Origin of the sequence: Achromobacter sp. UMC46 (assembly GCF_014170335.1) — a bacterium.
Taxonomy (GTDB): domain Bacteria; phylum Pseudomonadota; class Gammaproteobacteria; order Burkholderiales; family Burkholderiaceae_B; genus Achromobacter.
Genome location: NZ_LZZS01000004.1, coordinates 225,743 through 283,413, shown reverse-complemented (window position 1 = coordinate 283,413; position 57,671 = coordinate 225,743). Strand labels below are relative to the sequence as shown.

General features: G+C 69.0%; 44 protein-coding genes (2 of these 44 running past the window's edge). 14 read left to right on the top strand and 30 right to left on the bottom strand.

The window, feature by feature from the left end:
- The 6 genes in view from A9973_RS04210 to A9973_RS04185 are tightly spaced (at most 40 nt apart) and all read left to right on the top strand, a layout consistent with a single transcriptional unit that may run on beyond the window.
- Window positions 1-131, top strand: the final stretch of a protein-coding gene (locus A9973_RS04210; protein ID WP_183012516.1) for an ABC transporter substrate-binding protein. The gene continues 1,348 nt to the left of window position 1, outside the view; only the last 131 of its 1,479 coding nucleotides appear in the window; the start codon falls outside the window, past its left edge; its stop codon occupies window positions 129-131.
- Complete coding sequence (locus tag A9973_RS04205; RefSeq protein WP_370539438.1) at window positions 118-1,065, top strand: ABC transporter permease; 948 nt, start codon at window positions 118-120, stop codon at window positions 1,063-1,065. Before A9973_RS04210 ends, A9973_RS04205 begins: the two co-directional genes overlap by 14 nt.
- The gene (locus tag A9973_RS04200) at window positions 1,062-2,006 is read left to right on the top strand and encodes an ABC transporter permease (protein ID WP_255469015.1); all 945 of its coding nucleotides are present in this window, start codon (window positions 1,062-1,064) and stop codon (window positions 2,004-2,006) included. Before A9973_RS04205 ends, A9973_RS04200 begins: the two co-directional genes overlap by 4 nt.
- Window positions 2,003-2,995 carry an ABC transporter ATP-binding protein gene (locus tag A9973_RS04195; protein WP_183012515.1) on the top strand — a complete coding sequence of 331 codons (993 nt, stop codon included), beginning with the start codon at window positions 2,003-2,005 and terminating at the stop codon, window positions 2,993-2,995. Before A9973_RS04200 ends, A9973_RS04195 begins: the two co-directional genes overlap by 4 nt.
- Complete coding sequence (locus A9973_RS04190; protein ID WP_255469014.1) at window positions 2,988-3,989, top strand: ABC transporter ATP-binding protein; 1,002 nt, start codon at window positions 2,988-2,990, stop codon at window positions 3,987-3,989. The genes A9973_RS04195 and A9973_RS04190 overlap by 8 nt, the downstream gene beginning before the upstream one ends.
- Window positions 3,990-4,029: 40 nt before the next feature.
- A complete protein-coding gene (locus tag A9973_RS04185) occupies window positions 4,030-4,497 on the top strand; it encodes a ketosteroid isomerase (RefSeq protein WP_183012514.1) in 468 nt (155 codons plus the stop codon).
- Between the two features lie 11 nt (window positions 4,498-4,508).
- Here the strand turns inward: A9973_RS04185 and A9973_RS04180 are convergent, their stop codons facing one another.
- Window positions 4,509-5,477: an alpha/beta hydrolase gene (locus A9973_RS04180; RefSeq protein WP_183012513.1), complete on the bottom strand. Its 969-nt coding sequence runs from the start codon at window positions 5,475-5,477 to the stop codon at window positions 4,509-4,511.
- 182 nt (window positions 5,478-5,659) lie between these two features.
- On the opposite strand from A9973_RS04180, the gene A9973_RS04175 reads away from it, so the two are divergent.
- Window positions 5,660-6,241 carry a DUF4202 domain-containing protein gene (locus A9973_RS04175; RefSeq protein WP_183012512.1) on the top strand — a complete coding sequence of 194 codons (582 nt, stop codon included), beginning with the start codon at window positions 5,660-5,662 and terminating at the stop codon, window positions 6,239-6,241.
- A 91-nt stretch (window positions 6,242-6,332) separates the two neighbouring features.
- Here A9973_RS04175 and A9973_RS04170 read toward each other — a convergent pair whose 3' ends face one another.
- The 10 genes from A9973_RS04170 to A9973_RS04125 all read right to left on the bottom strand — a co-directional run bounded on the left by A9973_RS04170 (window position 6,333) and on the right by A9973_RS04125 (window position 18,463).
- On the bottom strand, window positions 6,333-7,109 hold the full coding sequence (locus A9973_RS04170; protein WP_183012511.1) for a ProQ/FinO family protein: 777 nt from the start codon (window positions 7,107-7,109) through the stop codon (window positions 6,333-6,335).
- Window positions 7,110-7,191: 82 nt separating this feature from the next.
- Entirely contained in the window at window positions 7,192-8,658 is a 1,467-nt protein-coding gene (locus A9973_RS04165) for a hypothetical protein (protein WP_183012510.1), read from the bottom strand.
- A 31-nt stretch (window positions 8,659-8,689) separates the two neighbouring features.
- Window positions 8,690-9,832 carry a metallophosphoesterase gene (locus A9973_RS04160; protein ID WP_183012509.1) on the bottom strand — a complete coding sequence of 381 codons (1,143 nt, stop codon included), beginning with the start codon at window positions 9,830-9,832 and terminating at the stop codon, window positions 8,690-8,692.
- A 143-nt stretch (window positions 9,833-9,975) separates the two neighbouring features.
- Complete coding sequence (locus tag A9973_RS04155) at window positions 9,976-11,412, bottom strand: amidase (RefSeq protein WP_183012508.1); 1,437 nt, start codon at window positions 11,410-11,412, stop codon at window positions 9,976-9,978.
- A 15-nt stretch (window positions 11,413-11,427) separates the two neighbouring features.
- Entirely contained in the window at window positions 11,428-12,981 is a 1,554-nt protein-coding gene (locus tag A9973_RS04150; protein WP_183012507.1) for an ABC transporter substrate-binding protein, read from the bottom strand.
- 24 nt (window positions 12,982-13,005) lie between these two features.
- Window positions 13,006-13,860 carry an alpha/beta hydrolase gene (locus A9973_RS04145; protein ID WP_183012506.1) on the bottom strand — a complete coding sequence of 285 codons (855 nt, stop codon included), beginning with the start codon at window positions 13,858-13,860 and terminating at the stop codon, window positions 13,006-13,008.
- Window positions 13,821-15,539, bottom strand: a complete 1,719-nt coding sequence (locus A9973_RS04140) for an ABC transporter ATP-binding protein (RefSeq protein ID WP_183012505.1) — start codon at window positions 15,537-15,539, stop codon at window positions 13,821-13,823. Before A9973_RS04140 ends, A9973_RS04145 begins: the two co-directional genes overlap by 40 nt.
- Window positions 15,536-16,354: an ABC transporter permease gene (locus tag A9973_RS04135; RefSeq protein ID WP_183012504.1), complete on the bottom strand. Its 819-nt coding sequence runs from the start codon at window positions 16,352-16,354 to the stop codon at window positions 15,536-15,538. The genes A9973_RS04140 and A9973_RS04135 overlap by 4 nt, the downstream gene beginning before the upstream one ends.
- Entirely contained in the window at window positions 16,351-17,295 is a 945-nt protein-coding gene (locus A9973_RS04130; RefSeq protein WP_183012503.1) for an ABC transporter permease, read from the bottom strand. Before A9973_RS04130 ends, A9973_RS04135 begins: the two co-directional genes overlap by 4 nt.
- Before the next feature lie 4 nt (window positions 17,296-17,299).
- Window positions 17,300-18,463, bottom strand: a complete 1,164-nt coding sequence (locus tag A9973_RS04125) for a C45 family peptidase (RefSeq protein WP_183012502.1) — start codon at window positions 18,461-18,463, stop codon at window positions 17,300-17,302.
- 170 nt (window positions 18,464-18,633) lie between these two features.
- Between A9973_RS04125 and A9973_RS04120 the strand changes: the two genes are divergently transcribed.
- The gene (locus A9973_RS04120) at window positions 18,634-19,506 is read left to right on the top strand and encodes a GntR family transcriptional regulator (protein ID WP_183012501.1); all 873 of its coding nucleotides are present in this window, start codon (window positions 18,634-18,636) and stop codon (window positions 19,504-19,506) included.
- A 33-nt stretch (window positions 19,507-19,539) separates the two neighbouring features.
- Here the strand turns inward: A9973_RS04120 and fhuF are convergent, their stop codons facing one another.
- The 9 genes from fhuF to glgA all read right to left on the bottom strand — a co-directional run bounded on the left by fhuF (window position 19,540) and on the right by glgA (window position 39,551).
- Complete coding sequence (gene fhuF / locus A9973_RS04115; protein ID WP_183012500.1) at window positions 19,540-20,301, bottom strand: siderophore-iron reductase FhuF; 762 nt, start codon at window positions 20,299-20,301, stop codon at window positions 19,540-19,542.
- 146 nt (window positions 20,302-20,447) lie between these two features.
- Complete coding sequence (gene treY, locus A9973_RS04110) at window positions 20,448-23,087, bottom strand: malto-oligosyltrehalose synthase (protein WP_183012499.1); 2,640 nt, start codon at window positions 23,085-23,087, stop codon at window positions 20,448-20,450.
- Window positions 23,084-25,246, bottom strand: coding sequence for a 4-alpha-glucanotransferase (malQ, locus tag A9973_RS04105; protein ID WP_183012498.1), 2,163 nt, complete (start codon window positions 25,244-25,246; stop codon window positions 23,084-23,086). The genes treY and malQ overlap by 4 nt, the downstream gene beginning before the upstream one ends.
- Window positions 25,243-27,057, bottom strand: coding sequence for a malto-oligosyltrehalose trehalohydrolase (gene treZ / locus A9973_RS04100; RefSeq protein WP_183012497.1), 1,815 nt, complete (start codon window positions 27,055-27,057; stop codon window positions 25,243-25,245). Before treZ ends, malQ begins: the two co-directional genes overlap by 4 nt.
- On the bottom strand, window positions 27,054-29,165 hold the full coding sequence (gene glgX / locus A9973_RS04095; RefSeq protein ID WP_183012496.1) for a glycogen debranching protein GlgX: 2,112 nt from the start codon (window positions 29,163-29,165) through the stop codon (window positions 27,054-27,056). The genes treZ and glgX overlap by 4 nt, the downstream gene beginning before the upstream one ends.
- A 4-nt stretch (window positions 29,166-29,169) precedes the next feature.
- On the bottom strand, window positions 29,170-31,377 hold the full coding sequence (gene glgB / locus A9973_RS04090) for a 1,4-alpha-glucan branching protein GlgB (protein ID WP_183012495.1): 2,208 nt from the start codon (window positions 31,375-31,377) through the stop codon (window positions 29,170-29,172).
- Window positions 31,374-34,742: a maltose alpha-D-glucosyltransferase gene (gene treS, locus A9973_RS04085; protein WP_183012494.1), complete on the bottom strand. Its 3,369-nt coding sequence runs from the start codon at window positions 34,740-34,742 to the stop codon at window positions 31,374-31,376. Before treS ends, glgB begins: the two co-directional genes overlap by 4 nt.
- 21 nt (window positions 34,743-34,763) lie before the next feature.
- Window positions 34,764-37,973 (bottom strand): alpha-1,4-glucan--maltose-1-phosphate maltosyltransferase, encoded by a 3,210-nt coding sequence (locus A9973_RS04080; RefSeq protein ID WP_183012493.1) that lies wholly within the window; start codon window positions 37,971-37,973, stop codon window positions 34,764-34,766.
- A gap of 9 nt (window positions 37,974-37,982) precedes the next feature.
- On the bottom strand, window positions 37,983-39,551 hold the full coding sequence (gene glgA, locus A9973_RS04075; RefSeq protein ID WP_183012492.1) for a glycogen synthase GlgA: 1,569 nt from the start codon (window positions 39,549-39,551) through the stop codon (window positions 37,983-37,985).
- 244 nt (window positions 39,552-39,795) lie between these two features.
- Between glgA and A9973_RS04070 the strand changes: the two genes are divergently transcribed.
- Window positions 39,796-41,565: a thiamine pyrophosphate-requiring protein gene (locus A9973_RS04070; protein WP_183012491.1), complete on the top strand. Its 1,770-nt coding sequence runs from the start codon at window positions 39,796-39,798 to the stop codon at window positions 41,563-41,565.
- A 97-nt stretch (window positions 41,566-41,662) separates the two neighbouring features.
- Window positions 41,663-42,061, top strand: coding sequence for a PRC-barrel domain-containing protein (locus tag A9973_RS04065; RefSeq protein ID WP_183012490.1), 399 nt, complete (start codon window positions 41,663-41,665; stop codon window positions 42,059-42,061).
- Window positions 42,062-42,092: 31 nt separating this feature from the next.
- On the opposite strand, the gene A9973_RS04060 is transcribed toward A9973_RS04065, so the two are convergent.
- The 9 genes from A9973_RS04060 to A9973_RS04020 all read right to left on the bottom strand — a co-directional run bounded on the left by A9973_RS04060 (window position 42,093) and on the right by A9973_RS04020 (window position 52,407).
- Window positions 42,093-42,851 (bottom strand): S9 family peptidase, encoded by a 759-nt coding sequence (locus A9973_RS04060; RefSeq protein ID WP_183012489.1) that lies wholly within the window; start codon window positions 42,849-42,851, stop codon window positions 42,093-42,095.
- Window positions 42,838-43,971, bottom strand: coding sequence for a DUF3182 family protein (locus A9973_RS04055; RefSeq protein ID WP_183012488.1), 1,134 nt, complete (start codon window positions 43,969-43,971; stop codon window positions 42,838-42,840). The genes A9973_RS04060 and A9973_RS04055 overlap by 14 nt, the downstream gene beginning before the upstream one ends.
- 43 nt (window positions 43,972-44,014) lie before the next feature.
- Window positions 44,015-45,016 (bottom strand): lysylphosphatidylglycerol synthase domain-containing protein, encoded by a 1,002-nt coding sequence (locus tag A9973_RS04050; RefSeq protein ID WP_183012487.1) that lies wholly within the window; start codon window positions 45,014-45,016, stop codon window positions 44,015-44,017.
- Window positions 45,013-46,215 carry a cardiolipin synthase ClsB gene (gene clsB, locus A9973_RS04045; protein ID WP_183012486.1) on the bottom strand — a complete coding sequence of 401 codons (1,203 nt, stop codon included), beginning with the start codon at window positions 46,213-46,215 and terminating at the stop codon, window positions 45,013-45,015. The genes A9973_RS04050 and clsB overlap by 4 nt, the downstream gene beginning before the upstream one ends.
- The gene (locus tag A9973_RS04040) at window positions 46,212-46,979 is read right to left on the bottom strand and encodes an endonuclease/exonuclease/phosphatase family protein (RefSeq protein WP_183012485.1); all 768 of its coding nucleotides are present in this window, start codon (window positions 46,977-46,979) and stop codon (window positions 46,212-46,214) included. The genes clsB and A9973_RS04040 overlap by 4 nt, the downstream gene beginning before the upstream one ends.
- A gap of 186 nt (window positions 46,980-47,165) precedes the next feature.
- Complete coding sequence (locus tag A9973_RS04035) at window positions 47,166-48,293, bottom strand: PepSY domain-containing protein (RefSeq protein ID WP_183012484.1); 1,128 nt, start codon at window positions 48,291-48,293, stop codon at window positions 47,166-47,168.
- Between the two features lie 5 nt (window positions 48,294-48,298).
- Complete coding sequence (locus A9973_RS04030; protein ID WP_183012483.1) at window positions 48,299-50,701, bottom strand: TonB-dependent siderophore receptor; 2,403 nt, start codon at window positions 50,699-50,701, stop codon at window positions 48,299-48,301.
- 163 nt (window positions 50,702-50,864) lie between these two features.
- Window positions 50,865-51,842, bottom strand: a complete 978-nt coding sequence (locus A9973_RS04025; RefSeq protein ID WP_183012482.1) for a FecR family protein — start codon at window positions 51,840-51,842, stop codon at window positions 50,865-50,867.
- 22 nt (window positions 51,843-51,864) lie between these two features.
- The gene (locus A9973_RS04020; RefSeq protein ID WP_183012481.1) at window positions 51,865-52,407 is read right to left on the bottom strand and encodes a sigma-70 family RNA polymerase sigma factor; all 543 of its coding nucleotides are present in this window, start codon (window positions 52,405-52,407) and stop codon (window positions 51,865-51,867) included.
- A gap of 140 nt (window positions 52,408-52,547) precedes the next feature.
- On the opposite strand from A9973_RS04020, the gene A9973_RS04015 reads away from it, so the two are divergent.
- From A9973_RS04015 to A9973_RS04000, 4 genes are all read left to right on the top strand, one after another.
- On the top strand, window positions 52,548-53,051 hold the full coding sequence (locus A9973_RS04015; protein WP_183012480.1) for an RNA polymerase sigma factor: 504 nt from the start codon (window positions 52,548-52,550) through the stop codon (window positions 53,049-53,051).
- Window positions 53,038-54,006 (top strand): FecR domain-containing protein, encoded by a 969-nt coding sequence (locus tag A9973_RS04010; protein WP_183012479.1) that lies wholly within the window; start codon window positions 53,038-53,040, stop codon window positions 54,004-54,006. The genes A9973_RS04015 and A9973_RS04010 overlap by 14 nt, the downstream gene beginning before the upstream one ends.
- 132 nt (window positions 54,007-54,138) lie before the next feature.
- Window positions 54,139-56,571 (top strand): TonB-dependent receptor, encoded by a 2,433-nt coding sequence (locus tag A9973_RS04005; protein WP_183012478.1) that lies wholly within the window; start codon window positions 54,139-54,141, stop codon window positions 56,569-56,571.
- Between the two features lie 141 nt (window positions 56,572-56,712).
- Window positions 56,713-57,435: a ribonuclease activity regulator RraA gene (locus A9973_RS04000; protein WP_183012477.1), complete on the top strand. Its 723-nt coding sequence runs from the start codon at window positions 56,713-56,715 to the stop codon at window positions 57,433-57,435.
- 80 nt (window positions 57,436-57,515) lie between these two features.
- On the opposite strand, the gene A9973_RS03995 is transcribed toward A9973_RS04000, so the two are convergent.
- Window positions 57,516-57,671, bottom strand: partial view of a hypothetical protein gene (locus tag A9973_RS03995; protein ID WP_183012476.1) — the 3' portion only. It continues 69 nt past the right edge of the window; 156 of the gene's 225 nt are visible here — the last part of the coding sequence; its start codon lies off the right edge, out of view; the stop codon is at window positions 57,516-57,518.

Below are 57,671 nucleotides of genomic sequence, written 5' to 3'. Positions count from 1 at the left end.
TCGGCCGCGACGAGGCCTATCTGGTGTTCCTGCTGGAAGGCGGCGAGATCTTCGGCCTGTCCAAGCGCATCGATTTTTCGCCGCGCGTCGACGGCCTGATTCCGGTGAAGGACATCCGTGTCGTCGAGTAATGCCGCCGGGCGCGGCTTGCCGCGCTTTTTGCTGGGCCGCCTGGCGCAGGGCCTGCTGGTCGTGCTGGGCGTGACCACCATCGTGTTCATCGTGACGCGTCTGGTGGGCGATCCCGTCCAGGCGATGCTGCCGGTGGACGCGTCCGCGGCCGATCGCGCCGTGCTGGCGCAGGCGCTGGGGATGGACGGCCCGATCTGGGCGCAGTACCTGCATTACCTGCGCGACATCGCCTTGTTCGATTTCGGCGATTCCATCTGGCAGCAACGCCCTGCGATGGACATCGTGCTGGAACGGCTGCCCAGCACGCTGACGCTGTGCGCCGGCGCGTTGGGGCTGGCCATTCTGGCGGGCGTGCCGCTGGGCATCGTGGCCGCGCTGCGTCCGGGGCAGTGGGCCGATCGGATTTCGGTGGTGCTGAGCCTGGCCGGCCTGTCGTTGCCGCAGTTCTGGCTGGGCTTGCTCTTGATCCTGCTGTTTGCGGTGACGCTCAACTGGCTGCCGTCTTCGGGCGCCGAGGCGCCGGGCAGCGGCGTGCTGCCGATGCTGACGCTGGCGTTGCCCGCGCTGGGCCGCATCGCCATGATGCTGCGGTCGGCGCTGATCGACGAATTGAATTCGCTGTATGTGCGCACGGCGCGGGCCAAGGGGCTGCGGTCGGGCCGCATCGTGCTGGTGCACGCGTTGCGCAATGCCGCCGTGCCCACGGTGGCGCTGCTGGGCTGGGAGTTCGCCGGCATGCTGGCCGGCCACACCGTGGTGGTTGAAACCGTGTTCGCCTGGCCCGGGCTGGGCCAGACCGCGGTCCAGGCCATCGAGCGCCAGGACCTGGTGCTGCTGCAAGCCGTCGTGTTCTTCATCGCGTTCCTGATCGTGATCATCAATTTCTGTCTGGACATCCTGTACCGGCTCCTGGATCGGAGGATCGCGGTATGAGCGCGGTTCCCGCATGGATGGGCGACGCGGCCGATGCGCCGCCGACCGCCGCGCCGCGAGGCTGGCGCGCGCTGTCCGACCGGCAGCGCGGCTGGGTGCTGGCCGCGTCGCTGCTGGCCCTGCTGGCGGCCGTGGCGATCGTGTTGCCCTGGCTGGCGCCGTACGACCCGGCGGCGATCAAGCTGTCCGCCCGGCTGCGTCCGCCGGTCTGGGAGGCGCGCGGCGCCTGGACCAACGTGCTGGGCACCGACAACCTGGGCCGCGACGTGCTCAGCCGCATCCTGCACGGAGCGCGGCTGTCGATCCTGATCGGCGCGGCGGTGGTGGCGGTTTCCGCCACCTTCGGCGTGCTGGTCGGACTGGTGGCGGGCTTTGCCAGCGGCCGCATGGACGCGGCGTTGATGCGCTGGGTCGACGTGCACGTGGCGTTTCCCGGGCTGCTGCTGTCCCTGGTGATCCTGGTGATCCTGGGGCCGGGCGCCGGCACCGTGATCCTGGCGCTGGCGCTGAACGGCTGGATGGTCTACGCGCGGCAGATCCGCAGCGTGGTGCTGTCGGTGCGCCAGCTTCCCTACATCGAAAGCGCTGAAATGGCGGGCGCGCGCGCCGGCCGCATCCTGTTTCGGCACATCTTGCCCAATCTTGCCGCGCCGCTCATCACCCTGATGGTGCTGGAGTTCGCCCGCGTGGTGCTGGCGGAAGCCGCCTTGTCGTTCCTGGGCGTGGGCGTGCAGCCGCCGGCGGTGTCGTGGGGGCTGGATGTGGCCAATGGCCGCAACTACCTGACCAGCGCGTGGTGGCTGGCCACGTTCCCCGGCCTGTCCATCGCCTTGACCGTGCTGATCGTCAACGTGGCGGCCAGCCGGTTGCGGCTGGCGCTGGATCCGCACGAGCGCGAAAAGGACTTCGCCCGCCGGCTGATTGCGAAGGTGCGCCGATGAGCCGCGCGCCCTTGCTTAGCGTGCGCGGCCTGAGCGTCGAATTCCTGACCCGCCACGGCACCGTGGCCGCCGTCGATGCGGTGTCGTTCGACCTGCATGCCGGCGAGACCCTGGCCCTGGTGGGCGAAAGCGGCTCGGGCAAAAGCGCCTGTGCGCTGGCCCTGATGGGCCTGACCACGCTGCCCGGCCGGGTGGCCGGGGGCCAGGTCCTGTTCGAAGGGCAGGACTTGCTGGCCGCGCCGCCCCGGGTGCTGGAAGACCTGCGCGGCAACCGCATCGCCATGGTGTTCCAGGATCCCATGAGCGCGCTGAACCCGTTGTTGCCCATCGGCACGCAGATCGACGAGGTGCTGGCGCGCCACGGCGCGCTGGATCGGAAGCCGCGCCGCGCCCGCATCATTGAATTGCTGGGCCAGGTCGGCATTCCGAAGCCGGCCGAGCGCCTGGACCGCCTGCCGCATGAATTTTCAGGCGGACAGCGCCAACGCATCCTGATCGCCATGGCGCTGGCGTGCGACCCGCAGATCCTGATCGCCGACGAGCCCACGACGGCGCTGGACGTGACCATCCAGGCGCAGATACTGGAGCTGCTGGCCGAGTTGAAGCAGCGGCTGGGTCTGGCGATGCTGCTGGTGACCCACGATCTGGGCGTGGTGGCCAAGGTGGCCGACCGTGTGGCCGTCATGTACGCCGGCCGCCTGGTCGAACTGGCGGACGCCGACGCATTATTCGCCGGCCCCGCGCATCCCTACACCGCGGGTTTGCTGCGCGCCACGCCGCGCCTGACCGATACGCGCCGCCGCATGATCGCCATCGACGGCGCGCCGCCCGATCTGCGCGTGCGCCGCAGCCATTGCGACTTCGCGCCGCGTTGTCCCGGCGCCGATGCGGCGTGCGCGCAACGGCCGGCCTTGCGCGATATCGGCGATGGCCGCCTGGCCGCCTGCGTGCGGCCGTCGACGCCTGTCTGGATGCAAGACCATGAGTGATTCATCCCCGCTGTTGCAAGCGCGCGACCTTCGCGTGCATTACCCCGTGCGGTCGGCGGGCTGGTTCGGCAAACCCGTGCTGGCGCGCGCCGTGGATGGCGTGTCGCTGGAACTGGCGCGCGGCGAAACGCTAGGCCTGGTCGGCGAGTCCGGTTCGGGCAAGACCACACTGGGCCGCGCGGTGCTGCGCCGTACGCCGCTGACGGCGGGTTCCATCCATTTCAAGGGCGAAGACATCACGCATGCCGGCAAGTCGCAGCTGCGTGAGCTGCGCCGGCATATGCAATTGGTGTTCCAGGACCCGTCCACCAGCCTGAACCCGCGCCACACCGTGTTCGAGGCGATTGCCGAACCGCTGATTGTGCACGGCTGGCGGGCGGGCCGCGACGCCTTGCGCCAACGGGTCGCCGAACTGATCGGCCAGGTCGGCCTGCCGGCCGACGCCGCCGCACGCTATCCGCATGCCTTTTCGGGCGGGCAGCGCCAGCGCGTGGGCATTGCGCGCGCGCTGGCGATCCGGCCGGACCTGATCGTGGCGGACGAACCCGTGTCGGCGCTGGACGTGTCGGTGCGCGCCCAGATCATCAACCTGTTCCAGGACTTGCAGCAAGAGCTGGGCCTGTCGTTCCTGCTGATCGCCCACGATCTGGCGGTGGTGCGGCACGTGTCGCATCGCATCGCCATCATGTACGCGGGGCAGGTGGTTGAAACCGGGTCGCGCGACGATATCTACGACCGTCCTCGGCACCCGTACACGCGGGCCTTGCTGGCGGCGGTGCCCGAGCCCGAGCGCGGCGCGTCCTCCAGACAGGCGTTTGCCGCCGCCGCCGGCGAGCCGCCCAGCCCGATGTCGCCGCCCTCGGGCTGCCGATACCACCCGCGTTGCCCGCAGGCAGCCGACCGCTGCCGCCTGGCCGCGCCGCCGCTGGAGACGCGCGCCCCGGGCCATGCGGTGGCCTGCTGGTTCGCCGACCCCATTCCTGCTACACCTTGATCCGCTTCCCGAATTCATGACCCTTAATGGAGACACCTTCATGCCTGTGCAAGCCCTAGCTCCTGTCGACCCCGCTGACGCCGCCGCCGTGCGCGCCTGGTTCAAGGAACTGTCCGACCACGTGCAAGCCGTGGACTACGCGGCCGCCCGCCACCTGTTCGCCGACGATTTCGTCGCCTTCGGCACTTATACGAATTTCGTCAGCGGCCGCGAACATGCGGAAAAGACGCAGTGGCGCAATGTCTGGTTCACGATCGATGATTTCGTTTGGCGCCTGGACGACGTGCAGAACTTCGTGTCGCCCGACCGCCTGTTCGCCGTGGGCCTGGCGGTGTGGGATTCGACCGGCTACCACCCGGACGGCAAGCCGTTCGAGCGCGTCGGCCGCGCCACCGTGTCGTTTGCGCGCGACGCGGTGGGCGAGCCGTGGGTGGCCACGCATACGCACATGTCGCTGTTCCGCGATACGCCCAGCGTGTCGCACGGCAACAAGCCGGCGCGCAGCTGAGCGCGGGTCTGCTACGCCGCCAGATTGCGCTTGAGCGCCTGGACGAGGTCGGTCCTGGCTTCTTGCGCCTGGGGCAGCAGGCGCGTCATGCCGATGAAACTGTGCGGCACGCCGGAGTACACGATGAAGTTCGGCGCGGCGCCGGCGGCGAACAGCTTGTTGGCCAGGTCCAGCGTGTCGTCCAGCAAGGGGTCCAGGGCGGCCGCTTGCAAGATCAGCGGGGGCAGGCCGGCCACGTCCCCGTGCAGGGGCGCGACGCCGGGATCCGTCAGTTGGGCGGCATCCGTGACGTATTGGCGCCAGAACCAGTCGAGCTTTTCCGTCGACAGCCCGAAGCGCCCGTCGCCAAACGATTCGTGCGAAGCCGTATCGCGGCGGGCCGACAGCATGCCGTAGATCACCACGCCGGTCTTGATGAACGCGTCGCCTTCGTCGCGCAGCCGCTGCAACGCGGCCAGCGTCAGGTTGCCGCCGGCCGATTCGCCGCCCACCGACAGGCGCTGCGCATCCAGGCCTAGCGATGGGGCCTGGTCGCGCAGCCAGCGCAGCGCGCCCAGGACTTGTTCCAGCGCCACCGGGTAGCGGGCTTCGGGCGACAGCGCGTAAGACAGGCCGGCGGTCACGATGCCGGCGTCGGCCGCGATTTCTCGCTTCCAGCGGTCCAGCGTGTCCAGGTCGCCGTGCGCGAAACCGCCGCCGTGCAGATGCAGGTACAGCGGCAGCGGCGCCTTGGACGCGCCTTCCGGGTAGTACAGGCGCAACGTCGCGGGCACCGGCAGGTGATCCAGCCGGTGTTCGACCACCCGGCCCACGGGCGGGGCGGGCTGGCTCAGCCATTGCTGATACGCGCGGCTTTTCTCGCGGGTTTCGGCAAGCGGCGTGGTCAGCACATTGGGCGTGCCGACGCCGTGCTGCTTGGCCAGCGCTTGCGCGGCCAGGACGTCGGCGGCCAGGGTAGGGGTGGAGGAGGCGTTGCTCATAGGGATTCCAGTGCTCGCAACCCGTCAGTATGACGCGCTTGGCCGTACTCGGCTAAATAAGCGCTAGGCATATTGATCCAACTTCGCCGGGATGGGCAGGCCGTCCGAGCGCTATGATGATTTCGGTTCCGGCCGCACCCGGACTTCCGCCGGCCACCGGCGCCTTCTTGGATACGCTACGCATGGATGACCGTCTACAACAGACGCTGCTTCGGTTCGACCAGTACAACGGCGCCGACCCCAATCTGTTTTCGTGGCAGGGAGAAACCTGTCCCCAGGAATTGTTCCTGGCGCAGAAGCTGCACGGGTGGGTGCTGAAACTGGCGCCGGATGCGCCTGAGCCGCTGATCCTCGCGTCGCGTTGCCAGCACATCGGGCGGTGGGAGATCGCCAGGAAGTCCTACCCCGAAGGGCGCATCGGCTACCTGACCTGGCGCAAGGCGCTGGCGCGGCATCACGCGGGCATCGCGCAAGACATTTTGCGCGATGCGGGCTACCCGCAGGACGTGATCGAGCGGGTGGCGGCGATCGTCATGAAGCAGGGCATCAAGCAGGACGCCGATGTGCAGACGATGGAAAACGCGTTGTGCCTGGTGTTCCTGCAATTCCAATACGAAGATTTCCATCCCGCCCACGGCGAGAAGATCGTCGATATCTTGAAGAAGTCGCTGCTGAAGATGGACGCGGCCGGCCATCAGTGGGCGTTGACGCTGCCGTATTCGCCGGCAGGGATGGCGCATATCGACAAGGCGCTGGCGGCCTGACGCGGGGTCGGCCGCGCACGTGCAAATCCGGCCTGCGGCGAGAGCCGCAGGCCGGGTTGCTTGTCGCCATCAATGCCGCCTGGCGGCGGTATTACGCAGGCTTGTCGGACGCGGGCGCGTGCGATGCAGGCGCTTCGGCCGGAGCATCCACCGGAGCGCTGGCCGGCGCGTCGGCCGCGGGGGCCTCGGCGGCGGCTGCAGGCGTATCGGCAAGTACCGGAGCGGCCACATCAGCCACATCAGCCACATCAGCCACATCAGCCACATCGGCGGCAGGCGCGTCGGTAGCGGCCGGCGCTTCAGCGGCCGGCACGCCGGCTGCGGCAGCGGCTTCCGCCTTCTTGGCCTTGTTGCGCGCGGCGGCGTTCTTGGAGGCGCTGCGCGAAGCCATGCGCTTGGCGTGCTTGGCTTCGTTGACGGTCACGGCGCCCGAGGGTTCGCCGTTCAGGTCCACGCGCGGCGCATCTTCCACCATGCAGGTCCAGTAGCGGCGGCCATCACACCAGGTCTTGACCGCTTCCTTGATCTGCGCCTCGTCCAGCTGCAGGGCCTGGGCGTGTTGCACCAGGTCCGCCAGCACGCCCAGCTTCAGGGGAAGCTTGGGAGCGGGGTTCTTGGGGAAGGCCTTGGGGAATTGGCGTTGCAGGCGCGAAATCGCGACCACGACGGGATCCACGGGGGTCTCGCGGCGTTCTGCGCGCTGCGGCCGTTGGCCCTTGTCGCCGCCTTGCGGGCGAGCGCCTTTATCGCCGCCTTGCGGACGCGGGCCTTTGCCGGCGCCTTGAGGCGAACGGGGTCCTTTGCCGCCGCCTTGCGGACGCGCTTCCTTCTTGGGGGTCGTCTCTTCGGGCGCTTGCTTGGTAATCAATGCCCGGATCGCGGCTAACTGTTCTAGTCCCATGTGCTACACAAAAAAAAGGTTGAGGCCGTGAGCATCAGCGCTCCGGCGGCTATCCCGACACCACGACAAGCAGTGCCAGGGACAAAAGAATGCCGAACGCGGCCAAGGCGAACGGCAGTAGTAGAACATACACGCTGCGTTCTTGCCCTTGCCCGTGAGCCAAACCGGCCGCGATCGACATTCTTACCGGTGAAAAAATGCCCATCGCCGTGCCCGATACGTGTAACAGCGCGGCCGCCGCCGGCACGTTCAGGCCCGCTTGAACCGCCAATGATAGCTGGGACGGCATGAACAGGCTGTTCGGCGCGTTGCCGCTGTTGGCCAGGATGCCGAATGCGCCGGCCAGCACAGGGGTGATCAGGATGGTCCAGTCCTGAAAGGCGGCGAACAAACCATCGGCATATGCCTGCGATATGCCCGCGCCCGCCAGCACTTCCGCCATCATCGCGAACAGGAAGACGGACATGACCGCATGGCGGCCCGTGTTCCACGAGGCGCGCGCCTGGACGGCAAGCGCCCCGGGCCGGCGCTGCCACGCGGCCATGGCGAGCGCGCCCGCGATCAGCCAGCTGCCGGCGTGCAGGAACGGCAACCAGGCGGGCAGGTCCGCGAAGGGCCGGAAGTCGGCCAGCGCTGCCAGGGTCCGGTTGACGCCGGGGATCAGACGCGTCGCCACCAGACAGGCGATCACGAGGATATAGGGCAACGCGCGCCGTGCCGCGGCCGCCGCTTGGGCGCGGTCCGGGCGGCGGTCCAGCAGGAAGCGCAGCACGATCAAGGGGCCGTAGGCGGCCAGCAACGCGGTCTCCGGGCCCAGCACGGCGGTGGCGGCCGTCAGCAGCCCCAGGCTGGCCGCCATCCAGACGGCTTCCCGCCGGTGTTCGGCGGCGTCCGCCCGCAAACCCGCATGGCGGGCGGTGCGCCAGAACAGGATCATCCATACGACCATCAGCAGCGCCACCGCCACCATGCTGTAGAGCGCCAGTTGCGGGGCCGGCACGCGCGCATAGGCGGATGCCAGCAAGGTGCCGCTGCCCATCGCCCCCCAGGGGATCAGGATCTGGCTCAGCAAGGCGAACACCATGATGTCGCGCGGCTTCAGGCCCAGCGGACGGATCAACAGCACGGTGCCCAGCATGCCCACGCCGAAGCCGGTGGCGGATTCGGCGAACGGGCCGATCAGGAAACAGGCGAAGAACAGCCGCCGGCGGCGGGCCAGCGGGTCATTCAGTTCAGCATGGCCGGCGGCGGCCGGCGCGGGCGCGGCGCCTTGCGAGGCCATCTGCCAGAACAGCAGGCCGCCCAGGATGTAAGGGGTGATGATCCAGCCGATCCACAGGCCGCGTTCCAGCGTCACGGCCAGTTGCGCGCCGCCGAAGGGCGCGGGCGCGGCGTAAAGCGCGATGGGGACCGCGGCAAACAGCCCCAGCACGGCGGCGATCGTGGTGTTGACCCGCCCGCTGGCGATGGCGGCGATCACGGTCAAGGCGGGCAGGGACCACAGAAGGTACGTCATGGGCGCGGCGGGGCGGGGTTATCGGGGAAGGTTATTGTGGCGTGGACGCGCCGGGTGACCGCAGCACGATCTGCGTGATTTCCGAGGGGCGGCCCAGGCGGATCGGGAAGCCGGGCCACAGGCCCGTGCCGTTGCTGACGTACAAGGTCATGCCGCCCACCTGGTACTGCCCCGACACGTAGCCTTCATTGGCCATTTGCGTCAGCAGGTGCGGGCCCAGGATCTGGCCGCCGTGGGTATGGCCGGACAATTGCAGGCCCGCGCCGGCTTGCGCGTTCAACGCCGCGCCCCCGGGGCGGTGGCTCAACAGGATGACGGGAACGTCTTGCGGCGCGCCGGCCAGCGCCTGCTTCACGTCGGGCATGGGCTGGTCGTAGGCGGCGGCCATCCTGTCCGTGACGCCGGCCAGCACCAGGCGCTGGCCATTCGGCGTCAGCGTGACGTGGCCGTTCAGCAGCAGGCGCAGGCCCAGCTTGTCGAACGCGGGCAGCCAGCGCTGATACTCGGCGTAGTACTCGTGGTTGCCGGGGATCGCGTACACGCCGTGACGGGCGCGCAACGCCTGCAGCGGCAGCACGTCGGCGACGCGAGCCTCGGTCGTGCCGTCGACCAGATCGCCCGTGATGACCGTCAGGTCGGGGTCCAGGCCGTTGGCCTTCTTGACGACGGCGTCGATCCACGGCGCTTCCAGCAGGCGGCTGGCGTGCAGGTCGGTCAGTTGCACCACGCGGAAGCCGTCCAGCTCGGGCGGCAGCTTCGGCAAGACGACTTCAAGGGTCTTCACGTCCGGCACGCGCACCGCCTGCCAGACGCCGATGGCGGACAGCGCCACGGCCACGACGGCGGCGCCCAGGGTCAAGCGTGGCGCCGCCCACAGCCGGCGGCCCCGTTCGCGTGAGACCGCATAGACGGCCATGCCGGCCAGGTCGCGGGCCAGCAGCAGCATGGCCAGCAGCAACAAGCTGCCGAACAGCCAGCCCAGCACCATCAACAGGGTCGCCGGGATTTCGGGCGAGGCCATGCTGCCGAAGAAGTTGCGGGTGACCAGGTGGTGTTCGGCCACCGCCAGCAACGCGACGGAAAGCAACGCCTTGGCGGGTTTGGACAGGGACAGCGGCAGGACGAAACGCCAGATGACATAGAGACTGATCAGTCCCGTGAAAACTTGGAACACGCGGTGATTCCTACTGAAAGCGGCGGGGAATGTGGGGGCCGAAGCCAGCGACATTATGACGGCCCGCCCCCGAGGGGGCAGGGTAGGCCCGCGGCGTGTAGGGATAAAGCGTCAGCCTGCGGTCCTGCCATCACCTGATGGCCTCAGGCATGGACCGGGGGCAGGCGACCGGCCCAGGGGCGCGTGCGCTCCAATTGGCCGGCCAGCTCGAAGAGCGTGGTTTCGTCGCCGTAGGGCGCCATGAACTGGATGCCGACGGGCAGTCCGCCGGCGCGCTGGAACAGCGGCACGCTCATGGCGGGGATGCCGGCGGCGTTGGCCGGGCGGGTGAAGACGGTGCCTTGCATGAATTCGTCGGCGAAGGCGCGCCAGTCGGGGCCGCGCACGTCCAGCGCGGTCATGGGCGGGGGCAGCGTCGGCATGACGGGGGTCAGCAGGATGTCGACCTCGCCGAACAACCCGCCCAGGCTGCGGGCGACGCTGTTGGCCGTGTTGCGGGCGGCCAGCAGGGCGGGAGCGGACAGGCTGCGGCCATAGTCGGCCAGGCCCAGGTTGACGGGTTCGAAGCCGTCCGCATCGGCCGGCCGGCCGGTGTCGGCGGCGATGGCGTCCACTTCCAGCGCCGTGTAGGCGGCGATGATGCGCAGGTAGGCGTCGGCCAGGGCGGATTCGTCGAAGTTGAACGCGGCGGGCTCAACCCGGTGCCCCAGCTGGCGGCACAGCGCCGCGGCCTCTTCCAGCGCGGCGGCGACGTCGTCGTCCAGGCGCAAGCCCATGCCGGGCCGAGTCACGACGCCGATGCGCAGCGGGCGCGGATCGCGGGACGCCGCCTGCGAATACGGGCCGGACTTGGCCGGCGCGGCGTAGAGGGCGCCAGGCTCCGGCGCGTCGGTCAGGTCCAGCAGCAAGGCCGAATCGCGCACCGAGCGCGTCAGGGCGTGGTGGCTGACCAGCCCGCCCCAGTTCTCACTGGACACCGGGCCGCAAGGCGTGCGGCCGCGCGACGCCCGCAGGCCGAACAGGCCGCCGCACGATGCGGGGATGCGGATCGAACCCGCGCCGTCGTTGCCATAGGCCAGCGGCACCATGCGGGCCGCCACGGCGGCGGCCGCGCCGCCGGACGATCCGCCGATGCTGCGGCCGGCGTCCCACGGGTTCAGCGTGGGGCCGTGCAGCGTGGGCGATGTGGCGATGTTGCCGGAGAACTCCGGCAGGTTCGTCTTGCCCACGATGACCATGCCGGCCGCCTTGTAGCGGCGCACGATTTCGTGGTCGTGCGCGGGCACATGGCCGCGGGCGGCGCGGCAGCCGAACGACATCGGGACCCCGGCATAGGTGGGGCAGTCGTCTTTCAGCAGCACCGGCACGCCGCGCAGCGGCGCATCGGCGGGCAAGTGGCGCAACTGCTCTTCGGCCGCTTCGCGCATCGTCAGGATGACGGCGTTCAACTGGGGGTTGACCCGGTCGATGGCGGCGAACGCGTGCGCCACGGCGTCGGCGGGGCTGAGCTGGCTGTCGCGGATGGCGGCCGCCAGGGCGGTGGCGTCGGCGTTCAGGTAATGGATTTCAGTGAATGACATGTCGGTAATGCGGGATCAGGGTTGGGTCTTGGTCACGCCCCAGAACCGGTGCGTGCCGGCCGGCCAGCCTGCGTAGCCCTGCACGACGGGCCGCAGCGCGGTCACGACCGGCAGGTTGAACAGGCCGATGATGGGGATGTCGCGCGCCATCAGCTCGTGCAGCTGGTTGAAGCCGTCGCGGCGCTTGGCCAGGTCGGGCTCCATCGCCACTTGCTTGAGCAGCGCGGCGGCCTTGGGGTCGTCCCACTGGCGGGTCGGTTCGAGCTTCTTGTCGCCAATAAGCGATTCGTACATCAAGAGCGGATCCAGGCGCGCGGAATAGCCGAAGATGGCCAGTTCATATTGGCCGCGTCCGTACAGGTCCAGCTGCGACGCCCAGTCGCGCACCTTCAGTTCCACGTTGATGCCGGAGGCGGCCAGCATGGCCTGCACGATGGTGGCCGCCTGCACGCGTTCCTGGCGGTTGGCCACCAGCAGCGTGATCGGCTGGCCCTTGTAGCCGGCCTGCGCCAGCAGCTTGCGGGCGGCGGCGGGGTCGTAGGCGGGCCACGTCTTGCTGCGTTCGTCGTAATAGGGGCTTTGCGGGACCAGCACCGAGGGGTTGGCCGTGTACAGCCCTTCGCCCGAGGCTTCGGCCAGGTCCGGCAGGCTGAGCGCCTGTGCGATGGCCTGGCGCATCCGCACGTCTTGCAGCGCCGGGGCGTTGGATTGCACCTGCATCACCAGCCAGCTGGGCGTCTGCTGGACCTGGACGGGGATGCCCTGGGCGCGCAGCGTCGCCATGGTGGCGGGCTCGATCCCGTCCACCACGTCCAGATCGCCCGAGAGCAGCCCGTTGCTTCGGGTGCTGGCGTCCGGCACGGTCATGAAGCGCAGGACGGGGATGGTGGCCGTCTTGTTGCCCGCATAGCCGTCTCGCGCGCCGGGCAGGGCGTCGTAGCCGGCGAAGCGTTTCAGGTCCAGTTGCCGGCCCTGCATCATGCCGCCGAAGGCATAGGGGCCGGTGCCGATCGGCGCGATGAAGCTGCCGTCCGCCTTGACGGAATCCGGGTGCAGGATCCACGGCGTGCACTGGACGGTGGCCATCGTCATGGGGAAATTGGGCGCGGGCGCGGCGAACGTGAAGCGCACGGTTAGCGGGTCCACCGCCTTTACGTCCTGCAGCGCGGGGCCGATCCTGCCGTTGTAGCGGTTGACGCACTGGAAGTTGGTCTTGAGATCCAGGTAGCGCTTGAAGTTCCAGACGACGGTGTCGGCGGTCAGCACGGCGCCGTTCTGGAAATGCACCTGGGGGCGCAGCTTGAATTCGTAGACCTTGCCGTCTTCGCTGGCCTGCCAGCTTTCCGCCAGCACGGGTTTGATCTTCAGGTCTTCGCCGTAGGCGACCAGGCCTTCGACGACATGCGCCAGCACCATGTCGGCGTTGGCGTCGCGGTTGACGCCCGGGTTGATGCTGGCGATGTCCGCATGCAGGGCCACGCGCAACATCTGGGCGTCGCCGGCGGCGTGGACGGGCGTGGCCAGCAGGCCGCTTGACAACAAGGCAAGAAAGGCAACGTTTCGGTTCATATTTTCCCCTTTGTTTTTAATGTCTTAGCGGCGAGACTTCAAAAATCCCTCGAAGAATGCTTCGACCGGCTCGATGACCTTGAAGGGTTCGTGGGCCACGCCCGGCACCGTGTCGCGGCGCACCTTGACGCCGTGGGCTTCGAAGCTCGCGGCCAGCGCCTCGATCCGCTGGATGCGGTTGTCACCTTGCAGCTCGGCGCCGGGCATCCACAGCTTGCTGTCCTTCGGGATGGCGATCTCCCAGGTGGCGGTGTCTTCGGTGCCCACGAGGGTCTGCACCGCGACCTGCCGCATGGCGGCGATATCGATCGTGCGGCCGAACCGGGCCGGCACGTCGCGCACGCCCACCCACCAGTCGTAGTCCGGGTTCAGCAGGGTCACCACGCCGGGGGCGCCGATGGAGACGGCTTGCAGCCGTTCCGGGTGCAGCATGAAGAAGCGCTGGCAGAACTGGCCCCCGCCCGAATAGCCGTACAGGAGGAAACGGTTGCCGTTGATGCGGTACTTGGCGATGGTTTCGTCCACCATGGACAGCAGCACGTGGTCGTAGCGGATGTCGTGGAACTGGATGCGCTTGTAGTTGGCCAGGTCGCCGGGTTCGATGATGCCCACCGGGAACAGGGGCGCCAGGACGATGCAGTCGTTGCGCTGGGCGAAGTCGGCGAAGCGGTCGCGGTACTGCGCGGCCGTGCGGCCGGTGCCGTGCACGATGACGGCCAGGTCGTAGGCCCTGGAGCCGGCTTCGTCGTAGTCGGGCGGCACATACAGGCAGTAGCTGAAGCGCTGGTCGAACTGGCTGGCGAAGAACGGCGTGGCGCCGAAGTCGTAGAAGCTGAGCTTCACGCCGTGGCCTTGGCGGCGCGGGGGAGTCGTGGACATGGCGGGGTCTCCTGGGAAAGCGATTCGGCGGGTTGCGGCTGGCTGGCCCGGGCGTCGTTGCGCCATTTCAGGCGCACGCCGCCGGATCCGGTGGCTTCAAGCATGGGGATGGCGTCCAGCAACTGGCGCGTATAGGGTTCGCGGGGGCGGTCGAAAATGGCGTCGCGCACGCCTTCCTCGACGATCCGGCCCGCCTGCATCACGATGACGCGGTCGGCGATCTGTTCCACCACGCCCAGGTCGTGGCTGATGAACAGGCACGAAAAGCCATAACGCTGCTGCAGGTCGGCCAGCAGGTCCAGGACCTGGGCGCGGACCGTGACGTCCAGCGCTGATACGGCTTCGTCGGCGATCAGCAGCGCCGGCCGGCGCACGAGGGCGCGCGCGATCGCCACCCGCTGGCGTTGCCCGCCGGACAGTTCGTGGGGGTAGCGCACACCGAAATCGCCGCCCAGGCCCACGTCCTGCAAGGTGGCGGCGACGCGCTCGTCCTTCTGCGCCGGCGTCAGCCCGGGCGACAGCCGCAGCGCCTCGGCCACCAGGGCGGACACCGTCATGCGCGGGTCCAGCGACGAGTACGGGTCCTGGAACACCATCTGGCAGTTGTAGCGGTAGTCGTTGAAGACGGCGCCGCGCGCCGCCAGCGGCTGGCCCTTGTAGCGCAGCTCACCGCCGGTCGGCGCGACCAGCCCCGTCAGCACGGAGCCCAGCGTCGTCTTGCCGGAGCCGGATTCGCCCACCACGGCCACGACTTCGCCGGGGTGGATATCCAGATCGATGCCGTGCAGCACGCGGTTGCCGGGCTGCCGGGCGAACCCGCCCTGGCGCGCGCCGTATTCCACCGTCAGGCCGCGCGTCGACAGCAGCGGCGCCTGGGTGGCCAGCGGGCGCGGCGGGCGGCGTTGCGGCAGCGTCGCCAGCAGCTGGCGGGTGTAGGCATGCGCGGGCGCGGCCAGCAGTTGCGCGGTCGGGCCGGTTTCGACGATGTCGCCGCGCCGCATGACGACCATGCGGTGCGCGTAGCGGGCCACCATGGGCAGGTCGTGGCTGATCAGCAGCACGGCCGTGCCGTTCTCCTGGGTCAGCTCCACCAGCATTTCCATCACTTCGCGCTGGATCACGGCGTCCAGCGCGGTCGTGGGTTCGTCGGCGATCAGCAGCGCGGGACGCAGCAGCATGGCCGAGGCGATCATGATGCGCTGGCGCATGCCGCCCGAGAATTCGTGCGGATAGGCGTCCAGCACGCGGGAAACGTCGGCGAGGCCCACGCGGCGCAGCATCGCTTCGATGCGGCCGCGATGCGAGGCGCGTTCGCGGGGCGCATGCTGCTCCAGGCCTTCCGCCAATTGCTGGCCGATGGTCAGCGACGGCGTGAGCGACGTCATGGGTTCCTGGAACACCATCGCCAACTTCGGGCCGCGCAGGGCGCGCAACTGGGCGGGGCGCAGCCCGTAGACGGACGTGCCGTCCAGCCGGATGTCGCCCGCCGTGCGGCCGATGGCCTGCGGCGTCAGCCGCATGATGGCGCGGCCCAGCAGGGTCTTGCCGGAACCCGATTCGCCGACCACGCCCACGATCTCGCCGCGCGCGACCTGCATGCTGGCCTGCGAGACCACGTTGTGGCCGTGGCCGGCGGCCAGCGTCAGTCCGTCGATATCGAGCAGGACGGGGGAAGTCATACGCGCCTCCGCATGCGGGGGTCGAGCCGGTCGCGCAGCGCGTCGCCCAGCAGATTGATGCCCAGCAGCGACAGCGAAATCGCCAGACCGGGGAAGACGGCCAGCCACGCGGCCTGGCCGATGTAGGTGCGGCTGCCGGCCAGCATGTTGCCCCAGGTCGGCGCGGGCGGCGCCACGCCCAGCCCCAGGAAACTGAGCGAGCTTTCGGCCAGGATGATCCAGCCGCACATGGACGTCGCCATGACGATCACCGGCGCCAGACAGTTCGGCAGCAGATGGCGCATCAGCGTGTAGAACTCGGAATTGCCCATTACCCGGGAGGCCCGGACGAATTCGCGTTCGCGCAGGCTCATCACGGTGCCGCGCACCACCCGCACGACCGACGACATGTAGGCGAGCGCCAGCGCCAGGATGATGCCGGTTTCGCTGGCGCCGAAGACGGCCAGCAGGCCGAGTGCCAGCAGCAGGCCGGGAAAAGCCAGCAGCGCGTCGTTCAACGCCATCAGCACCCGGTCCGGCCAGCCGCGCAGGTAGCCGCTGACCGCGCCGATCAGCACGCCGGCGCCGGTCGCCAGCAGCACGGTCATCAGGCTGACGCGCAGGCTGGCGGTGGTGCCGCGCATCAGCCGGCTGAACACGTCCCGGCCGAGTTCGTCCGTGCCCATCAGGTGGGTCAGGCTGGGCGCCGCCAGGCGCGCCTTGAAATTGAGCTTGAGCGGGTCGTAGGGCGTCCAGAACAGGGCCACCAGCGCGGTGACGACCACGGCCGCGACCAAGGCGCCGCCCACGACGGCGGTAAGGGAACGACGGTTCATTTCGCGGCCACCCTGGGATCGAAGATCGGATAAAGCAGGTCCACCAGCAGGTTCACCAGCACATAGACGGTGGCGATGAAAAGCAGGCAGCCCTGGATGACGGGATAGTCGCGGGCGAAGATCGCGTCCACCAGCAGGCGCCCCAGCCCGGGGATGGTGAACACGGTTTCGATGACCGCGATGCCGGCCAGCAGGTTGCCCAGGATCAGGCCCAGCAATGTCCAGGTGGGCCCGAACGAATTCTTGAAGGCGTGGCGCCACATCACCTTGCTTTCCGGCAGGCCCTTGGCGCGCGCGTGGGTGATGTAGTCCAGGTGCAGCACTTCCAGCGTCGAGGCGCGGGTCATGCGCAGGATCACCCCGATCTCGTGCAGCAGCAGCGTGGCCACGGGCAGCACCAGGTACAGCAGCGCGCGTCCGGGGTTCTCGCTGAAGGCGACAAAGCCCACGACGGGGAACCAGCCCAGTTTCAGCGCGAAAAGCAGCAACAGCAGCAGGCCCATCCAGAACGCCGGCAGCGACAGCAGCAGCGTGGCGCCTGCCACCAGCGCCAGGTCCGCCATGCGGCCTTGGCGCCAGGCGGCGAACATGCCGGCCGGCACCGCCACCAGGGTGGCCAGCACCACGGCGGGCAGCACGATCTGCGCGCTGACCGCGAACCGGTCCAGGATCAGCGTCATCACCGGCTGGCGGTTGGCGATGGATTGCCCCAGGTCGCCTTGCAGCACATGACCGGCCCAGATGGCGAATTGCGTCGGCCAACTGGCGTTCAGGCCCAGTTGTTCGCGCAACGCGGCCAGGCTGGCCGCGTCCGCCGAGTCGCCCAGCATCAGCGCGGCCGGATCCCCCGGGATCAACCGCAGCAGGATGAACACGGCAAGCGCGACGATCAGCAGCGTGGGCAACGCCATGCCGATCCGCGAGGCGACGAATCTGAGCATGGCGTCAGCCTGCCGCCAGTTCGGACTCGCGCACGTCGACCGCGTCCTGCGGTTCGTCGCCGTCCAGGCGGTAGGTGGTGAAGCGCCGGTTGGCGGCAGGCATGGGCGCGATCTCCATGATGCCCAACGCCGGTTCCATGACGATCATCGCCACCGTGGCGGTCAGGTTGCCGCCGTCGCCGTGGCGCGCCGGGCGGCATACGGAATAGGGCGCCAGGAAGTCATCGAACAGCGCGGCCTTGACGCTGTCGCGGTCCAGCAGGCGGCCTTGGGCCTGCAGCAGCCGGCGCACGCGCCAGTCGCGGTAGAAGCTCTCGGGCACGTGCGGGATGCCGGTGTCGCGCAGCTTGGATAGCGCGATGGCGCCGACCCAGTGGTTGGCGTGCACGATCAGGCCGTCGTCCGGGTACAGCGGGAACGCCTCGTCCGGCGCGCATTCGAAATCGATGCCGAAGCCCGCGGCGGTTGCGATCATGATGTTGTTCGAACACGATTTGGGCGTGGTCGCCACGACCTTGGCCGCCAGCGCGAAATGCTCCTGTTCCAGCACCTTGCGGCGGATCAGGCCCAGCGGCACGCCCAGGGATTTGTAATCGCGCTCGCATTCCAGGTAGTTGGCGGTGATGGACACGCCGGCCGCGTTCAAGCCGCTGCGCGCCAGCCCGCCCGCTTCCACGAAGGTCAGGTAGTCGGGGCCGTGGTCCTGGCGCACCCGCAGCACCACGCCGGTGTCGGCGCATTCGGCGCGCCAGTCCCAGTTCTGCGCATGGATCAGGTTGCCGGAGGCACTGCGTTCGGGCAGAAGGATGGCCCCGGTGCAGCCGTCGTCGGCCTCGTCGTCGGGATTGGCCGCGGCGCTTTGGGCCCGCGCCAGCGCCATGACTTCGGTGCGGGCGTTGATCATGACGATGTCTTCGAACGGCACGCCGGCGCCCGCCGCGATGCCGTGCATTTCCTCGACATAGCGTTCGTCGAAATCGCCGATGCGGCGTGCGTAATCGGCGATCAGGGCCGACTTCTGGGCGGCGCTCATGCCGAATCCGTCCAGGGCCCCGCCATACAGCGCCACGCTCTGGCGGATGCGGGGGGCTAGCGCCTGCCCGTACTGCCGGCCGCGGCTTTCCGGGCCGCCCGTCAACGTCACACAGGGGAAGGGGGTGATCGCCATCTATCCGTCCTTTTGTATTTTGTTGCTGTGTAATACACTAATTAGCCCGGTTGTTGGCTGTCAATCTGTTTTATGACGCGGTATATGAAATCTAGGGAAAACGTGAATGCCAAGGATGCGAATTGGCATTGAGGATAGGAACCACCCGTGAAGCGCAGGAGCGCGATGCCATGCAGGAGCTAAGTCCCCTACAGATCGAAGTCGCGCGCAAGCTGACGGCGCTGATTCAAGGCGGCCGCTGGCAGGTGGGCGAACGCCTGTCGGATGCGCGGCTGGCGCAGGAGCTCAAGGTGTCGCGGTCGCCGATCCGGCAAGCGCTGAACCTGCTGACGCGCCAAGGGCTGGTGGCGTATACGCCGGGCAAGGGCTACCGGCTGGAGCGCGAACCCGGCAGCGACGAAAGCCTGGACGAACTGATGCCGCATTCCGAGTCGGAAAGCCTGTATGGCGACCTGATGAGCGCGCGCGCCGTCGGCCGCCTGGGTGCCGAAGTGTCCGAGGCGCAACTGGTCGAACAATTCCAGGTGACGCGCGGCGCGGTGCGGCGCGCGTTGATGCGCTTTGCGACCGAAGGGCTGGCCGAGCGCCTGCCGGGGCACGGCTGGCATTTCGCGGAAAGTCTGGACAACGAGCAGGCGGTGAACGAGAGCTACGAGTTCCGGCTGATCGTCGAGTGCAATGCGCTGATGACACCGGGGTATGCGCCACGCGCCGACCAGTTGGCCGCGCTGCAGCGCGAACAGACCGAGATCCTGCAGATGCCGGTGGACCAGCTGCAACGCGACGCCTGGTTCAACGCCAACGCGGCCTTTCATGAAACGCTGGCGGCGTGGTCGAACAACCGTTTCCTGACCGAGGCCGTGCGGCGCCAGAATTCACTTCGGCGCATGACCGAATACGCCAACTTCGGGCATCTGGCCGAGGTCCATATCCACCAGGCGTGCACCGACCACCTGGGGATTCTGGCGGCGCTGGCCGAGGGCGACCGCGACTACGCGACCGCGCTGCTCAGGCGGCACATCACGCGGTCGGCGGATATCTAGGAAAAGCGGGGCGGCAATGGCCCCAGCGCGAGGCTAGCGGGTCTTGGCACGGCTTGCCCGGTGCTGCGGCGCCAGCGGGCAGGCCGCGCAGTACTGCGCGGTCGGCAGAAGATGGTAGAGGCAGCACTCGCGGTGCAACGTGACCATGGGATCCGCGCCGCGCGAGGTCCGGGGCGGCAGGCACAGGGGGTTGGGGCGTTCGTCCGCCGCATCGCCCCACCAGGGGTTCTCCAGCAACTGCAGCCTGTCCTGGCGCACGGCGTCGCTTGCCGCCGTGCCGTGCGTATGGGTCTCGACCGCCTTCAGCACCACCTCAAGGTAGCGCACCGCGCCGCCCCAGACCACCTTGCGGGGCAGCCGGCCGGCGCGGAACAACGCCTCGGCCAACGGCTGCAGGTGGTGCCAGACCAGCGCGTGGTACCGGCGCCAGACATCGCCGGCGGGATCCGCTGCGCCGAGCGCCTGGATCTGGAAGCGGGCAGGTGCCGCGTTGGCGTCCAGTTCGATCCACATGGCGTCGCTGCGGGCAGGCAGCGCGTGGCGCGCGCCGCTGGCGGCGGCGGCCATGGGCGGCAACAGGGTCCACAGATAGCTCATGGCCCAGGCGGAGGCCACCGCGCGCGGATCGGCGTCCGACCAATGGCGGCGATGGCGCGCCAGTGCGTCCGCCAGCCCGGCCTCGTCGCCCAGCAGCGCGGCGGCATTGCGCGCGTCGGCAGCCGGCGCGCTCCACTGCACCGTTTCGGCGTAGGGCCGCCATTCCTCTCGGAAGAAGGGTTGCAGCAACGCGATCATGCGCGCGATGCCGGCATGGGTCGGATCATGGGGTTTGGATTGGAGGGGAATCCCGGGGCGGGCCGGCGGATTCCGGCCTGCGAAAGATCCGCAGCGTAAAGAGAAAGCGGCGGCAGCGCAAATTCAGCGCAGCCGCGCCGTTCGCGTCAAGCGGCCACGCACAGCGCGATCGGGCAATCGCGCAGCAGCTCGCCCAGGTCCAGGTCGCCGGCGCCGCCGACACCAGGACGCCGTCCGGACAGCGTATTCAGCAGGCCATCCGTGGGCAGGCCGGCGGGCAGCCGGACGTGCGTGCCGTCCCAGAACCGGCGCGCCTGCGTGGATTGGCCGTGGGCATACGACGCGCCAAGCGCCAGCGCGCATAGCCGGGGGGCAATGACCAGCACGCTTCGCGCTTCGTGCCGCCGCAGGTAGGCCAGCACATGGGCGGCCTGCGGACCGTGCGCGGCAAGGGGCGCGTAGCGCCCATGATGGAACAGCGCGGGATCACGGGTACGCAAGGTCAGTGCGCGGCGGATCAACGCCTGTTTGACCGCTCCCGTTTGCCAGGCTTCCGTGCCCGTGGGGATCGGTCCGTCCGCGTCGTCCAATGCCAGCAGGCGCGTGCGCGCGGGATAGTCGACCGGGCGGCGGTTGTCGGGATCGACCAGGCTGAAATCCCAGAGGTCCGTGCCTTGGTAAAGGTCCGGCACGCCGGGCAGCGTGCAGCGCAGCGCGGTCTGCGCCAGGCTGTTCACCATGCCGGCGGGCGCGATGCGCAACGCGTATTGCGCGATTTCCCGCCGCAGGGCACAGCCGTCTTCCGTGTCCTTGAGCGCATCGATGCAGCGCCGGGCGGCTTCTTCGTAGGCCGGATCGGGATCCGTCCAGCTGGTGCGCAGCTTGGCCTCGCGCAGCGCCTTCTGCTGCCATTGGGCGATGCGTTCCAGATATTCCGCCAAGGGGCCGCCGGAACCGTCGGCGGCAAGGCCAAGCGGCCACGCGCCGACCAGGCATTGCAGCAGCAGGTAGGCGTCGGCCTGCGCGATGGGGCCGGGTCGGGCAAGACGCGGCACCCAGGCTTGGGCAAGGCCGATCCACGCGTGGGGCGCTTCGCTCAGTACCGCAAGGCGGGCCCGCGTGTCTTCGCCGCGCTTGTGGTCGTGGGTGCCGGTGGCAAGCATGGCGTGGGGATGGGTGGCGGCGCGTTCGGCGCACAGCGCGTGGAACGCATCGGGTGACAGCGAAAACCGGTCGGGGCTTGATCCCACCTCGTTGCGGGACAGCAGCGGGCCGCGCCGATAGAACAGCGTGTCTTCCAGCGCTTTGGCCGCCAGCGGCGGCGTCAGTTGCTGAAAGCGCCGCAGGCAGTGCGCCAGGGCGTCGGCCGGCGCGAGGGGGGCGCCGCCGCGCTCGGCCGCTGGGCCCTCATCCTGCGATGCGCCGCTGAGCCATTGGTCTATTTGCGTCAGCAGACATGCGTCTGCCGTGTCCGGCCCCAGCGCCGCGCGGGCCTGGTCAAGGGCGGCGGCGCACCAGTGCGCGTCCGCGAGGCTGCGGCCGCCGTCTTCCGCGTAGGTGCGATACACCGGAAACACGGCCAGCCAGGCGGTCAGCACGCGGTCGATGGCGGCCAGGGTCCAGTCGCGCGTGCCCGGGTCCCTTTGCGCGACGCCCGCCAAGGCGCGCGCCAGCGCCAGGCGTTCGGCCGGAAAGTGCCTGGACAGCATCCGGTGGCGCGCGTCCTGCAATTGGGCGGACGCGTCGCGCGGATCGCCGCTCAGGGCGTTCCAGAATGCCGTAAGCGGCGCGTGCGCGCCCGGGGCGTGCAGCAACGCGCCGACCTGATCCATGAAGTCGTAGCCCGTCGTGCCGTCGGCCGGCCAGCGGTAGTCCAGGGTTTCCCCATCAGCCAGTATCTTTTCCACGATGAGCCAGGCGCTTGCGCGGCCGCCTCGGGCTTGCGTGAGCGCCTGGCGCAAGCGGCGCAGGTACGCGCCCGGGCAGGCCAGGCCGTCGACATGGTCGATGCGCAGGCCGTCCAGCACGCCTTCCTGATACAGGCGCAACACCATCCCGTGGACGGCGTCGAACACGGCGTCGTCTTCGACGCGCACGCCGACCAGTTCGCTGATTTCGAAGAAGCGGCGCCAGTTGATCTGGTCGGACGCGGTGCGCCACCACGCCAGGCGGTAGTGCTGGCGTTCCAGCAAGTCGTGCAGCCGTGCCCGTCCATCGGCGGTTCGGGGCGCGTACCTGGCGACGTCCTGGCCGTCGGCCATGGGCTCCGGCGCAAGGGGCAGACGCTGGTCGCCGACGGCTACGACGCACTCGCCCGCGTCCTGGACGAGCCGGATCGCGCCCGTTTGCAGGCAGGCCCCGTAAGGTTGCGGCAGCACCGGCAGCAAGACCTTGCCGTGCAAGGCCGGGTCGGGTGGCTGCCAGTCGATGTCGAACGCGCGGGCATGCGGGCTGCGCGGGCCCAGGCGCAGCACGTCCGCCCACCACGCGTTGGCGGGATCCGCGGCCATGTGGTTGGGCACGATATCGGCGATCAGGCCTATGCCCAGCGCGTGGGCGGCGACGGCCAGACGGCGCAGCGCGGCGTCTCCGCCCAGCACCGCGCTGACGCGCTGATGGTCGATCACGTCGTAGCCGTGGGTCGAGCCGTCGCGCGCTTCTGTGATGGGCGACAGGTACAGGTGGCTGACGCCCAGCGCCGCATGGTAGGGAAGCTGCTCGCGGGCGTCGTCCAGCGTGAATCCGGCATGCAATTGCAGGCGCGCCGTGGCGCGGGGCGCGTTCATGGCTGGCCCCTTGTGGCGCGCACGGGTTGCAGGCGCGCGACGCTGGTCGGCGCGTTCAGGCAATCGGCGACGGATAGCGGCACGCGTTGGCGCCAGTTGGGGTGGCCGGCGACGGTGCCGGGCAGATTGGGCTGATCCAGTTGGCCCGTCAGGTCTTCCAGCGTCACCAGCATCAGCGGGCACGGCGTTGCCGCGACAAAGCCCAGCAGTTCGGCGCCTGGCGGCTCACGCGGCAGCGTCAACGTGGATGCGGCAGGCGAGGACGCCTGCACGGTGCGCCACAAGGCGGCGCGGTCTTCAAGCCGCGCGGCGCGCAACGCGGCCTCGTTCTGATCGGGACCTAGCAGGCCCAAGCGCGAGCGCCACAGGATGTCCTGCGCGTGCCACCAGCCCTCAAGCGTGGGCAGATCATGCGTGGTCGTCATGGCCACGGCGTGGGATGGCCAATCGGCGGGAGCCAGAAACTCGGCCGGTCCGGCGGCATCCGGGGCGCGGTCGGGCGCGGGTCCAGGTGCGTCCGCTGCCGGTTCGTCCGCCCGCATGAACCACAGCACGTCCATGCCCAGCAGTCCATGGCCTTGCAACTGGGCATCGAATCCGTCGGGCACCGTGCCCAGGTTTTCGCCGATGACCAGCGCGCGGTGCAACCAGGCTTCCAAGGCCGTCAGCCGCAGCAACTGCGTCAGCGGGTAGCGCAAGTAGGCGCCGTCCTGCGGCGGGGCGCCATCGGGGATCAACCACATCCGCGCCATGCCCAGGATATGGTCGATGCGCACGCCGCCGGCCTGGGCCAGGCTGGCGCGCAGCATGGCCAGAAACGCCGAGTATCCCGATTGCCGCAAGGCCGTAGGCGACAACGCGGTCAGGCCCCAGCCCTGGCCCAGCGGGTTGTGCAGGTCCGGCGGTGCGCCCACGCTTGCGCGCGACATCAGGTCGGCCTGGCGGCTCCAGGCGTGGCTGCCCGCAGGGCTGCCGCCCACCGCCAGATCGGCCAGCAAGCCCACGCGCATGCCGGCGTCGCGGGCGGCCTGCTGGGCCCGCGCCAGGCTGGCCGATGCCAGCCACTGGCCGAACATGTGCGCGCCGACGTCGTCCGCGTGCGCGTCGGCGTAGCGTTCGGTGGCGGGGGATCGCGGGTCGCGCAGATCGGCGGGCCAGTCCGTCCAGGGAACCGGCGCGCCCTGCATGCGTGCGCGATCGGCGTGCAGCGCTTCGAACAAGGCGTGGTCGCGCAGGTCTTGCCCTGCCGCGTTGCGGTAGTCGTCATACGCCTGGCGCTGCGCGGCCGAAGCCGCTGCCGGGAACCGGGCGTGCAGGCGGCGCAGCAACGCCAGCCGTGCCGTGGCGGCGGCAGGCCAGTCGATCAGCGGCCGCGCGTCCAGCGCGCGCAACTGCGCATGGTCCATGCCGGCCAGGGCGTCATGGACCGCCGCGTGTCCGAGGACGCCGGCCGGGTCGGCGTACAACGTATTCAGGAACAGGCGGCTGGACGGGGAGTAGGGGCTGCAATGCGCGGGGTCCGCCGCGAACATGGCGTGGACGGGGCTGATGGCCAGCGCGTCCGCGCCCGCCGACCCGGCTGCGCTGGCAAGGTCGCGCAACGCGCCGAAGTCGCCGAAGCCGTGCGTGGCCCGCGCCAGATCCGTGGACGGGCGGCGCAGGCTGTAGAGCTGGACGGCCAATCCCCAAGCGCGGGCATCCTTGACGCCCAACAGGTCGTCGAGCGTGGGCGCGCGCGGCGGCGCGACGGCGAGTGTCGCGGACCCGCCGGGCGTGTCCAACGCGTAGTAGCCCGGCGTGGCGGGCGCACGCAGGGTGGGTGCGCCATCTGCGCCGGTGGCGGTGCGGACGGCAATCGGCGGCTGTGACGGCGTTTGCATGTGGCAGGCACCGGCGCAATCCGCAGGCAGCGGCACCGTTTCGCCGGGCAATGCGATCAGCATCGGCGGCAAGCGATGTTGCGCCGAGGCGGCGGACAGGCGTTGCTGGCTATCGCGGATCTCCGCATCTGTTCCGGCAGGCAGGTCCATCGCGTCGAGCAGGGCGCGCAACGTATCGGTGGAGACTCGGCGTGGGCGGTGGTCGGCGCCCGTCCAGTCTTCGACGATCCCGGCGTCGGCGGCCAGCGCCGACAAGGCGCTTTGGGCGGGGGCGTTCATGCCGCCTCCTCAAGCAGCCAGACGGCGCTTTCCGCGCACAGGCTGCCCAGGCCCAGCGCGTCGAACGCGCCCGGCCGGGATTCGAACAGCAGCGACGAAAACAGCGATCCTGCCGGCGCAAGGCCGGGGCCAAGCGCTTGGGGATCCGGGCCCAGGTTGGCGTAGAGGGTCAACACGGCGCCGTCGCCCAGGCGCCATTGCACACGGACGGCATGTGGTCCGACGGCGCAAGCCGCGATGCTGCGCGTCCCGGCCAGACGTGGCGTGATCACGCGTTGGCGCAGATACAGCAGCGCGCCATAAAAGGTGCGCCATGCCTGCGCATCGCCGTCGTCTTCATTCTTGTCGCGGGCCTTGGGCCACGGGACGCTTTGTTTCCACGCGGCCTCCGCGTTCGGGTCCGGCACCGCCTGGGCATCCGCGCCGCGAAAACCGGGAAAGGCCGAGAATTCCCGCTGGCGGCCGTCCCGTACCGCTTGCGCAAGGGCCGGGTCCGTGTGGCTGGTGAAATAGAGGAATGGGGCGCGGCTGCCGGACTCTTCACCCATGAAGATCAGCGGAATCTGCGGCGCCAGCAGTTGCAGCGCGACAGCGGCGCGCAGGCGGTCCGGATTTTCCGCCAGCACTGTCAGCCGTTCGCCCGCCGCGCGGTTGCCGGTCTGGTCGTGGTTCTGCAGGAACAGCACGAATGCTGTGGGCGGCAGATGGCCGCTGGGTTCGCCGCGCGGAGCACCGTGCCGGACGTGCGAGGGCTGGCCCTGGTACAGCCAGCCCTGCGCCAGGCAACGCGCCAGCGCGTCGGCGGGATGGTCGGCATAATCGGCGTAGTAGCCGTGGGATTCCCCGGTCAAAAGGTGGTGCAGCACGTGGTGGGCGTCGTCGTTCCATTGCGCGTCGTAGCCCTGGCTGAGCAGGCTGGCGCGGTTGTCGTCGTTTTCCAGTACCAGATGGATGTGGCGCTGCGCGGGAATCTGGCCGCGCACGAACTGCGCCAGTTCCACAAGCCAATCCGGGTCGGCGATCGCGTGCACGGCGTCGAACCGCAGACCGTCGAACCGGAATTCCGTCAGCCAGTACAAGGCGTTTTCTTCGAAATAGCGGCGTACCGCCGGCTGACGGAAATCGATGGCGGGGCCCCACGGCGTGGATATGTCTTGGCGAAAGAACGGCGCTGCATATTGCGGCAGATAGTTGCCGTCGGGGCCGAAATGGTTGTAGACCACGTCCAGCATCATGCTGATTCCCAGGCCGTGCGCCGCGTCCACCAGGTGCTTGAGGGCGTCCCGAGAACCATAGGCTTCGTCCGGCGCGTAGGGCAGCACGCCGTCGTAGCCCCAGTTGCGCGGCCCGGGGAAGTCGGCGACGGGCATCAGTTCGACGACGGTGACGCCCAGCGCAGCCAGCTCGGGCAACCTGGCGGCCAGCCCAGCGAAGCCGCCGGCCAGGCCCGCGTGCGTTTCGTAGACGACGGCGTCTTCCCAGGGGCGGCCGTGCCATGACGGATGCTGCCAAGGATAGGCGTCGGGTCCGGCGACGACGCTGGCGCCGTGCACGTCGCCATCTTGCTGGCGCGAGGCGGGGTCCGGCACCAGCAGGTCGTCGCCCAAGCGGTAGCGGTACCGGGTGCCGGGTGGGCAGTCGACGTCTGCCTGGGCGTAGCCGTCGGGGCCGGGGTGCAGGGCTACGGGTTCGCGTCCGTCGATCACCAGCGCCAGCGCGGCGGGCGCGGTGGGCGCCCACAGGCGAAAGCGCGTGCGGCCGTCGGGCAGCGGCAGCGCGCCATGGGTGTAGGGTTCGGGCCACGCCGTCATGGCATCCCCCCGGGGATGCAGGCGGCCGACAGCAGGACCAGGCCATGCGCCTGCACGGTCAGGCTGGCGTCGGACATGGGCGCGGCCGGGACCTGCGTGGCGGAATCCAGTTCGCGGATCCAGGGTTGGCTGGGCTCGGGCAGCGTAAAGGCGACGGGTTCGTCGCCCGGGTTCAACAGCAACAGCGTGATGTCCGCGCTGCCGTCGTCCCGCAGCGCAGCCCGGCGCAGGGCCATCGCGAGTGTCTGCGGATCGTCCCAGGATTCCTGGCTGATCGGGTCGCCGCCCGTGTCGAACCAGCTGATGGCCGCGACGCCGGGGCAGATTTCCTGGGCGGCGTCGCCGAAGCGCGCGGCGCGCAGGCTGGGATGGTCACGCCGCAACGCGACGGCGCGCGCGACGAAATGGCTCAGCGCACGCCCGGCGTCGCTCTGGGCCAGGGTCCAGTCCAGCCACGACAGGGGGCCATCCTGGCAGTAGGCGTTGTTGTTGCCGTCCTGGCTATTGCCGAACTCGTCGCCGGCCAGCATCATCGGCGTGCCGTCGGACAGGAACAGCGTGGCCAGCAGCGCCCGCTGCACCTGCCCGCGTCGCTCCAGGATGGCGTCGTCCTGCGTCGGCCCTTCCTCGCCCCAGTTGCGGCTGTAGTTTTCGGCGTGGCCGTCGTTGCCGCCTTCGCCGTTCGCCTCGTTGTGGCTCGCGTCGTAGCTGACGAGGTCTTGCGTGGTGAAGCCGTCGTGCGAAGCCACGAAGTTCACGCCGGCCCAGGGCCGGCGGTGGCGCCGGTCGAAGACATCGCGCGAACCGCATAGCCGGGCCGCCATATCGCCGCGCATGCCTTCGTCGCCACGCCAATAGCGGCGGACGGTGTCGCGGTAGCGGTCGTTCCATTCGGCAAGGCCCGGCGGATGGTTGCCCAATTGGTAGCCGTCGGGCCCGATGTCCCAGGGTTCCGAGATCAGTTTCACGCCGGCCAGCGCCGGGTCTTGCAGCAGGGCGTCAAAGAAGCCCGATCCCGGGTCGAAGCCCGTGCCTTCGCGGCCTAGCGTCACGCCCAGGTCGAAGCGGAAGCCGTCCACGCCGTAGGAGTGCGTCCAATAGCGCAACGAATCCATCACCATCTGCAAGACGCGGGGATGCGAGAGGTTCACCGTGTTGCCGCAACCGGTGTCGTTGATGTAATAGCGTTCTTCGCCCGGCATCAGGCGGTAGTAGCTGGCGTTGTCCAGCCCGCGCCAGGACATCGTCGGGCCCAGTTCGCTGCCTTCGCAGGTGTGGTTGTAGACGACGTCAAGGATCACTTCCAGGCCGGCGGCGTGCAGGCGGCGCACCGCCTGGCGCAGGTCGTTGGGCCCGCGCTGCAGATACGCGGGTTCGGGTGCGAAGAACGACAGCGTGTTGTAGCCCCAGTAGTTGCGCAGGCCGCGTTCGAGCAGGAAACGGTCTTGCAGGAAGGCGTGCACCGGCAGCAGTTCCACGGCGGTCACGCCCAGGCGGTGCAGGTGTTCGATGAAGCGCGGGTCGGCCAGGGCGGCGCAGGTGCCGCGCAGCGGTTGGCGCAGGTCTTCGCGTTGCATGGACACGCCGCGCAAGTGCACTTCGTAGATCGTCGTGTCCGTCCACGCGGTGCGCGGCGCCTTGCTGTTGCCCCAGTTGAACGGCACGTCTTCCGTCACGATGGCTTTGGACATCGCCGGTGCGCTGTCGCGGCGGTCCATCGACAAATCGGCGCGCGCGTGGTTCAGCCGGTAGCCGAACAGCGCATCACTCCAGCTGGCCGGGCCGGTCAGGTGGCGGGCGTAGGGGTCCAGCAGCAGCTTGTGCGGATTGAAACGATGCCCGTTGCGCGGGTCATAGGGGCCGTGCGCGCGGTAGCCGTAGATCAGCCCCGGCTGGGCGTCGGGCAGGTAGCCGTGCCAGACCTCGTCCGTGCATTCCGGCAGGTCGAAACGCCGCAGTTCCTTGCGGCCGCGCGCGTCGAACAGGCACAGTTCGACGCGCGTGGCGTTGGCCGAGAAGACGGCGAAGTTCACGCCCAGGCCGTCGCTTGTCGCGCCCAACGGGTACGGCTGGCCGGTAGTCAGGCGGGGCAGTTGAGAGGGGTCCATGGGGTCAGTCTTCCAGCGTGAGGAACAGGGTGGAAAGGGGCGGCAATGTCAGGGGCAGCGATTGCGCATGGCCGTGCGAGGGTTCGGCCGCCGTGCGCGCGGCACCCTGGTTGCCCTGGCCGGAGCCGCCATAGCAGCCGGCGTCGGTATTCAGGGTTTCGGTCCATGTTCCGGCCACCGGCACGCCAATCCGGTAACCGTGGCGCGCGACGGGCGTGAAATTCGAGACGGCCAGCACCAGCGACCCGCCAGCCCGGCGCAGGAACGCGGCCACGCTGTTGTCGGCATCGTCCATGACGACCCAGGCGAAGCCTTCCGGATCGGCGTCGAGTTCATGCAGCGCGGGCGTGTCCCGGTACAAACGGTTCAGGTCGGCAACCAGGCGCTGCACGCCCTTGTGGCTGGCGTCGTCCAGCAGGTTCCAGTCCAGGGCGGCGTCGTGGTTCCATTCGGCGGTGCAGGCCAGTTCCCCGCCCATGAACAACAGCTTCTTGCCCGGATGCGCCCACATGAACCCCAGGTACGCGCGCAGGTTCGCCAGTTTGGCTGCGCGGTCGCCCGGCATCTTGTTCAGCAGCGAGCCCTTGCCATGAACGACTTCGTCATGCGAAAGCGGCAGGACGAAACGCTCGGAATAGGCGTACGCCATGCCGAAGGTGATGTCGTGGTGGTGATGCTTGCGGTGCACCGGGTCTTCATGCATATACCGCAGGGTGTCGTGCATCCAGCCCATGTTCCATTTGTAGTGGAAGCCCAGGCCGCCGTCCGCGACCGGCGCCGTGACGCCCGGCCAGGCGGTGGACTCCTCGGCCACGACGATCGTGCCGGGCGCGTGTTCGCGCACGGTCTCGTTCAGCGCCTGCAGGAATGCGACGGCCTCCAGGTTTTCGCGCCCGCCGTGCCGGTTCGGTATCCATTCGCCGGGCTGGCGGCTGTAGTCGCGGTACAGCATCGACGCTACGGCATCCACGCGCAGGCCATCGATATGGAAGCGTTGCAGCCAATGCATGGCGCTGGCGATCATGAAGGCCTTCACCTCGGTCCGGCCCAGGTTGTAGACGAGCGTGTTCCAGTCGGGGTGATAGCCTTCGCGCGGGTCGGCGTATTCATATAGCGGCGTGCTGTCGAAGCGCGCCAGACCATGGGCGTCATCGGGAAAATGCGCGGGTACCCAGTCCAGGATGACGCCGATGCCGGCGGCGTGGCAGCGATCGACGAATCGGGCGAAGGCGTCGGGCGGCCCAAAGCGCGCGGAGGGCGCGAACAGGCCGAGCGGCTGGTAACCCCAGGAACCGCCGAACGGATACTCCATGATCGGCATCAACTCGACATGCGAGAACCCCATGGCGTGCGCGTAGGCGGGCAGCTTGTCTGCAAGCTGGTCCCAGACGCAACGCGCGCCATCGGGCGCGAGCCAGGAGCCGGCGTGCACTTCGTAGAGGGAAAGGGGGGCTTGGGGCGCGTGGCGCCCGGCGCGGGATCGCATCCATGCATCGTCCGTCCAGGGGTAGGGGGAGGGGTCGTCCACGACGGACGCCGTGGCGGGGGCCGCCTGCGCGCGCCGCGCCATGGGGTCAGCTTTCAGAGCGATAGCGCCGTCGGCGCCGGTGATCGCGAACTTGTAGCGGTCGCCGGCTGCGGCGCCAGGAATGAACAGCTCCCAGACGCCCGCCGCGTGGCGCAAACGCATCGGATGGCGGCGGCCGTCCCAGCTGTTGAAGTCGCCCACGACCGCGACGCGGCGGGCATTGGGTGCCCATACGGCGCAGCGCAAGCCGGGGATGCCGTCCATGTCGGCAAGCCGTGCCCCCAGAAAATCCCGTGCGGCGCGCCAGTCGCCGGCCGCTAGCGCGTCCAGGTCCCGGGCGGACAACATGGGGCCAAAGGCATAGGCATCGGGCGTGACCTGTTCCGCATCCGGCCATTGGATCGCCAGCCGGTACGAACCCGGCTGGCCCGGGCGCGCGCCGGGCGCCGCGCCGGTAAACAGTCCGTGCGCCTGTTCATGCAGCGCGGCGCGCTGGCCGTCCCGGGTGACGACCCACACGCCGGTCGCCCCGGGTGCCAGTGCGCGGACCTGTCCATCGTGGGGGCCGAGTACCGAGAACGGATCGGCATGCCGCCCGGCGGCCAGCGCGGCGAGGGTGTCGGGGTCCACCTGGCCCGCGGGCATGGCGCGGGACGGCGGCGGGGCGGTGGCGCGGCGGTTCATGGGGATTGTTCCTCGTTGCGGATCGCGGCGGCCTGCAGCAGCTCGCGCGCCAGTCCGGTCAGCGCGCACAGCGGTATGGAAATCCAGTCGGGACGATGGGCCGCTTCATAGCAGACCTCGTAGGCGGCTTTTTCCAATAGCGCCAGTTTCAGCAACGGGCCTTCCTGAGCGGCGGACAGTGCGACCGCCGTGGTGGCGGCTTCGGCGTAGCCCTGCAGGAAGGCCTCGGCGGCCCGAGCGCCGAAGCGCGCAAGCAAGGCATCGCGCAGTTCCACGGGCGCCCCCGGCGCGGCAGGCGAATCGGCCGGCCCCGCGTTGGCGTCCGACGGAGCGCCGCCCGACGGCACGCCAGACGGATCCCCCCGCGCGATGGACGCGGCGGCATAGTCGAACGAACGCAGCATGCCGGCCACATCCTTGCACGGGTTTGCCGCCTGCCGGCGCGCTTGCAGGGACTGGATGGGTTCACCCTCGAAATCGATCAGGTAGGCGTCCGTTTGCGCCACCAGCACCTGGCCCAGATGGAAGTCGCCGTGCACGCGGATGAGCGGCGCCCCGGCCACCGCCTGCGCCATGGCGCCGACTTCCTCGGCCAGGCGCGCGCGGTGTTCGAAGAACCATAGCGCACAGGCACGCGAGGGCGCCTGCAGCGTGTCCTGCGCGGCGCGCAAGTCTTCAGCCGTGCGGTCCAGCTGGGCGATGATCCGGGCGGCGTGCTCGTCGGCATCTTCGGGGGTGGCCGTGCGCGGGGCGAAGGCGAGGTCATCGGATGGTTGCGCCAGGGCGTTGTGCAGTTCGCCCAGCCGCCGTCCGATCGTGGCGGCCATGACGGCGTAGCCCTCAAGGCTGGCCTCGAATTCTTCCGGGCTGTCGCCGCTCAGCAGCGCGGCGCCCAGCGTGCGCTTCAGGTAGTCCAGCGTCCAGGTCCAGGCGTCGCCCTCGTTGGTCACGAACGCATGCAGCACGGCCAGCGTGTGCGGCACGCCGTCGGCGTCCACGCGCTGCACCTCGCCCAGCAGCGCGGGGATGTTGGCGTAGCCGGCGCGGGTCAGATGGCGCGTCAGCTCGACTTCGGCCGAGATGCCGGGCTGCACGTTGCGTATCAGCTTCAGGATCGCCTGCCCGCCGATGATGGCCGAACTGTTGGATTGTTCGCCGCTGATCCACTGCAGTGCAGGCGCGTCGCCGAGTTCCAGCGCGGCCAGGCCGGGCTCTGGCAGGTAGCGGATGATGCCGGGCTTGTCGCCCGGCTTGCCGCCCTCGCGGCCGTCCAGCTCGCGGCCGGCGCGCAAGGCCTCGACCACGCCCAGCACGAAGCCCGGTTGCAGGAAGGCGTCGGCAAGCGTGCCGACTTCGGCCCCCCGGCGCACGCGCGCGATGGGGTATTGCACCTGGGCCGTTTCGTCCCACACCAGCACGAAGGGGGCCTGTGCCCGCCAGCCTTCGACGCCGTCTTCCGGCTGCACTTCCGCCCAGTAGTATTCGCCGCTGGCGGCGGTGAAGGGCGTGGCGTAGGCCAGCTTTGCCCGGGCGGGCGCGTGTGTGCCGGGAAACCAGCGCTGGCGCGCCAGGTACTCGGGCAGCACTTCGTTTTCTAGCGTGGCGCGCGAGGCGTCGGTCAGCGCGGCGCCGCCGCGCGATTTCAGCACCAGTGTCGTCAGCTCGGGCATCTGCGCCGGACCGCTGGCGTGCCAACCGGGCGGGGCGGCGTCCGCGCTCAGGTCCATCCAGTAGAAGCCGTAAGGGGGCAGCGTCAGCAGATAGGGCAGTTCGCCGATGGCGGGGAACGGCGTGCCGCCCAGCATTTCCACCGGCACCCGCCCGTTGAAGGCCTGCAACGGCAGTTCGACGGGCTGCGCGGCGTTCGACAGGTTCGCCACGCACAGGATGATGGTGTCGTTCCACTGGCGCAGGTACGCCAGGATCTTGCGGTTGCCCGCCAGGATGAAGCGCAGTGTTCCGCGGCCGAAGGCGTGCGTCTGGCGGCGCTGCGCCAGCATGCGGCGGGTCCAGTTCAAGAGCGAATGCGGATCCCGCTGCTGGGCTTCGACGTTGACCGCCTCGTAGCCGTACAGCGGCCCCATCAGCACCGGCAGCGGCAGGCGCTCGGGGTCTGCCCGCGAAAAGCCGCCGTTGCGGTCGGGCGACCATTGCATGGGCGTGCGTACGCCGTCGCGGTCGCCCAGGTGCACGTTGTCGCCCATGCCCAGTTCGTCGCCGTAGTACAGCACCGGCGTGCCGGGCATCGACAGCAGCAGGCTGTTCATCAATTCGACCCGCCGGCGGTCGCGTTCCAGCAAGGGGGCCAGCCGGCGGCGGATGCCCAGGTTGATGCGCGCGCGCGGGTCGGCGGCGTAGACGCTCCACAGGTAGTCGCGTTCGCGGCTGGTCACCATTTCCAGCGTCAGTTCGTCGTGGTTGCGCAGGAAAATGGCCCATTGGCAGGTGGCCGGGATGTCGGGCGTCTGCCGGATGATGTCGGTGATGGGAAAGCGGTCTTCCTGCGCGATCGCCATGTACATGCGCGGCATCAGCGGGAAGTGGAACGACATGTGGCATTCGTCGCCGGCGCCGAAATACTCCTGCGCGTCCTCCGGCCATTGGTTGGCCTCGGCCAGCAGCAGGCGGCCGGGGTACTCGGCGTCGATCACCGCGCGTATCTGCTTGAGCACCTGGTGCGTTTCGGGCAGGTTCTCGTTGTTGGTGCCCTCGCGTTCCACCAGGTAAGGCACGGCGTCCAGCCGCAGCCCGTCCACCCCCATGTCCAGCCAGTAGCGCATGACGGACAGCACTTCCTTCAGCACCTGGGGATTGTCGTAATTCAGGTCCGGCTGATGGGAATAGAAGCGGTGCCAGAAATAGGCCTGTGCCTCGGGGTCCCACGTCCAGTTGGATTTTTCGGTGTCGCAGAAGATGATGCGGGTGCCGGCGTAGGCCTTGTCGTTGTCCGACCAGACGTAGAAATTGCGCGCCGCCGAGCCCGGGCGAGACGTGCGGGCGCGCTGGAACCAGCGGTGCTGGTCCGACGTATGGTTCACGACCAGTTCGGTGATCACGCGCAGGCCGCGGGCGTGTGCTTCGCGTATCAGTTTGCGCACATCGGCCACGGTGCCATAGTCGGGGTGCACGCCCCGGTAATCGGCGATGTCGTAGCCGTCGTCGCGCCGGGGCGACGGGTAGAAGGGCAACAGCCAGATCGTGTTCACGCCCAGGCTGGCGATGTAGTCCAGCTTCATGATCAGGCCGGGAACGTCTCCCACCCCGTCGTCGTTCGAGTCGAAGAACGACTTCACATGCAACTGGTAGATGACCGCGTCCTTGTACCAAAGGCCGTCGTCCTTGAGGGGTTGGGTTTCACTGATCATGTCGTTGGGCTCCGGGCGGCGTCAACCGTGCAGGGACAATCGCCAGACGCGATAGGGTTGATCGGGGGACAGCGGCACGGCTTGCGGCGCGCCGCGCCAGGTGTCGCGGCTGTCCGTCAGCAGGTCTTCGGCCGTCAATTGCTCGGCGCCCGTGTCCGCGAAACGCCATAGCGGCGGGTCCAGGTGGGCGACCTGGGGGTTGAACGGGTCCAGGCTGACGACGGTCAGCACCACGTTGCCCAGGCCGGGCGTGGCCTTCACGAAGGCCAGCACCCGATCGTTGCCGGTGGCCACCGCAGTCAGCCCGCGATGGGTCTGCAGCGCCGGATTGGCGCGGCGGATCAGGTTCAGGCGCGCGATCTCGGCACGGATGTTGCCCGTCTGATGCCAGTCGCGCGGGCGCAGTTCGTATTTTTCGGAATCCAGGTATTCCTCTTTGCCGGGCACGGCGGCGGCCTCGCACAGTTCGAATCCGCTGTAGATGCCCCACAGACCGGCGCCCATCGCGGCCAACGCCGCCCGGATCAGGAAGCCCGCGCGGCCGGATGTCTGCAGGAACAGCGGGTTGATGTCCGGCGTGTTGACGAAGAAATGCGGCCGGAAGAAATCGGCCGGCGGCGGCCGCGAGATCTCTTCCAGATAGGCTTGCAGTTCGTCCCTGGTGTTGCGCCACGTGAAGTAGGTGTAGGACTGCGTGAAGCCCACCTTGGCCAGCCGGAACATCATCTTGGGCCGGGTGAACGCTTCGGACAGGAACAGCACGTCGGGATGCTGGCCATGCACTTCGGCGATCAGCCATTGCCAGAACGGCAGCGGCTTGGTGTGCGGATTGTCCACCCGGAAGATGCGCACGCCGCGCTCGACCCAGAACAGGACCACGTCGCGCAGCGCCCGCCATAGCGCAAGCTTGCGGGCCCGGCGCGGCGGCGCGCCATAGAACGACACATTGACGATGTCTTCGTACTTCTTCGGCGGATTTTCGGCATAGCGCAAGGACCCGTCCGGGCGCCACGAGAACCAGTCGGGGTGCGTCTGCAGCCAGGGGTGGTCGGGCGAGCACTGGATGGCGAAATCCAACGCGACTTCCATGCCGTGGTCCTGCGCCGCGTGCACCAGGCGCACGAAGTCGGCAAGCGTGCCCAGCTTGGGTTCGATGGCATCATGGCCGCCTTGCGCCGCGCCGATGGCGTAGGGGCTGCCGACATCGTCCGGGCCTGCGGTCAGGCTGTTGTTGCGCCCTTTGCGGTTGCGCAGCCCGATGGGATGGATGGGCGGCAGGTACAGCACGTCGAAACCCATTTCCCGGATGTCGGGCAGGCGCGCGATGACGTCGTCGAAGGTGCCGTGGCGGCCGGGTTCGCGGGCTTGCGAGCGCGGGAACAGTTCGTACCACGCGCCGTGGGCGGCTTGCGGCCGGTCGACCCAGACCGGATAGCGCGCCGCAGTCACGGATTCGAAGGGATGCGCGTCAAGCGCCCGCATGGCGTGCGCCAGGCCGGCGCCCAGCAGCAGGGCGACCTGCTCGTCCGTCGGCGCGGTATCGGCAGGCACATCGGGCAGCGCTTTCAGCACGCGCCGGATCTCCGTCGCGGCGTCGCTTCCCTCCGCATGCCGGCCCGCGCGCTTTTCGGCATCGCGCAGGGTTTGCAGGCCCTCGGCGATTTCCAACCCCAGCGCACGGCCCGCCCGATGCTTGACCTCCAGGTCATGGCGAAACGTTTGCCAGACGTCGAACCAGGCGGCCACCTGGAATTCGTGCGGCCCGATGCGGCGTGGCCGGAAACTGGCTTGCCAGCGGTCGTTGGCCAACAGTTGAAGGGGGACGCGGCGCCAGTCCGGCTCGTCGGCTGCGCGCCACCGCAATTCGGCCGCGATGCGGTCGTGACCGTCCATCAGCAGGTCGGCCTGAACGGTCACGCGTTCGTGGACGACGCACTTGACCGGGTGCGCGCCGTCGTCGACGACGGGCGAGACGCTTTCGATGGCGATGCGCAAGCCGGCGCCGCCTTCGGTGCGCGGGCCTGGGTGGCGGGAGGCTTCGCGGACGGGCGGCATGGGCGCGACCGACATCACCGCGCAGCCGGCGGGCGGCAGCGCGTCGCCGTCCGGCATCGGCATGCCGGCGCCCGGGTGCGGCACGATGTCGCCGGGCGGCAGGCTGGATGCCACGGCATCCCAATCGACCCGCGCCATCGCCGATTCGGCGGGATTCAGGGCAAGGAGGGCGGTTGCCCCATCGGTTGCCCCATCCGTCGCGGCGCGCAGCACCAGCGTCGCGCGGCCATCCCGGCCCCCGAGCACGCGGGGGGGCCCCGTCTGCGGGGGCTGCGTCGCAAGCCAACGGTTGATGTCCCGAGCCGGTCCGGACGGATCGACATCCGCTTCGCCGGCGAGCCAGCCGTTGGCGGTGAAGGCGGCAGCCCAGGCGCGGCGTCCGCCGGCCGCCGCCATGCCGTCCAGCGGGGAGACACTGGCCAGGACTGGGGCGACCCGTTCCAGCCGCACCGCTTCTTCCGCCAGCCACGCGGCCTTGTAGTCCCACCAGGCCAGGGACGAGAACACGCCATCGAAGCCGGCCTCGCGCAGGGCGTCCACTTGCGGCGGCGTCATGCCCGGCGTCCAGGCCAGGCAGGCCGGCCGGGCGGCATGCCGCCGCAACGGCGCCAGCAGATCCCGCCATGCGGTGCCGGTCAGGCAATGCGGCGCTTCGAACAGGAAGCCGGACACGCCGGCGTCTGCCCAACGCGACAGCCGCGCTGCCCACGTCGCGGCAAAGCCCGCGGGCGGGCCGTCGTTCAACGCCATCAGGCCCCGATCGCTTGGGGGCAACCGGGGGTCGCGCGCCGGGTCTTCGGGATGCGCGCGATACCAGCCCGTCGGCGCCGTGCCGGGGCTGGCGTCCACCGATACCCGGTCAAACGCCACCCGGACCCACAAGGCCAGTTCATGGCGGGTAGCCACCGTTGCCAGCCGCGCCAGCCGGTCCGTGACCGGTTCGGTCCGGTCTGCCGAGGGGCTCAGGTCGGCATCGACAGGCGCCAATGAATGCGTGCCCGCGGGCCGCAGCCAGGGCGCCGGGATCAGCACGGCATTGAAGCCGGCCTCGCGGATACGCGCGAGCCTGGCGTCCCAGTCGCCAGCCGCCGGCACGGCGTCCGGGAAGCCCTGCGGCGCATGGCAGAGGCGCGGCAGGCCGGGCTGGGCCGGGGCACGATGGGCGGTGGCAACCATGCGTGTCCCTTAAAGCGGCATCGGCATGGAGCCGCGCGCTTGCCGTGTCCGTCGTTGTCCCGCGTGGGATGACCGGGCCGGTGCGGATGCCACAGCGGCGTCTTCGACGGCGGCGTCCCCCGCCAGGGAATGGATCAGCCGTTCGTATGGGCCGACGGCGCGTTGCCAGCTGAAATCCCGGGTCATCGCATTGCGTTGCATCGCGCGCCACAGGGTCGGGTGCCGGCGCAGATGCATCGCCCGCGACAGCGCGTCGGCCATGGCGTCGGGGCCGTCGCCGTCGAACAGCAGGCCGTTGGCGAACGCCATCGCGGTCAGCGGCGCGTCCGCGCCCGGATCCTCGATGGTGTCGGCCATGCCGCCGACGCGAGACCCCACGGGCACGGTGCCGTAACGCATGGCGTACAGCGGCGTCAGGCCGAACGGCTCGAAGCGGCTGCCGTGCAGCAGGATGTCGCCGCCCGCATGCAGCCGGTGCGCGCCGGTCTCGTTGTAGCCGATGCGCGTCGCGCAGCGCTTTGGGTATCGCGCCGCCAGCGACTTCAGCGCGCTTTCCAGCCGCCGGTCGCCTTGGCCCAGGATGGCCACCTGCATATCGGCGTGCGTGTCCAGCACGCGCGGCAAGGCGTCGGCGGCGACGTCGGCCATCTTCTGTTCGGTCAGGCGGCTGCCAAGCACGACGAGCGTGGCCTGCGGGTCCGGCAGCAGATCGAACTCGCGCTGCAAGACGGTCTTGCACAGGCGCTTGTTCGCCAGGTCGCCGGCGTGGTAGCGCAACGGCCCCAGTTGCGGATCGCGCGAGGGGTCCCAGAGCGCGGTGTCGATGCCGTTGGGGATCGCCATCAGGTCCGCAGCGCGTTCGCGCAGCAGGCCGTCCAGCCCGCAGCCGAATGCCGGGGTGAGGATTTCGCGGGCATACGTGCGGCTGACGGTCGTCACGCGGTCGGCGTGGCGGATGCCCGCCTTCATGAAGTTCAGCTGGTTCCAGGCCACCATGGCGTCTTCGCTACGGCAGGCGGGCGGGATGCCCAAGGCGGCGGCGTCCTCTAGCGGGAACTGGCCCTGGAATGCCAGGTTGTGGATGGTCAGGACGCTTTTCACGTCATCGATGCCGGCGTCGCGCAGCAATAGCGGCGTCAGCGCGGCATGCCAGTCATGCGCGTGCACTACCGTGGGGCGGGGCAGGCCGGGCAATCCGCGCGCGATCCGTACCGCGGCATGGCACAAAGCGGCGTAGCGCACGCCGTTGTCCGCGTGCTCGGCGCCCTCGTCGTTCATGTACAGGCCGCCGCGGTCGTAGAGCGCGTCGTTCTCCAGCAGCAGGAACGACAGCTCGGAAACCGGGCACACGCCTGACAGCAGGCGGGCGTCTCCGCCGGGCAGGTCTTCAAGCCGTGCCACTTCGCGCGCGCCGTCCAGGCGGCCGGCCACGCCGCGGTAGGCGGGCAGCAGCACGGTCGCGGCAATGCCGCGCTCCGTCAGCGCCCGCGCCATGCCGGTGATGGCGTCCCCCAGCCCGCCGGTCTTGGCCAGGGGGAACGCTTCGGCAGCCACTATGAGTATTGTCGTCGTCGACATGTTTGGTGCTCCGGGGTCGGAGGGCCGCTGAAAAAGGGGCCCGATTTCGCAAGCCTTCAATGCGCAAGAGGCGTGCCCGAGTCACTGCCGCCAAGGCACCCGTGCGGGGACAGGACGCCGGGTGTCGTTGTTGCTGACGTTTGTAAAACTGGGAGCGGTGCCCGGTTTCCGGGCCGCCCGGATGGCTGGGCATGAGGGTTGCGGCGCCTCATGCTTCCTGAGGACTTTGGCAAGGAGCGCCGACTTGAAAACCGTTTCCGATTTTGTGCTCGCCCGGCTGGGCGAATGGGGCGTGCAGCGCGTGTTCGGCTATCCCGGGGACGGGATCAACGGACTGATTGGCGCGCTCGGAAAGAACAAAGAACTGGAATTCGTCCAGGCGCGCCACGAGGAGGGCGCGGCGTTCATGGCCTGCGCCCACGCCAAGTTCACCGGCCAGGTCGGCGTGTGCCTGGCGACGTCCGGCCCTGGCGCTATCCACCTGCTCAACGGCCTTTACGACGCGAAGATGGACCATCAGCCCGTGGTGGCAATCGTGGGGCAGCAGGCTCGCAGCGCCCTGGGCGGCGACTACCAGCAGGAAGTAGATCTCGTCAGCTTGTTCAAGGATGTAGCGCACGACTTCGTGCACATGGTGACCTCGCCCTTGCAGGCGCGCCATATGGTGGATCGCGCCATGCGCATCGCGATGGAGCGGCGTGGCGTGACTTGCCTGATATTCCCGAACGACGTGCAGGACCTGGAAGCGGTGGAGGAGCCGCCCCGTGAGCATGGCACGGTGCACACCGGCATCGGCTTGACCTCGCATGCCGCCGTGCCGCCGGATGCCGCCCTGGACATCGCCGCGACGATCCTGAACCGCGGCGAACGCGTGGCGATGCTGGTCGGCGCGGGCGCGCTCGACGCTGGTGATGCCGTGCAGGCGGTGGCGCAACGGCTGGGCGCGGGCGTGGCCAAGGCCTTGTTGGGCAAGGCAGTGGTGTCTGACGAACTGCCCTACGTAACGGGCGCCATCGGCCTTCTGGGTTCGCAGCCCAGTTGGGAAATGATGAACGAGTGCGACACGCTGCTGATGGTGGGCACCTCGTTTCCGTATGCCGAATTCCTGCCCAAGGCGGGGCAAGCCAGGGCGGTGCAGATCGACGTCGACGGGCGTCGGCTCAACCTGCGCTATCCGGTAGAGGCCGGCCTGGTCGGCGATGCGCGCCTGACCCTGCAGGCTTTGCTGCCCCGGCTGGAGGGCAAGGCGTCCGACCGCTGGGTCAAGGGAATCGAGAAGCGCGTGCAGCGCTGGCGCGAGACGGTCCTGGCCCGCGCCATGGTCCCCGCCAACGGCATCAATCCGCAGCGCCCGTTCGTGGAATTGTCCCGCCGGTTGCCGCCGCAATGCATCGTCACGTGCGACTCGGGGTCGGCCGCCAACTGGTACGCGCGCGATGTGCAGCTGCGCGCCGGCATGATGGGGTCGGTGTCGGGTGGCTTGGCCAGCATGGGTTGCGGCGTGCCGTACGCGCTGGCGGCCAAGCTGGCGTATCCCGGCCGACCGGTGGTGGCGTTGGTGGGCGATGGCGCGATGCAGATGCTGGGCATCAACGAACTGATCACGATCGCGCACCGCTGGAAGGATTGGGCCGACCCGACGCTGGTCGTGCTGGTGCTCAATAACGGCGACCTGAACCTGGTGACGTGGGAGCAGCGTGTCATGGGCGGGGATCCGCGCTTTGGCGATTCGCAATGGCTGCCGCCGTTTTCCTATGCGGACTACGGCCACATGCTGGGCCTGGAAGGTATCCGCGTGACCGAGCCGGACGATGTCGGTCCCGCCTGGGACCGCGCGCTTGCCGCCGGGCGGCCCGCCGTGCTGGAAATGGTCACCGACCCGGAAGTGCCGCCGATGCCTCCGCATATATCGCTCAAGCAGTTCGGCGCCTACATGGCCGCATTGCGCAAAGAGGATGCCGCCACGGGCGCGGCAGCGCTACGCGCCACGATCAAGCAGTGGTGGGCAGGCTGACGCGCGCAGATGGGGCGGCGCATGCGGCACGGCACTTGCGGAGGAATGGTTTCGTACCACCACAACGCGGGCGCACGCCCGGCAAAGGAGATAGACCATGGAAACTCAGACCAACATCGTGGGCGGCCCCAAGAGCAACCCGGGCGGCCCGGGGCCGCAGGTCATGGCGGCGGATACCCTGGAAGGCAACGACGTGTACAACTCGGCGGGCGAGGAGCTGGGGTCGATCAAGGACATCATGATCGATGTGCCCCGCGGCCGCGTGGCCTATGCCGTGCTGTCGCGCGGTGGCGTGCTGGGCATCGGTGACAAACTCTTCGCAATCCCCTGGGGCGCGTTGACGCTGGACACGGACCGCAAGTGCTTTGTGCTGAACGTCGACAAGGAGACGCTGAAGAACGCGCCGGGCTTCGACAAGGACAATTGGCCCAGCATGGCGGATGAGACTTGGGCGCGCAGCTTGCATACGTACTATAAGCAAGACATCTATTGGTAGGCGGCGGCCGGGGCGGACGGCCCGGAGCGCGTCACGGCGCCGGCCGCGGATCCGACATCCGCGCGCCGGTCACCATTTCCGTGACCCAGCTGACCAGGATGGACGTATAGGCCCGCTGCGCGAATTTCTCCGTCAGGGCGTGGTCGGCGCCGTCGATGATGCGATGGGTCAGCGAATGCGAGCGCCGGAACGCTGAGCGGTAGCTCATGATGGTGGAATGCGGGATGTAGGTGTCGTGCTCGGCCTCCACGATCAGCACATCGCCGGCAAATTCCGCACAGGCCTTCAGGGCACGGTTCGATTCCGGCGGCACATGGCTGTTGCGGTAGGCGCGTAGCGTGTCGCGGTTCAGCTGGTTCTTGGGCAGGAGCCACTCGTCGTCCAGATACAAGGCCGGCGCGTGCAGCGCTAGCCAGCGTACGCGCCGCAGGCCGCTAAGCAGGGCGGCCAGATAGCCGCCATAGCTGCTGCCCACCACCGCGACGGAACCTGAGTCCAGCGACGGGTGCGAGGCCAGCCGGTCGTAGGCCGCCATCGCGTCGCGCAGATTGTCTTCGCGGGTGACTTGCAACTGCTGCTGGCGGGTGGCAGCGTGGCCGCGCAGGTCGAAGGTCAGGCACACGCATCCCAGCGCCGCGATCCCCTTGGCGCGCGACAGGTCGAATTCCTGACAGCCGCCCCATCCGTGAATGAACAGGACGCCAGGCACCTTGTCTTCCGGCGTCAGGAACGTGCCGTCAAGCACGTGGCCGTCGACCGATAGCGCGATGGGATCGCTATGCGCCGCCATCAGTTTCCTCCACTACGCCACCCGATTTGCTGATATGGCCCACGGCGCAATCCTCGCCATGGAAGACCAGATGCTGCGGAATCGGACGGGGTGCGTCGTGGCCATAGCGCTCGCGGGTGGCGGCGCGCACCGACGCCTTGGACGGCGACAGCGCGAATGCCTGCATGGCGGCCAGTTCGGCCAGGCTGGCCCCGCCCGCCCGCCAGGATTGCTCCAGGACGCCGGCGCGCTCTTGCCCGGAGGCGTCCCACCCGAAAGCGACGTCGTAGTTGCGGCGTGACGCGAAAAGCTGGGGATAGGCGGTGGACACCGCCGTGTCGTAGCGGCAGGCCATGTCTACCGCCTGGCGTTCCCTGGGGTCAAGGTCCAGGGCGCGCAAGGCGTCAAACCCGCCGCGCGCCAGCCGCAGCTCCGAGCCGCCATAGACGGGGATGCCCGCGTTGTCGGGCGTCAGCGATTGCGTGCCCACGTACGAGATTTCCATTTTTCCCACCCGCGCCCAGCCGACGCTATAGGTAGCGACGTCTTCCAGGTCTTCCTCCAGCACCAGTCCCAGCCTGCGCATGGCCGTGGCGGACTGGTCCGCCAACGCCGCGCGCAGCTCCGCGGCGTTGCGCACCACGACTTGCCCGCGTCCGGCGGTGGCGTTCGCGGGCTTGATGCGCAGCCTGCCGTGCTTGAGCAGCAGCAGGCCGGCGGCCTCGGCGTCCTGCAGGGTGAAGGCGGTGTACCCCGCCAGGACCACGTCGCGCAACGTCTCGGCCAGGTTCGCCACCCAGGCTTTCGGGGCCTTTGCGTGCGGGCCGGCCAATCCATGGGTAATGGCTTTGCCTGCGACGAAGGAATGCGGGGCCACGCCGCCATAGAGGTCCGCCGCGCGCGTGATGCCCAAGCGCGCGGCGCGGGCGGGGCCGATCAAGGTGCGATCGGGCACGTAGTAGGGCGGCGGCTCGCCGCGATGCCGGCTGGGCCGATAATCCGGTTTGAAACGGCGTCCCAGCAAGGCGGCCAAGCGGGAAGCCAGCGCCTCCTGGGACGCGATCTCATGTTCCGACGCGTTGGCGCGGCGCGGGTAGGCGACGACCAGGTCTGACGCGGGGGGGAGCGGGATCTTTGTCATGGTGGTGGTTGTAGCAAGCGCCGTGCCCGGGCACGGCGCTGCGCTACGGGGACGTCTTCCCGTGCCCGGCCAACGCGGCCGGCGCCTGGCGCTTGCGCCACGCGAGGCGTGCTTCCACGATCGGAAACGCGGCCAACGCCAGGCACAGCGGCGCCAGCGCGTAGCAGGCGCGGTACGCCAGGGCGGCGCCCAGCACCTCGGAGTACGGCAACTTCGGCGCCAGCACGGCGACGAAGATCGCTTCCGTCGTGCCCAGTCCGCCAGGAACGCGCGTCAGCACGGCCGCAAAGCTCGAGCACAGCAGGATGCCCAGCACCACGGGGTAGGGCGCCTTGCCCTGTAGCAGCACATAGGCGATGGCGCCCATGAACATCCATGACAGGCCGGCGAACAGGCATTGCAGCACGGCCATGCGCGCGCGCGGCAAGGTCACGCGTTGGCCCAGCCATGTGGCCGAACGCCGGCGCGCGCGGGCGCATGCCCAGACGTAGCCGGCGCCCGCCGCCAGCATGGCCGCGCCGATCAGCCGGAGCACGCCGCTGCCGACATCCCACCCATCAGGCACCGGCAACGCGCCGCTGACGAACACCGCCCCCGCTACCCACGCATAGCCGATCCAGTTCGATGCCGCCGAAAACAGCGCGACGCGCGTGGCGACGGCCTTGCGGCAGCCCAGCCTGGCATACAGACGCAGTCGAGTGCCAAGGCCGCCGACCAGCACGCCCAGGTTCAGGTTCAAGGCATAGCTCAGCACCGCCACGCCCAGTACGGTCGGCCAAGGCAGCTTGTGGCCGGTGTATCTGCGTCCCAGCAGGTCCAGCGCGCCATAGCTCAGATAGCCCAGCACGACCAGGCCGCTCGCCAACAGGATGGCGTCGCGGGGAATGCGGCGCATGGCTTGCCACACCTGGGGCCAATCGACCGTACGTCCGAAATAGAACAGCAGTCCCGCGACCACGCCCAGGATCAGCCAGGGCAGCACTTTCTTGATGCGCGGCCAGCGGTGGCGCAGCGACCGCATCAGGGTCGTCCGGAACACCCTCATGCCGCCTCGCCTTCGCCGGGCGCGGCGGGTTTGATGGTATGCAGTTTGGGCTTGTGGGCCGGCAGGGATCCTGCCCAGGCCGGAAAGCGTCGCAGGAAGTGGAAGACCACCACGCCTACCCAGAAGCGCCGGAGCGCCCGCGTGGGCTTGGCGCTCTTGGGGACCGGTTTGCAGTCTTGCGCGATCAGGCGGTCGAGGCTGTCGCGCAATGTGCCATTCAGCGACGCGTCGCGCGCCACCACGTTGGCCTCCAGGTTCAAGGCGAGGCTCAGCGGATCCAGGTTGCTGGAACCCACGGTGCACCAGTCGTCGTCCATGCAGGCCACCTTGCCGTGCAGGGGCCGCTTGCAGTATTCGAAGATCTCGACGCCCGCGCTCATCAGGTAGTCGTAGAGCATCGTGGCGGCCAGGCGGGCGACCAGCATATCGGGTTCGCCCTGCAGCAGCAGGCGCACCCGGACGCCTCGGCGCGCTGCATTGGCCAAGTCGCGCAGCAGGCGGTAGCCGGGGAAAAAGTAGGCGTTGGCGATCAGCACGTCGCGCTTGGCCGCGCGCAGGCCGGCACGGTAATAGCGTTCGATGTCGGTCGTGTGGCCCAGGTTGTCGCGCACGACCAGCCGTCCGCCGCCGTCGCCGTCGGGTACCGACGCCGCGGCGGGGCGCCGCCATCGGCGCGGCGGGCGCCGCTTCAGGGCCGCGCGGGCGTAGTCGGCGATATCGGCCGCCAACGGCCCGTCCACCTGCACCGCATAATCTTGCTTGGCCTCGGGGCCGAAGTCCGGCAGGTGGTCGGCCGAGAAATTGATGCCGCCCACCAGGGCGCACCGGCTGTCGACGGCGACGATCTTGCGGTGCATGCGCCGGAACACGTTGGTGCGCACGCCCATCAGGCGCGGACGCGGGTCGAAGATATGGACGCGCACGCCGCTTTCCGTCAAGGCGCCGATGAAGCCGTCCGTCAGTTCGTCCGAGCCGTACCCGTCCACCAGCAGGTCCACGCTGACGCCGCGGCGGGCGGCGGCGATCAGGGTCTGCTGCAGCGCCTGCCCCACCTTGTCGTCGAACAGGATGAACGTTTCGATCAGCACTTCGCGCGTGGCCGAATCGATGGCTCGGCGGACGGCGGGGAAATAGGCCTCGCCGTTTTCCAGCAACAGGTAGCGGTTGCCCTCCCGCCACCCGAGGTCGGCGGCCGTCATAGCGCGATCTCCGCGGAAATCGGCACGTGATCCGACAGCCGCGACCACACGCGGGAGGCCAGCGGCACGGGCCGCCAGTCGCGCACGTTGCGCACGTAGATCCTGTCCAGCCGCAGCAACGGCCATCGGGCGGGGAAGGTGCGCGCGGGGCGGCCCAGGCGCGTCGTGAAGACTTCGTGCGTGCCGCAACCGGCCATCAGGCGGTCGGCGTTCAGCCGCCAATCATTGAAATCACCGGCGATCAGCAGCGGTTCGCCGGCCGGCACGTCGCGGCTGACCAAATCGCACAGCCCGTTCAATTGCTGGCCGCGGTGCCGCTCCCACAACCCCAGGTGCACGCAGATCGCATGCACGGGCGCGCTGTCCGGCACGCGCAGCACGCAATGGAGCAGGCCACGGCCTTCGTGCCCATCGACGCTGACATCGTGGTTTTCGTAGCGGTCGATCGGGTAGCGCGACAGGATCGCATTGCCGTGATGGCCGGCGGGATAGACGGCATTGCGCCCGTAGGCGAAGTCGGTCCACAGCGTATCGGCCAGGAATTCATATTGCGACAACGCCGGCCACGCGGCCGGGTGCCGCTCGGCGTGCGCCTGATGTTCGCCCAGCACTTCCTGCAGGAACACCACGTCGGGCGCGGCGGTGCGCAAGGCCGCGCGCAGATCGTGCAGCATGAAGCGCCGGTTGAAACTGGTGAATCCCTTGTGGGTGTTGACGGTCAGTACCGTCAGCATCCGCGAGGGATCGTCGGTCGGGGCGGGCATGGGCTCTCCGAAGGTGGAAATCCCCATGCAGGCGCAATTAGCGTGCCTGGCCCGGTGTCGCCCGCCGGGTGAGGGGAAACCGGCAAATTCGGCTGGAGCCGGGCAGCGATAGTGCGGAAAAGCCGGTATGGCCGGCAGAATTTCCCGCTGCTTACGGATGGCAACAAGCGGTCCTGCTGGCCACTTTCACGCTTGCGGGGCGATCCGGTCCTTTCCGTGTTTGCGCCGCCACAGCACGAGGCCGCTTGCCAGCACCACGATGGCGACGAGATCCAGCGCCGCCCAGATCAGCTTCAGCGGCAGGCCGCCGTAGTCGCCGAAATGCAGCGGCTGCGACAGGAACAGCGTGCGGATGTGCCACGGCATGTCTTCCATGGCGGTCAGCGCGCCGGTTTCCGCGTCGACCAGCGCGGGCTTGAGCAGGCGGGAGGTGACCGGCGTGTTGCCGCGCAGGAAGATCGCATAATGGCGCGGGCTGCTGAACAGCGAGCCGGGGAAGAAGATGGCCGCCACCTTCATGTCGGGCGCGGCACGGCGCACGGTCTCGACCGCGGCGTCGACCGAGGTCAGGCGCGCCGCCGGCGTCTGGCCCGCCTGGCTGGCCCGGTCCACCATGGCGGCCAGGTCGTGCTTGCGCCACAGGGCGGCCAAAGGGTCGTGCAGGCTGTTGATGATGCCGGTCAGCGCGATGACCAGCAGCCAGGCCGCCGTGGCGATGCCCAGGAAATTGTGCAGGTCCAGCCACTGGATGCGGGCGCCGCGCTGGCGGCGGATGCTGCCGAAGGGCAGCTTGCGCATGAAAGGGCCGTACAGCGCAATGCCCGAGACCATCGCCACGGCAAGCAGCAGGCCCATCGCGCCCAGGAACAGCGTGCCCGTCAGGCCGGCATACATGTCGGTGTGCAGGCGCCGGACCCCCTCCATCACGCCGTCGCTGCGCGGCGGCGGCAGCGACACCGGCTTGCCGTCCTGCAGGGCATAGACCTGCCGCTGCGAGGCGGCCTCGCCTTGCGCGTCTTCGCCCTGGGTGGTGGCCAGCACCGCGGGCTTGTCGGGCATCAGCCCCAGCGAATCCATCCGCGCGCCGGGGTTGGCGGCCAACGCCGCCGCCACGATCTGGTCCAGCGTTGCGCGTGGCGCGTCCGGCGCCAGCGCCGGCAAGCCGGGGTGCGTGTCCAGGGCGGCTTCGATCTCTTCGTGGAAGATCAGCGGCAGCCCGGTCAGGCACAGCAGCAGCAGCCATAGCGTGGCCGCCAGGCTGGACCATTTGTGCACGGCGCTCCAGCGTCGCGTGCCGTTGCGGGGCGTGCTCATCGGCGCTACCAGCGGTAGTTGAAGGTGGCCAGCACCGTCCTGCCCACGCCGATGGTGCAGCCCTGGCCCGTGGTGCACTGGGTCAGGTAGTACTTGTCGGTCAGGTTGGTGACGCCAAGCGAGACGCGGGCGCCGCGCATCGACGGATGGGTGCGTCCCAGGTCGTAGTGCAGGTTCAGATCGACCAGGGTGTAGTCGGGCGTCTTGGTGGCGTTGCTGGTGTCGTACGTGTTGCCCACATATCGCACGCCCGCGCCCAGGCCCAGGCCTTCGAACAAGCCTTGCTGCAAGGTGTAGTCCGTCCACAACGAGGCCTGGTGCGTCGGCGTGCCGGCCAGCCGGTTGCCCACTTCGCCGGCCCGGTTGCTCTGGAGGACTTCGTTGTCCAGATAGGTGTAGGACGCCAGTACGGTCCAGGCGCGGCTAAGCGCCGTGCGCGCCTCAAGTTCCAGCCCGCGCACCCGCACTTCGCCGGTCTGGACGCTGAATCCCAGCGCGCCGCGCTGCGGGTCGGGGTCGGGCGTCAGCACGTTGCGCTGCTGGATCTGGAACACGGACGCCGTCAACAGGCTGTCGGTGCCGGCGGGCTGGTACTTGACGCCCGCCTCGTACTGTTCGCCCTTGGTGGGCTTGAAGGGCGTGCCCGAAAAATCGGCGCCGCCGGTCGGCTCGAACGACGTCGAATAGCTGACGTACGGGGCGACGCCGTTGTCGAACACGTAGTTCAGGCCGACGCGGCCGGTCGAGGCTTCGTCGCGCTGCGTGGTGCTGCGGCCGCTGCGGCGGTTGTCCACCGTGCTGTCGGCCCAGTCGTGGCGGCCGCTCAGCATCAGGTTCCATCCTTCCCAGCTGATCGTGTCCTGCGCATACAGGCCCAGTTGACGGTCGTCGCCGAATTGGCTGACGAAGTTGTCGTAGGGCGGGTTGGGGATGTCGTAGCCGTAGACGGGGTGGTAGACGTTGATCGGCGGCGCCGTGCCGCGGCCCACGATGTAGTGGCTGCTTTCTTTGCGGTAGTCGAAGCCCACCACCGCGTCATGCGACAGCGCGCCGGTCTGGAATCGGGATTCCAGCTGGTTGTCCACGGTGAAGAGGTGGACGCCGGTATCGATGCCCAACGCGGCGCGGTTCAGCGTCTGGTTGTCGGGCAGCAGCTCGCCGATCCGGTTCAGCGCGCGCAGGTCCACCGACGATTCGTTGTAGCGCAGGTTCTGGCGGAAGGTCAGGGCGTCATTGAAGCGGTGCTCGAACGCGTAGCCCAGCGAGCTTTGGCTACGGCTCAGGCGGTCGAAGTCGGGTTCGCCCAGATACCGGTGCATGGGAATGCGGCCGTTCGGGTTGGACGTCAGCGTGCCGGACGTTGGCAGGTAGTTGAAACCGGTCTTGCCGCCCCATTCGGACTGGTAGCTGGCCAACAGCGTCAGCGTGGTGTCGGGGGTCAGCTTCCAGGTCAGCGCCGGCGCGATATAGGCGCGGTTGTTGCCGATGTAGTCCACCTGCGTGCCCGCTTCGCGGACCATGCCCGTGAGCCGATACAGGAACTTGCCGTCCGGGTCGATCGGGCCGCCCAGGTCGATCGCCAACTGGCGGCGGTCGAAGCTGCCCGTCTGCAGTTCGACTTCGCGCAGCGTATCGGCGGTGGGGCGCTTGCTGACCATGTTGATCAGGCCGCCCGGGCCGCTCTGCCCATACAAGGCCGACGCGGGGCCTTTCAGGACCTCGATGCGCTCCAGCCCATAGGGCTCGACTACCGAACTGGCCCAGCCGGTCGTCACGCTGCCCAGCGGCAGGCGGGTGCCGTCCAGGAAGAATGCCGGACGGAAGCCGCGTACTTGCGTGTAGACGTCGAATTGCGAGCTCGCGCCGTAGGTTTCGGCCAGCACGCCGGGCGTATAGCGCAACGCCTGGCTGACGCTCTGCGCGCCCTGGTCGCGCATCTGGTCGGCGGTGATGACGTTGATGGTTTGCGGGATCTTCAGGATGGGCATGTCGGTCTTGCTGCCCGACAGGCTGCGCGTGGCCAGGTAGCCTTCCACCGGGCCGGTCGCCGTCTGCGTCTGGCCGGTGACCTGCACCGCCGGCAGCACCGTCACGCCGGGTGTGTTTTGCGGTTCAGCCTCCAGCACGAACGCCCCTTGCGCGTTGCGCACCGCCCGCAATCCCGTCCCGCTAAGCAGCGCGGCCAGACCCGCCGCAGGGGTGTAGCGGCCGTTCAGCGCCGGGCTGAGCCGGTTGCGGGCCAGGTCCCCGGAACCCGCCAGCACGATGCCGGACTGGGCGATGAACAGGGGCAACGTGGTCGTCAGCGGCCCGGAGGCGATCTGGTACTGGCGGGCCTGTTCAGCGGCCGGCTGTGCGTGGGCGGCGACGGCGAACGCCAGGCTGCCGGTCAGGGCCGTGGTGGACAACAGCGCGAGCCGGGGGCGTAAGGTCGTAGGACGGCGGCGAAGAAGGGAGTGCATGCGGCGGGGCCTCGGAGGGATAGCACAAGTACGGTTTCATCTTGTGTATCGAGCAGGCGGCGAATTCCGGAACCGCAGTTACAAATTCGATGAGATAGTGCGGCGCCGGTCAGCGTCCGGGCCGGCGTTCCACGGACGTCCACCAGGGCAGGGGACGCTTGACCGTGATGGGCAAGACCCTTTCCAGCAAAGCAAGCACCTGGTCGGGATCGCGCAAGGGGAAGCCGCCGACGACGCGCAGGCCGGCCGCCTCGGGCGACACGCCAAGGTGTCCCGGCAGGTATCTGCCAAGCTCATTGAGCAGCACGTCCAACGGTACGTCTTCGGCCAGCAGCACGCCGCTGGTCCAGACCTCACGCGCACGGCTGGCGGGTTCCAGCTGCCAGCGGCCGTCCGGCCCGTAGGTGATCTGCTCCCCGGCATTGATCACCTGGCGCCGGTCGGCGGCGTCCAGCGCCACGCGGCCGTCATACACGGCCAGATAGCCGGAATCATGAGCCAGGCTGACGGTGAAGCGGGTACCCAGCGCCGTCATGCGGCTGGCGCCGGCCTGGACGACGAAGGGGCGGGCGCCGTCGTGCGCGGTTTCGATCAGGATTTCGCCCGCCACCAATTCCAGTAACCGCGTATCGGCCGAGTAATGCACGTTCAGCGCGCTGGCCGTGTTCAGCCAGACCCGGGTGCCGTCGGCCAGGCGCAGGTCCTGCACGTCGCCTACCCGGGTGCGGTATTGCGCCAGATGGGACAACGTCATGCGGCGCAGCCCCGCATATTCCCAGCTGGTCCATCCCAGCAGGCCCGCACAGGCGGCCGCCGCCAGCCCGCCCAGCACCTGGCGGCGCTGGCGGCCGCGTTGGCGCACCGCTTTCAATGCGCCCAGGGTGCCCGGCCCCTCGTTCTGGACCGGCGTGAAGCGGCGGCTGACGTCTTCCACATAGCGCCAGGCGGCGCGGTGCTCTTCCCGTTGGTCCAGCCAATCCTGCCAGCGGCGCTGATCCCGCTCGGGATGGTCGCTTGCGCGCAGCGCGGCGAACCACGCTGCCGCTTGCTGCAAGGCTTCATGCGAGGGGGGCGCGTGGGCGGCCATGGGCGTGTCGTCCGGGCAGGGGTCAGGCTTGCGCGGCAAGCGCCTGCGCGGTCTGCGCCTGCAGCGAGATGCAATGCAGCATGGCTTGCGCCACGTACTTGCGGACCATGCGGTCCGACACCCGCAACTCGGCGGCGATTTCGGCGTCGCTCATGCCGTAGGCCATCGCCATCAGGAAGGCTTCGGCGGTGCGCCAGGGCAGGCGGCTAAGCAGGGCATCGATTTCGCATAGCGTCTCGATGATGATCGCGTGGTGCTCGGGAGACGGCTGGAAGGGTGCGGGGCGCGCCGCCTGCGCAACCAGCCAGGCTTGTTCGATTTCGCGGCGGCGCCACAAGTCGACGCACAGCCCGCGCGCCATCGTACTGAGGTAAGCGCGTTCGCCGTCGAAACCGTCGAAGTCGCGCGGCCGGCTCAGCAGGCGCACGAAGGCGTCCTGGGCCAGGTCCGCGGCGTCGGCCGCGTTGCCCAGCCGCCCGCGCAGCCAGTTGTAAAGCCAGCCGTGATGGTTGCGGTAGAGCGTGTGCAGCCGTTGAACGGCGGCAAGGTCGGCGGCGCCCGGCATATCCGTGATTGAAAGTGAATAAGAATGGATTGCATTCTAGTCGAGCATGAATCGGTCTGCCAATGCCAAGCGGCACGGCGAACGGCATGGTAATTCGTAATAAAAAGCATTATCATGTCGCTTCGCCACGAAGTTGCCCCATGTCATCGTCCCGGTCCCGTCCACACGGCTTTCTTGCCTATTACGAAGAACTGCTCGCCGTCTGGACCCGTAAGCTGGGTTGCCGCGACGCCGCCCAGGACTTGACGCATGACGCCTTCGTGAAATGCCTGGAGGCCGGTTCCGCCCATGTCGAACAGCCGCGTGCCTATTTGCACCAGGCCGCGCGCAACAGGGCCATCGACAGCTTCCGCCGCGAAGACGGGCACGAGTGGGTACCGCTTGATACCATAGCGACCCATCCCAGTGAGCTGGGCGATCCCGTGGCGCAGGCGCGCACGCAGCAATTGGGGCAGGCGCTGGAAACGGCGCTGGCCGAATTGCCCCTCAAGTGCCGCCAGGTCTTCATCTGGCAACGCCTGGAAGGCCTGACGCAGGCCGAGATCGCCGAGCGCATGGGCTTGAGCAAAAACATGGTCGAAAAGTACATGATCCGCACCGCCTTGCACCTGCGCGAACGGCTGGGGGCCTATGCGCCCAGCTAGCGACGCCGCGCGCGCCGAGGCGGCAACCTGGTTCGCCCGGACGCGCTCCGGCGAACTGGACGCCGCCGGACAGGCCGGCCTGCAGGCGTGGCTGGCGGCCGATCCTCGCCACGCCTACGAATACCGCGTACTGGAATCCATCTGGCAAGCTGCGGCCGATTTGCCGCCGGACCGCTTGCGCACGTTGGCCGAGCCGCGCCGCCGCGCGCGGTCATCCAGCCGCCGTCAGGTGCTGGCGCTTAGCGTGACGGCGCTGGCGGTGGGGGCGGGCGTGTTGTTCTGGCAGCGCGCGCAACTGCCAGCCGTGCAGACGGCCGAATACCGGACGGCGCCGGGAGAACGGCGCGTCGTGGCGTTGCCGGATGGATCCAGCGCGGAATTGAATAGCCGCACCCACATGAAAGTCCGGTTCGGCGCGGACGCTAGACAGGTCGAACTATTGGAAGGCGAGGCGCTCTTTTCGGTCGATAAGGACGCGCGGCGTCCTTTCGTCGTGGACGCCGGCCTGGGCACGGCCACGGTCACGGGTACCCGTTTTGACGTGCGCCGGGACGCGGACGAAGTGCGGGTCGTCGTTGAATCCGGGTCGGTCCGGGTGGCCGGCCGGCAGGACGACGCCGCCAGCGCCGTGTCGGTAACCCCGGGGCTTGGCGCCCGCGTCACTGCGCGGGGCAAGGTCGACGCGCCGCAGACGGCGCCTGTGGCGTCGGCGCTGGCCTGGCGTGCGGGGCAGATCGTCTTCAGCGATACCGACCTGGCCAGCGCGGTGCGCGAGGTATCGCGCTATCGCGCGCAGCCGGTGGTGCTGGGCGGCGGCAAGGGGGTGGCGGACCTGCGACTGACCAGCGTGTTCCGCATCGACGACACCGACGCCTTCCTGACCGCGTTGCCGCATATCTTGCCGGTGACGGTGCGCCGGCTGCCCGACGGGCGGGCCGAAGTGGTGGCCCGCTAGGCCCGTAATTCCCGTCCGGGAAAAATGGTTTGGCCGCGCATTCAGGTTTTTTTCCGCTTCTGCGTCTTCTCTCTTATCGGGGGGCACTTCCGGCCAGGGGGCCGGAGACCACCCGACTCAGGAGAGGATGAAGTGGATCGCAATAAGAACAAACGTGCGCAGCGGCTGGGCTGCCGGATCAGCGCCGTCAGCGCGGCGGTGCTGATCGCCTTGGGGGCGCCTGCCGCCTGGGCCGCGTCGCCGCCTGTCGCCGTGGACATGCCCGCCCAGCCGCTGGACGGCGCGCTCAAAGCGCTGGCGCGGCAGCACGGGCTGCAGATCTTCTATACCCCCCAGGCCGTGGCCGGCCTTCAGGCGCCAGCCGTGTCCGGCACGATGACGCCCGACCAGGCGTTTGACGCCTTGCTGCGCGACACGCCGTTGCGTGCCCGCCGCGAAGGCAGCGCCATCATCCTTGAACCTGCCGGCGCGGCCGCGCCTGCCGTGCTGGCGCCGATCGAAATCAGCGCCTCGCGCATGGCCAGCAACCTGGTCAGTCCAGTGCAGCAGACCATCGTGCTGGAACGCGACAACCTGCAGGAACTGCGGACCGGTTCCGACAGCCTGGCGACGGTGCTGTCGAAGGTCGTGCCGGGCATGGCCGATTCCAGCCGCACCATCACCGATTACGGCCAGACGCTGCGCGGCCGCGGCATCCTGGTGCTGGTGGACGGGATACCGCTGAACACCAACCGCGATTCGTCGCGCAATCTGGCCAACATCGACCCGGCCATCATCGAACGCGTCGAAGTGCTGCGTGGCAGCAGCTCGATCTACGGTGCGGGCGCCACGGGCGGGATCGTCTCCATCACCACGCGGCCGGCCGGCGGCGACCCCGTATCCGAAACCACGCTGACCGCCGTGTCCCCGCTAAGCCGCTTGGGCGCCGACGGGCTGGGCGGCCAATTGCAGCAGCACTTTGCCGGCAGCCAGGGCAAGCTCGACTACGCGCTGGACCTGGGCGCGCGCCACAACGGCGCCTCGTATGACGCCCAGGGCCGCCGCATCGCGTCCGAACCCAGCCAGGGCGACCTGTTCGACTCCAACATCTACAGCGTGGGCGGCAAGCTGGGGCTGCGCATCGACGACGACCAGCGGGTGCAGTTGTCGGCCAGCTATTACAACGCCGACCAGGACAGCGACTACGGATCCGACCCCTCGGTGGGGCGCCTGCCGCCCGGCTCCGCGCGCGCCTTGCCGCTGGACGGGCTGGTGCTGGCTGACCAGAACCAGATCCGCAACACGCTGGTGAACCTGGAGTACCAGCACCAGAACCTGTGGGGCAGCAAGCTGTCCGCCCAGGTGTATTACCGCGATTACTACACGCGCTTCACGCCGTTCGACGCCCGCGCCGTGGTCACGCGCGGCGGCAACGTGGACCAGGCCATGCAGAATTCCAAGGTGCTGGGCAGCCGCCTGACGATCGACACGCCGCTGGGCGCCTCCGACAAGACCCGCCTGTTGTGGGGCGTGGACTTCAATCAGGAACGCAGCGACATGCCGATCGACATCTTCGATTCGGCCGCGTTCGACAGCAGCGGCGGCCGCGTGTTCCGCAAGACGGGCACGCTCACCTACATGCCGGAGCTGACCACGCGCAGCACGGGCCTGTTCGGCCAGCTGGAACACCGCTTCAACGACCAGTGGTCGGGGCAGGGCGGCGTGCGCTACGAATATTCGTCGGCGCGTTTCGATGATTTCGTGCCGCTGTCGCAGTCGCGCGTGCCCTCGCCGGCCACGGTGAAGGGCGGCACGGTGGACTATGACGCCTTGCTGTTCAACGTGGGCCTGAGCTATGAGCCGGTCCGCGGCCAGGAGTTCTACACGTCGTTCAGCCAGGGCTTCCAGCTGCCCGACATCGGCGTGCAGATGCGCAATGCGCGTCCGGGCTTCGATATCGGCTCGTCGGACCTGGAACCCGTCAAGACCAACAACTACGAGCTGGGCTGGCGCGGCGGATTCGGCAACACCGCGGCGTCGCTGGCCGTGTTCTACACGACGTCCAAGCTGGGCGATGTGCAGAGTTTCAACAATGGCTTGATCCTGACCCGCACCAAGGAACGCGTGTACGGCGTGGAAGCGGCCGCCGACTACCTGACGGACGACGAACGCTGGGGCGCGGGCGGCACGTTCACGTGGATGAAGGGGCAGGAACAGCCCGAGGGCGGCGAATGGCGCAACATGACGGGATACCGCATTCCGCCGGTCAAGCTGACAGGCTACGTGCAGTACCGGCCGAACGAGCGCTGGAGCAACCGCATCCAGGCCAACTACTACGCCGGCAAGGACTACCGCCTGGATGGGGTCGCCAGCTTCGGGCGGCGCGAGGTCAACAGCTACTTCACGGTAGACGTGATGAGCCGCTACCAGTTCACCAAGAAGGACACGATCACGATCGGCGTCGAAAACCTGTTCAACCGCGAGTACTACCCGCTGTACAGCCAGCTGATGCGCAGCGGCACCAACACCAGCCGCCTGCCCGCGGCCGGCACGGTGCTGACGCTGACGTATCAGCACCGCTGGTAACGGGGAAGCGGACGGGGGGCGGGCTGGCGTGGCGTTTGTGTGACGCAGGCATAAAAAGCGGATTCTGAATCTGTAAAAACCGGGTTGTGTTGCGTTTTGCGCAGCGTCACAATCGAAGGTCATTCCAGGAGAATCCGCATCATGACGATTGCACCTCAGCCTTTGGACGCGCGCGTCGTCCAGGCCCTGTCCGGTATCACCACCGCCACGCTGACCACTGTGCTGCTCAAAAAGGGGCTGCGCAACGTGTGGCTGCGCGGCGCGCGGCCGCTGGCGCCGGGCGCCAAGCGGATCGTGGGGCGCGCGTTCACGCTGCGCTTCGTGCCGGCCCGCGAGGATCTGGCCACGCCGGCCTCGTGGGCGTCGCCCATTTCCACGCGGGCGGCGATTGAAGACATGCCCGAAGGCTGCATCGCCGTGGTCGACGCGATGGGCGTGACCGACGCCGGCATCTTCGGCGACATCCTGTGCGCGCGGATGGCCAAGCGCGGCGTGGCCGCGTTGGTGACGGACGGCGTGGTCCGGGATCTGGAAGGCGTCGAGGGTACCGGGCTGCCGGTTTGGTGCAGCGGCGCGGCCGCGCCGCCGTCCGTCGCCGGGCTGACCTTCGTGGGCTGGCAGGAACCCGTCGGCTGCGGCGGCGTCGCGGTGTTTCCGAACGATGTGATCGTGCTGGACCGTGACGGCGCGGTGCTGATTCCGGCTGCCGTGCTGGACGAAGTGGTCGAGATCGCCATCGAGCAGGAACGGTTGGAAGGCTGGATCATGCAGCAGGTGGAAGCGGGGCAAAAACTGCCCGGCCTGTATCCGCCGAATCAAGAGAGCCAGGCCAAGTACCAGGCCTGGCGCGCCAGTCAAAGCTAGGCGGGGGGCAGGACGCAGCCCGCCCCGGTTGCCCCGCGCGGCGGCCGCATGACGGCCGCGCGCCGGGCCGGGATGCCGGATCAGTAGGACTTGCCGCCGCGGATATTGCCCGCCACGCCGCCCGCCACGCCGCCGATGGCCGCGCCCGTCCAGGCGCTGCCGCCCGCGATGGCAGCAATGCCCGCGCCCGCCGCGGCGCCGATGGCCGCGCCCGACATGGTGCCTTGCTGCTTCGG

Coding starts and splice junctions, on each gene's coding strand:
- A9973_RS04180 (WP_183012513.1), bottom strand. CDS start 5,477: ATGAGCAACGCCTCCTCCACCCCTACCCTGGCCGCCGACGTCCTGGCC.
- A9973_RS04135 (WP_183012504.1), bottom strand. CDS start 16,354: ATGAACCGTCGTTCCCTTACCGCCGTCGTGGGCGGCGCCTTGGTCGCG.
- malQ (WP_183012498.1), bottom strand. CDS start 25,246: ATGAACGCCCCCGCCCAAAGCGCCTTGTCGGCGCTGGCCGCCGACGCC.
- A9973_RS04080 (WP_183012493.1), bottom strand. CDS start 37,973: ATGGTTGCCACCGCCCATCGTGCCCCGGCCCAGCCCGGCCTGCCGCGC.
- A9973_RS04145 (WP_183012506.1), bottom strand. CDS start 13,860: ATGTCCACGACTCCCCCGCGCCGCCAAGGCCACGGCGTGAAGCTCAGC.
- A9973_RS04200 (WP_255469015.1), top strand. CDS start 1,062: ATGAGCGCGGTTCCCGCATGGATGGGCGACGCGGCCGATGCGCCGCCG.
- glgA (WP_183012492.1), bottom strand. CDS start 39,551: ATGTCGACGACGACAATACTCATAGTGGCTGCCGAAGCGTTCCCCCTG.
- clsB (WP_183012486.1), bottom strand. CDS start 46,215: ATGACGGCCGCCGACCTCGGGTGGCGGGAGGGCAACCGCTACCTGTTG.
- fhuF (WP_183012500.1), bottom strand. CDS start 20,301: ATGATCGCGTTGCTGCAACCCTTCTTCCGAGAGGAATGGCGGCCCTAC.
- A9973_RS04150 (WP_183012507.1), bottom strand. CDS start 12,981: ATGAACCGAAACGTTGCCTTTCTTGCCTTGTTGTCAAGCGGCCTGCTG.
- glgB (WP_183012495.1), bottom strand. CDS start 31,377: ATGAACCGCCGCGCCACCGCCCCGCCGCCGTCCCGCGCCATGCCCGCG.
- A9973_RS04195 (WP_183012515.1), top strand. CDS start 2,003: ATGAGCCGCGCGCCCTTGCTTAGCGTGCGCGGCCTGAGCGTCGAATTC.
- A9973_RS04025 (WP_183012482.1), bottom strand. CDS start 51,842: ATGGCCGCCCACGCGCCCCCCTCGCATGAAGCCTTGCAGCAAGCGGCA.
- A9973_RS04190 (WP_255469014.1), top strand. CDS start 2,988: ATGAGTGATTCATCCCCGCTGTTGCAAGCGCGCGACCTTCGCGTGCAT.
- A9973_RS04175 (WP_183012512.1), top strand. CDS start 5,660: ATGGATGACCGTCTACAACAGACGCTGCTTCGGTTCGACCAGTACAAC.
- glgX (WP_183012496.1), bottom strand. CDS start 29,165: ATGGACCCCTCTCAACTGCCCCGCCTGACTACCGGCCAGCCGTACCCG.
- A9973_RS04140 (WP_183012505.1), bottom strand. CDS start 15,539: ATGACTTCCCCCGTCCTGCTCGATATCGACGGACTGACGCTGGCCGCC.
- A9973_RS04185 (WP_183012514.1), top strand. CDS start 4,030: ATGCCTGTGCAAGCCCTAGCTCCTGTCGACCCCGCTGACGCCGCCGCC.
- A9973_RS04120 (WP_183012501.1), top strand. CDS start 18,634: ATGCAGGAGCTAAGTCCCCTACAGATCGAAGTCGCGCGCAAGCTGACG.
- A9973_RS04010 (WP_183012479.1), top strand. CDS start 53,038: ATGCGCCCAGCTAGCGACGCCGCGCGCGCCGAGGCGGCAACCTGGTTC.
- A9973_RS04060 (WP_183012489.1), bottom strand. CDS start 42,851: ATGGCGGCGCATAGCGATCCCATCGCGCTATCGGTCGACGGCCACGTG.
- A9973_RS04035 (WP_183012484.1), bottom strand. CDS start 48,293: ATGAGCACGCCCCGCAACGGCACGCGACGCTGGAGCGCCGTGCACAAA.
- A9973_RS04050 (WP_183012487.1), bottom strand. CDS start 45,016: ATGAGGGTGTTCCGGACGACCCTGATGCGGTCGCTGCGCCACCGCTGG.
- A9973_RS04125 (WP_183012502.1), bottom strand. CDS start 18,463: ATGGCGATCACCCCCTTCCCCTGTGTGACGTTGACGGGCGGCCCGGAA.
- A9973_RS04165 (WP_183012510.1), bottom strand. CDS start 8,658: ATGACGTACCTTCTGTGGTCCCTGCCCGCCTTGACCGTGATCGCCGCC.
- treY (WP_183012499.1), bottom strand. CDS start 23,087: ATGAACGCGCCCCGCGCCACGGCGCGCCTGCAATTGCATGCCGGATTC.
- A9973_RS04040 (WP_183012485.1), bottom strand. CDS start 46,979: ATGCCCGCCCCGACCGACGATCCCTCGCGGATGCTGACGGTACTGACC.
- A9973_RS04130 (WP_183012503.1), bottom strand. CDS start 17,295: ATGCTCAGATTCGTCGCCTCGCGGATCGGCATGGCGTTGCCCACGCTG.
- treZ (WP_183012497.1), bottom strand. CDS start 27,057: ATGACGGCGTGGCCCGAACCCTACACCCATGGCGCGCTGCCGCTGCCC.
- A9973_RS04155 (WP_183012508.1), bottom strand. CDS start 11,412: ATGTCATTCACTGAAATCCATTACCTGAACGCCGACGCCACCGCCCTG.
- A9973_RS04020 (WP_183012481.1), bottom strand. CDS start 52,407: ATGCCGGGCGCCGCCGACCTTGCCGCCGTTCAACGGCTGCACACGCTC.
- A9973_RS04065 (WP_183012490.1), top strand. CDS start 41,663: ATGGAAACTCAGACCAACATCGTGGGCGGCCCCAAGAGCAACCCGGGC.
- treS (WP_183012494.1), bottom strand. CDS start 34,742: ATGATCAGTGAAACCCAACCCCTCAAGGACGACGGCCTTTGGTACAAG.
- A9973_RS04000 (WP_183012477.1), top strand. CDS start 56,713: ATGACGATTGCACCTCAGCCTTTGGACGCGCGCGTCGTCCAGGCCCTG.
- A9973_RS04055 (WP_183012488.1), bottom strand. CDS start 43,971: ATGACAAAGATCCCGCTCCCCCCCGCGTCAGACCTGGTCGTCGCCTAC.
- A9973_RS04015 (WP_183012480.1), top strand. CDS start 52,548: ATGTCATCGTCCCGGTCCCGTCCACACGGCTTTCTTGCCTATTACGAA.